Source organism: Caldivirga sp., from assembly GCF_023256255.1.
Lineage (GTDB): Archaea > Thermoproteota > Thermoprotei > Thermoproteales > Thermocladiaceae > Caldivirga.
Genome location: NZ_JAGDXD010000027.1, coordinates 57672 through 114100 on the forward strand (window position 1 = coordinate 57672; position 56429 = coordinate 114100).

65 protein-coding genes (1 of these 65 only partly in view) are annotated in these 56429 nt (G+C 41.1%); 35 read left to right on the forward strand and 30 right to left on the reverse strand.

All coding sequences use genetic code 11. The annotated features are described in order from the left end of the window. Positions 1-536 carry the 3' portion of a GH116 family glycosyl hydrolase gene (locus tag Q0C29_RS04075; protein WP_291999383.1) on the forward strand. Its footprint begins 1462 nt before the window's first position, so only the last 536 of its 1998 coding nucleotides appear in the window; its start codon lies off the left edge, out of view; its stop codon occupies positions 534-536. Here Q0C29_RS04075 and Q0C29_RS04080 read toward each other — a convergent pair. After that, complete coding sequence (locus tag Q0C29_RS04080) at positions 505-1158, reverse strand: GntR family transcriptional regulator (RefSeq protein WP_291999384.1); 654 nt, start codon at positions 1156-1158, stop codon at positions 505-507. The genes Q0C29_RS04075 and Q0C29_RS04080 overlap by 32 nt on opposite strands. A 157-nt stretch (positions 1159-1315) precedes the next feature. On the opposite strand from Q0C29_RS04080, the gene Q0C29_RS04085 reads away from it, so the two are divergent. From Q0C29_RS04085 to Q0C29_RS04095, 3 genes are all read left to right on the forward strand, one after another. Beyond that, the gene (locus tag Q0C29_RS04085; protein ID WP_291999385.1) at positions 1316-3601 is read left to right on the forward strand and encodes a hypothetical protein; all 2286 of its coding nucleotides are present in this window, start codon (positions 1316-1318) and stop codon (positions 3599-3601) included. Positions 3602-3675: 74 nt separating this feature from the next. Then, positions 3676-4233: a helix-turn-helix domain-containing protein gene (locus Q0C29_RS04090; protein ID WP_291999386.1), complete on the forward strand. Its 558-nt coding sequence runs from the start codon at positions 3676-3678 to the stop codon at positions 4231-4233. A gap of 55 nt (positions 4234-4288) precedes the next feature. Then, positions 4289-4753 (forward strand): AAA-associated domain-containing protein, encoded by a 465-nt coding sequence (locus Q0C29_RS04095; protein WP_291999387.1) that lies wholly within the window; start codon positions 4289-4291, stop codon positions 4751-4753. 117 nt (positions 4754-4870) lie between these two features. On the opposite strand, the gene Q0C29_RS04100 is transcribed toward Q0C29_RS04095, so the two are convergent. From Q0C29_RS04100 to Q0C29_RS04110, 3 genes are read right to left on the reverse strand one after another with little or no spacing between them, the layout of a single operon-like run. Further along, positions 4871-5830, reverse strand: coding sequence for a hypothetical protein (locus Q0C29_RS04100; RefSeq protein ID WP_291999388.1), 960 nt, complete (start codon positions 5828-5830; stop codon positions 4871-4873). A 40-nt stretch (positions 5831-5870) separates the two neighbouring features. Beyond that, on the reverse strand, positions 5871-6731 hold the full coding sequence (locus Q0C29_RS04105; protein ID WP_291999389.1) for a TFIIB-type zinc ribbon-containing protein: 861 nt from the start codon (positions 6729-6731) through the stop codon (positions 5871-5873). 6 nt (positions 6732-6737) lie between these two features. Further along, on the reverse strand, positions 6738-7007 hold the full coding sequence (locus tag Q0C29_RS04110; RefSeq protein WP_291999390.1) for an H/ACA ribonucleoprotein complex subunit GAR1: 270 nt from the start codon (positions 7005-7007) through the stop codon (positions 6738-6740). A gap of 153 nt (positions 7008-7160) precedes the next feature. On the opposite strand from Q0C29_RS04110, the gene Q0C29_RS04115 reads away from it, so the two are divergent. From Q0C29_RS04115 to malA, 3 genes are all read left to right on the forward strand, one after another. Then, the gene (locus Q0C29_RS04115; RefSeq protein ID WP_291999391.1) at positions 7161-7556 is read left to right on the forward strand and encodes a 30S ribosomal protein S8e; all 396 of its coding nucleotides are present in this window, start codon (positions 7161-7163) and stop codon (positions 7554-7556) included. 95 nt (positions 7557-7651) lie between these two features. Beyond that, complete coding sequence (locus tag Q0C29_RS04120; protein WP_291999392.1) at positions 7652-8284, forward strand: transcription factor; 633 nt, start codon at positions 7652-7654, stop codon at positions 8282-8284. A 27-nt stretch (positions 8285-8311) separates the two neighbouring features. Continuing rightward, positions 8312-10282 (forward strand): alpha-glucosidase MalA, encoded by a 1971-nt coding sequence (gene malA, locus Q0C29_RS04125; RefSeq protein ID WP_291999393.1) that lies wholly within the window; start codon positions 8312-8314, stop codon positions 10280-10282. Between the two features lie 11 nt (positions 10283-10293). On the opposite strand, the gene Q0C29_RS04130 is transcribed toward malA, so the two are convergent. The 4 genes from Q0C29_RS04130 to Q0C29_RS04145 form a co-directional block, all read right to left on the reverse strand. Then, entirely contained in the window at positions 10294-11415 is a 1122-nt protein-coding gene (locus Q0C29_RS04130; RefSeq protein ID WP_291999394.1) for a glycosyltransferase, read from the reverse strand. A 69-nt stretch (positions 11416-11484) separates the two neighbouring features. Further along, complete coding sequence (locus Q0C29_RS04135; RefSeq protein ID WP_291999395.1) at positions 11485-12432, reverse strand: glycosyltransferase; 948 nt, start codon at positions 12430-12432, stop codon at positions 11485-11487. A gap of 105 nt (positions 12433-12537) precedes the next feature. After that, a complete protein-coding gene (locus Q0C29_RS04140) occupies positions 12538-14400 on the reverse strand; it encodes a glycoside hydrolase family 15 protein (protein WP_291999396.1) in 1863 nt (620 codons plus the stop codon). Between the two features lie 182 nt (positions 14401-14582). Beyond that, positions 14583-15038 carry a pantetheine-phosphate adenylyltransferase gene (locus tag Q0C29_RS04145; protein ID WP_291999397.1) on the reverse strand — a complete coding sequence of 152 codons (456 nt, stop codon included), beginning with the start codon at positions 15036-15038 and terminating at the stop codon, positions 14583-14585. A 141-nt stretch (positions 15039-15179) separates the two neighbouring features. Here Q0C29_RS04145 and Q0C29_RS04150 point away from each other — a divergent pair, with 141 nt between their 5' ends. The 5 genes from Q0C29_RS04150 to Q0C29_RS04170 all read left to right on the forward strand — a co-directional run bounded on the left by Q0C29_RS04150 (position 15180) and on the right by Q0C29_RS04170 (position 19893). Then, positions 15180-15419: an LSm family protein gene (locus Q0C29_RS04150; RefSeq protein WP_291999398.1), complete on the forward strand. Its 240-nt coding sequence runs from the start codon at positions 15180-15182 to the stop codon at positions 15417-15419. Positions 15420-15450: 31 nt separating this feature from the next. Next, positions 15451-16137, forward strand: a complete 687-nt coding sequence (locus Q0C29_RS04155; protein ID WP_291999399.1) for a diphthine--ammonia ligase — start codon at positions 15451-15453, stop codon at positions 16135-16137. Positions 16138-16337: 200 nt separating this feature from the next. Then, positions 16338-17564 carry a translation initiation factor IF-2 subunit gamma gene (locus Q0C29_RS04160; protein WP_291999400.1) on the forward strand — a complete coding sequence of 409 codons (1227 nt, stop codon included), beginning with the start codon at positions 16338-16340 and terminating at the stop codon, positions 17562-17564. A gap of 43 nt (positions 17565-17607) precedes the next feature. Next, a complete protein-coding gene (locus tag Q0C29_RS04165) occupies positions 17608-18090 on the forward strand; it encodes an NUDIX hydrolase (protein ID WP_291999401.1) in 483 nt (160 codons plus the stop codon). 36 nt (positions 18091-18126) lie between these two features. Next, positions 18127-19893, forward strand: coding sequence for a glutamate--tRNA ligase (locus tag Q0C29_RS04170; RefSeq protein WP_291999402.1), 1767 nt, complete (start codon positions 18127-18129; stop codon positions 19891-19893). Between the two features lie 12 nt (positions 19894-19905). Here Q0C29_RS04170 and Q0C29_RS04175 read toward each other — a convergent pair whose 3' ends face one another. Next, positions 19906-20379: a PUA domain-containing protein gene (locus tag Q0C29_RS04175; protein WP_291999403.1), complete on the reverse strand. Its 474-nt coding sequence runs from the start codon at positions 20377-20379 to the stop codon at positions 19906-19908. A gap of 443 nt (positions 20380-20822) precedes the next feature. Further along, positions 20823-21146: a hypothetical protein gene (locus tag Q0C29_RS04180; protein ID WP_291999404.1), complete on the reverse strand. Its 324-nt coding sequence runs from the start codon at positions 21144-21146 to the stop codon at positions 20823-20825. Between the two features lie 128 nt (positions 21147-21274). Between Q0C29_RS04180 and Q0C29_RS04185 the strand changes: the two genes are divergently transcribed. Together Q0C29_RS04185 and Q0C29_RS04190 are read left to right on the forward strand one after the other, a co-directional pair. Then, positions 21275-21913 (forward strand): protein-L-isoaspartate(D-aspartate) O-methyltransferase, encoded by a 639-nt coding sequence (locus Q0C29_RS04185; RefSeq protein ID WP_291999405.1) that lies wholly within the window; start codon positions 21275-21277, stop codon positions 21911-21913. Continuing rightward, the gene (locus tag Q0C29_RS04190) at positions 21910-23100 is read left to right on the forward strand and encodes a glycoside hydrolase family 1 protein (protein WP_291999406.1); all 1191 of its coding nucleotides are present in this window, start codon (positions 21910-21912) and stop codon (positions 23098-23100) included. Before Q0C29_RS04185 ends, Q0C29_RS04190 begins: the two co-directional genes overlap by 4 nt. A 114-nt stretch (positions 23101-23214) precedes the next feature. Here the strand turns inward: Q0C29_RS04190 and Q0C29_RS04195 are convergent, their stop codons facing one another. Both Q0C29_RS04195 and Q0C29_RS04200 read right to left on the reverse strand, forming a co-directional pair. Further along, positions 23215-23403 carry a hypothetical protein gene (locus tag Q0C29_RS04195; protein ID WP_291999407.1) on the reverse strand — a complete coding sequence of 63 codons (189 nt, stop codon included), beginning with the start codon at positions 23401-23403 and terminating at the stop codon, positions 23215-23217. Then, a complete protein-coding gene (locus Q0C29_RS04200; protein WP_291999408.1) occupies positions 23378-23692 on the reverse strand; it encodes a DNA-directed RNA polymerase subunit L in 315 nt (104 codons plus the stop codon). Before Q0C29_RS04200 ends, Q0C29_RS04195 begins: the two co-directional genes overlap by 26 nt. Before the next feature lie 265 nt (positions 23693-23957). Here Q0C29_RS04200 and Q0C29_RS04205 point away from each other — a divergent pair, with 265 nt between their 5' ends. Then, positions 23958-25271 carry an APC family permease gene (locus Q0C29_RS04205; RefSeq protein WP_291999409.1) on the forward strand — a complete coding sequence of 438 codons (1314 nt, stop codon included), beginning with the start codon at positions 23958-23960 and terminating at the stop codon, positions 25269-25271. Here Q0C29_RS04205 and Q0C29_RS04210 read toward each other — a convergent pair. Continuing rightward, positions 25264-25980: a purine-nucleoside phosphorylase gene (locus Q0C29_RS04210; protein WP_291999410.1), complete on the reverse strand. Its 717-nt coding sequence runs from the start codon at positions 25978-25980 to the stop codon at positions 25264-25266. The genes Q0C29_RS04205 and Q0C29_RS04210 overlap by 8 nt on opposite strands. Before the next feature lie 48 nt (positions 25981-26028). Then, entirely contained in the window at positions 26029-26208 is a 180-nt protein-coding gene (locus Q0C29_RS04215; RefSeq protein ID WP_291999411.1) for a hypothetical protein, read from the reverse strand. A 48-nt stretch (positions 26209-26256) separates the two neighbouring features. On the opposite strand from Q0C29_RS04215, the gene Q0C29_RS04220 reads away from it, so the two are divergent. Further along, positions 26257-27390, forward strand: coding sequence for a hypothetical protein (locus Q0C29_RS04220; RefSeq protein WP_291999412.1), 1134 nt, complete (start codon positions 26257-26259; stop codon positions 27388-27390). Between the two features lie 409 nt (positions 27391-27799). Here Q0C29_RS04220 and Q0C29_RS04225 read toward each other — a convergent pair whose 3' ends face one another. Then, positions 27800-28165: a PaREP1 family protein gene (locus Q0C29_RS04225; RefSeq protein ID WP_367173622.1), complete on the reverse strand. Its 366-nt coding sequence runs from the start codon at positions 28163-28165 to the stop codon at positions 27800-27802. Between the two features lie 283 nt (positions 28166-28448). On the opposite strand from Q0C29_RS04225, the gene Q0C29_RS04230 reads away from it, so the two are divergent. Further along, positions 28449-29279, forward strand: a complete 831-nt coding sequence (locus Q0C29_RS04230; protein WP_291999413.1) for a PAC2 family protein — start codon at positions 28449-28451, stop codon at positions 29277-29279. Between the two features lie 159 nt (positions 29280-29438). Here Q0C29_RS04230 and Q0C29_RS04235 read toward each other — a convergent pair whose 3' ends face one another. Both Q0C29_RS04235 and Q0C29_RS04240 read right to left on the reverse strand, forming a co-directional pair. Beyond that, positions 29439-30263 carry a metallophosphoesterase family protein gene (locus tag Q0C29_RS04235; RefSeq protein WP_291999414.1) on the reverse strand — a complete coding sequence of 275 codons (825 nt, stop codon included), beginning with the start codon at positions 30261-30263 and terminating at the stop codon, positions 29439-29441. Positions 30264-30342: 79 nt separating this feature from the next. After that, positions 30343-31452: a DNA topoisomerase IV subunit A gene (locus Q0C29_RS04240; RefSeq protein WP_291999415.1), complete on the reverse strand. Its 1110-nt coding sequence runs from the start codon at positions 31450-31452 to the stop codon at positions 30343-30345. A gap of 67 nt (positions 31453-31519) precedes the next feature. Here Q0C29_RS04240 and Q0C29_RS04245 point away from each other — a divergent pair, with 67 nt between their 5' ends. The 4 genes from Q0C29_RS04245 to Q0C29_RS04260 all read left to right on the forward strand — a co-directional run bounded on the left by Q0C29_RS04245 (position 31520) and on the right by Q0C29_RS04260 (position 32946). Further along, positions 31520-32068 (forward strand): HIT domain-containing protein, encoded by a 549-nt coding sequence (locus Q0C29_RS04245; protein WP_291999453.1) that lies wholly within the window; start codon positions 31520-31522, stop codon positions 32066-32068. Next, on the forward strand, positions 32028-32270 hold the full coding sequence (locus Q0C29_RS04250; protein ID WP_291999416.1) for a hypothetical protein: 243 nt from the start codon (positions 32028-32030) through the stop codon (positions 32268-32270). Before Q0C29_RS04245 ends, Q0C29_RS04250 begins: the two co-directional genes overlap by 41 nt. Before the next feature lie 204 nt (positions 32271-32474). Continuing rightward, positions 32475-32753 (forward strand): hypothetical protein, encoded by a 279-nt coding sequence (locus tag Q0C29_RS04255; RefSeq protein ID WP_291999417.1) that lies wholly within the window; start codon positions 32475-32477, stop codon positions 32751-32753. After that, complete coding sequence (locus tag Q0C29_RS04260; RefSeq protein ID WP_291999418.1) at positions 32740-32946, forward strand: hypothetical protein; 207 nt, start codon at positions 32740-32742, stop codon at positions 32944-32946. Before Q0C29_RS04255 ends, Q0C29_RS04260 begins: the two co-directional genes overlap by 14 nt. A 70-nt stretch (positions 32947-33016) precedes the next feature. Here Q0C29_RS04260 and Q0C29_RS04265 read toward each other — a convergent pair whose 3' ends face one another. Next, the gene (locus tag Q0C29_RS04265) at positions 33017-34363 is read right to left on the reverse strand and encodes a TldD/PmbA family protein (RefSeq protein WP_291999419.1); all 1347 of its coding nucleotides are present in this window, start codon (positions 34361-34363) and stop codon (positions 33017-33019) included. Between the two features lie 126 nt (positions 34364-34489). Further along, entirely contained in the window at positions 34490-36364 is a 1875-nt protein-coding gene (gatE, locus tag Q0C29_RS04270) for a Glu-tRNA(Gln) amidotransferase subunit GatE (protein WP_291999420.1), read from the reverse strand. Between the two features lie 158 nt (positions 36365-36522). Here gatE and Q0C29_RS04275 point away from each other — a divergent pair, with 158 nt between their 5' ends. The 7 genes from Q0C29_RS04275 to Q0C29_RS04305 all read left to right on the forward strand — a co-directional run bounded on the left by Q0C29_RS04275 (position 36523) and on the right by Q0C29_RS04305 (position 40724). Beyond that, positions 36523-37377 carry an ABC transporter ATP-binding protein gene (locus Q0C29_RS04275; RefSeq protein WP_291999421.1) on the forward strand — a complete coding sequence of 285 codons (855 nt, stop codon included), beginning with the start codon at positions 36523-36525 and terminating at the stop codon, positions 37375-37377. Continuing rightward, positions 37364-38104 carry an ABC transporter permease gene (locus Q0C29_RS04280; RefSeq protein WP_291999422.1) on the forward strand — a complete coding sequence of 247 codons (741 nt, stop codon included), beginning with the start codon at positions 37364-37366 and terminating at the stop codon, positions 38102-38104. Before Q0C29_RS04275 ends, Q0C29_RS04280 begins: the two co-directional genes overlap by 14 nt. Continuing rightward, on the forward strand, positions 38101-38415 hold the full coding sequence (locus tag Q0C29_RS04285; RefSeq protein WP_291999423.1) for a winged helix-turn-helix domain-containing protein: 315 nt from the start codon (positions 38101-38103) through the stop codon (positions 38413-38415). Before Q0C29_RS04280 ends, Q0C29_RS04285 begins: the two co-directional genes overlap by 4 nt. Before the next feature lie 2 nt (positions 38416-38417). Beyond that, on the forward strand, positions 38418-38753 hold the full coding sequence (locus Q0C29_RS04290; protein WP_291999454.1) for a hypothetical protein: 336 nt from the start codon (positions 38418-38420) through the stop codon (positions 38751-38753). 115 nt (positions 38754-38868) lie between these two features. Next, entirely contained in the window at positions 38869-39384 is a 516-nt protein-coding gene (locus Q0C29_RS04295; protein WP_291999424.1) for a hypothetical protein, read from the forward strand. 165 nt (positions 39385-39549) lie between these two features. Beyond that, positions 39550-40161 carry a phosphoribosyltransferase family protein gene (locus tag Q0C29_RS04300; RefSeq protein WP_291999425.1) on the forward strand — a complete coding sequence of 204 codons (612 nt, stop codon included), beginning with the start codon at positions 39550-39552 and terminating at the stop codon, positions 40159-40161. Between the two features lie 158 nt (positions 40162-40319). Further along, on the forward strand, positions 40320-40724 hold the full coding sequence (locus tag Q0C29_RS04305) for a hypothetical protein (RefSeq protein ID WP_291999426.1): 405 nt from the start codon (positions 40320-40322) through the stop codon (positions 40722-40724). A 151-nt stretch (positions 40725-40875) separates the two neighbouring features. Here the strand turns inward: Q0C29_RS04305 and Q0C29_RS04310 are convergent, their stop codons facing one another. Both Q0C29_RS04310 and Q0C29_RS04315 read right to left on the reverse strand, forming a co-directional pair. Continuing rightward, positions 40876-41172 (reverse strand): DUF2250 domain-containing protein, encoded by a 297-nt coding sequence (locus tag Q0C29_RS04310; protein ID WP_291999427.1) that lies wholly within the window; start codon positions 41170-41172, stop codon positions 40876-40878. 80 nt (positions 41173-41252) lie between these two features. Further along, complete coding sequence (locus Q0C29_RS04315; RefSeq protein WP_291999428.1) at positions 41253-42218, reverse strand: Fis family transcriptional regulator; 966 nt, start codon at positions 42216-42218, stop codon at positions 41253-41255. Between the two features lie 96 nt (positions 42219-42314). Here Q0C29_RS04315 and Q0C29_RS04320 point away from each other — a divergent pair, with 96 nt between their 5' ends. Then, a complete protein-coding gene (locus Q0C29_RS04320; RefSeq protein WP_291999429.1) occupies positions 42315-44009 on the forward strand; it encodes a hypothetical protein in 1695 nt (564 codons plus the stop codon). A 133-nt stretch (positions 44010-44142) separates the two neighbouring features. Here the strand turns inward: Q0C29_RS04320 and Q0C29_RS04325 are convergent, their stop codons facing one another. Beyond that, positions 44143-45012: a hypothetical protein gene (locus Q0C29_RS04325; RefSeq protein WP_291999430.1), complete on the reverse strand. Its 870-nt coding sequence runs from the start codon at positions 45010-45012 to the stop codon at positions 44143-44145. Between the two features lie 49 nt (positions 45013-45061). Between Q0C29_RS04325 and Q0C29_RS04330 the strand changes: the two genes are divergently transcribed. Continuing rightward, entirely contained in the window at positions 45062-45919 is an 858-nt protein-coding gene (locus Q0C29_RS04330) for a hypothetical protein (RefSeq protein ID WP_291999431.1), read from the forward strand. 14 nt (positions 45920-45933) lie between these two features. Here Q0C29_RS04330 and Q0C29_RS04335 read toward each other — a convergent pair whose 3' ends face one another. Continuing rightward, a complete protein-coding gene (locus Q0C29_RS04335) occupies positions 45934-46410 on the reverse strand; it encodes a PaREP1 family protein (RefSeq protein WP_291999432.1) in 477 nt (158 codons plus the stop codon). A gap of 171 nt (positions 46411-46581) precedes the next feature. On the opposite strand from Q0C29_RS04335, the gene Q0C29_RS04340 reads away from it, so the two are divergent. Beyond that, complete coding sequence (locus tag Q0C29_RS04340; RefSeq protein ID WP_291999433.1) at positions 46582-47457, forward strand: pyridoxal-phosphate dependent enzyme; 876 nt, start codon at positions 46582-46584, stop codon at positions 47455-47457. Between the two features lie 191 nt (positions 47458-47648). On the opposite strand, the gene Q0C29_RS04345 is transcribed toward Q0C29_RS04340, so the two are convergent. Next, the gene (locus Q0C29_RS04345) at positions 47649-47951 is read right to left on the reverse strand and encodes an MTH1187 family thiamine-binding protein (protein WP_291999434.1); all 303 of its coding nucleotides are present in this window, start codon (positions 47949-47951) and stop codon (positions 47649-47651) included. Between the two features lie 100 nt (positions 47952-48051). Between Q0C29_RS04345 and Q0C29_RS04350 the strand changes: the two genes are divergently transcribed. Continuing rightward, entirely contained in the window at positions 48052-48267 is a 216-nt protein-coding gene (locus tag Q0C29_RS04350; protein ID WP_291999435.1) for a C2H2-type zinc finger protein, read from the forward strand. On the opposite strand, the gene Q0C29_RS04355 is transcribed toward Q0C29_RS04350, so the two are convergent. Next, entirely contained in the window at positions 48254-48694 is a 441-nt protein-coding gene (locus Q0C29_RS04355; protein ID WP_291999436.1) for a phosphate-starvation-inducible PsiE family protein, read from the reverse strand. The genes Q0C29_RS04350 and Q0C29_RS04355 overlap by 14 nt on opposite strands. Before the next feature lie 109 nt (positions 48695-48803). Between Q0C29_RS04355 and amrB the strand changes: the two genes are divergently transcribed. Further along, entirely contained in the window at positions 48804-49652 is an 849-nt protein-coding gene (gene amrB, locus Q0C29_RS04360) for an AmmeMemoRadiSam system protein B (protein ID WP_291999437.1), read from the forward strand. Here amrB and Q0C29_RS04365 read toward each other — a convergent pair. Further along, on the reverse strand, positions 49643-53602 hold the full coding sequence (locus Q0C29_RS04365) for a protease pro-enzyme activation domain-containing protein (RefSeq protein WP_291999438.1): 3960 nt from the start codon (positions 53600-53602) through the stop codon (positions 49643-49645). The genes amrB and Q0C29_RS04365 overlap by 10 nt on opposite strands. Beyond that, positions 53595-53729 carry a hypothetical protein gene (locus Q0C29_RS04370; protein ID WP_291999439.1) on the reverse strand — a complete coding sequence of 45 codons (135 nt, stop codon included), beginning with the start codon at positions 53727-53729 and terminating at the stop codon, positions 53595-53597. Before Q0C29_RS04370 ends, Q0C29_RS04365 begins: the two co-directional genes overlap by 8 nt. A gap of 64 nt (positions 53730-53793) precedes the next feature. Between Q0C29_RS04370 and Q0C29_RS04375 the strand changes: the two genes are divergently transcribed. After that, entirely contained in the window at positions 53794-54297 is a 504-nt protein-coding gene (locus tag Q0C29_RS04375) for a hypothetical protein (protein ID WP_291999440.1), read from the forward strand. Here Q0C29_RS04375 and Q0C29_RS04380 read toward each other — a convergent pair. After that, positions 54286-54561, reverse strand: a complete 276-nt coding sequence (locus tag Q0C29_RS04380; RefSeq protein WP_291999441.1) for a hypothetical protein — start codon at positions 54559-54561, stop codon at positions 54286-54288. The genes Q0C29_RS04375 and Q0C29_RS04380 overlap by 12 nt on opposite strands. 1 nt (position 54562) lies before the next feature. Beyond that, on the reverse strand, positions 54563-54850 hold the full coding sequence (locus Q0C29_RS04385; RefSeq protein ID WP_291999442.1) for a DUF131 domain-containing protein: 288 nt from the start codon (positions 54848-54850) through the stop codon (positions 54563-54565). Between the two features lie 88 nt (positions 54851-54938). On the opposite strand from Q0C29_RS04385, the gene Q0C29_RS04390 reads away from it, so the two are divergent. Then, positions 54939-55385 carry a hypothetical protein gene (locus tag Q0C29_RS04390; protein WP_291999443.1) on the forward strand — a complete coding sequence of 149 codons (447 nt, stop codon included), beginning with the start codon at positions 54939-54941 and terminating at the stop codon, positions 55383-55385. 85 nt (positions 55386-55470) lie between these two features. Here Q0C29_RS04390 and Q0C29_RS04395 read toward each other — a convergent pair whose 3' ends face one another. Next, on the reverse strand, positions 55471-56391 hold the full coding sequence (locus Q0C29_RS04395) for an agmatinase family protein (protein ID WP_291999444.1): 921 nt from the start codon (positions 56389-56391) through the stop codon (positions 55471-55473). Positions 56392-56429: the final 38 nt, after the last annotated feature.

Genomic DNA, 56429 nt, shown 5'->3' on the forward strand with positions numbered 1-56429 from the left:
GCCTAAGTAAAGGTAAGGATACGTTGAATTCACTGTGGAATGGCCACTACTTCGTAGCGTGGAGATCAAGTAGGGAGGGTAGTGAATCATGTATGAACAGTCAACTCCTCGGCCAATTCTGGTGTGATTTTCTTAAGCTACCAGCATTAGTTGATGACGATAAGATTAATGGAGCCTTAAGGTCAATATATGAGCTTAACCATAGGTCATCACCACATTGCCTCCCCAATTCAGTTAAGCCTAATGGGGAAATCGACTCATCATCAGGTCAAATGAGGTCCTGTTGGCCTAGGGTAAGCTTCGTGGTTGCAGCCCACATGGTGCTTAGGGGAATGGTTAATGAGGGCCTTGAGATCGCTAAAAAGGAGTGGAGTACAATCTCAAGGCTGGAGCCATGGAATCAGAGCTCAAGGATAGATGCTATTGAAGGTAGGAATGTAGGCCTAGACCACTACATAGGTAGCGCCTCCCCATACATACTGTACTTAGTTATTAGGGATTTCACTAAAAGTAATAAGGTAGGACACTACTCTTAACGTACTCTAGGACATTCTGTTCATGATTAAACATCTTCGTGAAGGCAGCCTCAATATTCCTTGATTTTATAGCATCATAAACATCCCCATGCTCCTTAGCCTCCTCCAGTCTCCTACTGTAACTTGTGAATATGTTGACCCTAACTATCTTAAGCTTAAGCCTAATCTGCTTAAGTGTAGAGGCTATGAACTTATTGCCGCTTGCCTCAGCCACAAGTTCATGAAATTCACCGTTTAATTCAGCCAGCCTAACAGGGCTAGGATTAGGTTGCATAACCTCAGCCTTAATCATATCAATCAAGTTGCCCATCTTAACCAATTGATTATCCGTAGCCCTAATGGCGGCTAATCTAGCGGCCATTGCCTCAAGCGGTATCCTCTCCTCATAAAGCTGCACCACATCATCCTTAGTTATTGGTGTAACAACGTAGCTCCTCCCATCCTTAACCACAAACCCCTCCCTCTCAAGCCTAGCTAAAGCTTCCCTAACAGGTGTTCTACTGGCCCCAAGCATTGATGCAATCCTATCTTCCCTTAAGGCCTCCCCTGGCCTGAACTTACCTTGGATTATGGCGTTGAGCAACTCTTCATACACCCTATTAACCAGTAACTTAGGCTCCATATGTACATTAGTATACTACTCCAGTGTTTATAAGTTTAATTTAAAATAAGAAAGCACATAGTTTTTTAACCGTATCTAGATTTAAGCCATTAGCTAATAATGTACATACATTTGAATATTAGAAAGGTTTTTAAAGGTTTCCGATATCGGCATCTCTATGAACAGTAAACTAGCTATAGTTACACTAATGGTAACTACACTACTACTGATAACTAACGTGGCCAATGCACTGATGGTTACAGGCCAAGTAAGTACGCTTGCTGCACCAGGCCAGAATGCAGTGCCATTAGTAATATCAATCATTAACAATGGTGAAAGCCCATTACTCAATGTAACGATTAAGCCAATTTTCAGCTTCCCCTTTGGACCATATAACTACTTCAATAGTTCATACAAAGTGACAATACCAGTGATACCACCCGGTTCAAGCATCAACATCACTGAGCTGATTAATGTTAATCCAAGCGCCAGTAATGGCATTTACCAACTTAAGGTAAACGTAACATACATTGAGTTAACTGAAGTATTAATGAATAGAAGCATGGTGATTATACCGCGAAACGCCAGCAGCACCTTCAACATAACCATACCAGTATTAGGTTATGTTAAGTTTAATCCAGGCTTACCAACATGGGGTTCGGTTAATAGTCCCATTGAAGCTACACCGGGGATAGGTGTCTTGCCTTTAGTTATACCTATACTAAACTCTGGTAATGTTATGGCATCTAATGTCTCTGCCACAATAATCATAGGTGATGGCCTATTGCCAATAATTAATAAGAGTTACATAGGCTACGTACCCCCTGGAACACCTGCCTACGCAGTTTTCCTAATTAATGTAACAAACAAGGCTCCAGTGGGTGTAATTAATGGGAAGGTAATTCTACACTACTTCTCCAATACGACACAGGTAATTACAGTTAACATACCCGTAGTAGGTGAACCAAGGCTTATTACCCAAGGAGCTGGTTGGGGTTCACCAAGCAGTCCAATTGCAGTAGGCCCTGGCTACGGTATTGTTCCATTATTCGTAACCATAGTTAACTCTGGTACGGCTAATGCAATGAATATTAACGCTACTATATCATTACCAAGCGGCTTCACCCCACTGGTCAACTTCACGACAATAGGTGGTGCACCAATAGGTGTACCTGTCTACGCGGTGTTTATCGTTAACGTATCTAATGTGCATCCAGGCACTTACTACGCTAACTTAACGTTAACGTACAATAATGGGCTCACCTCAACACTAAGGGTTCCTATTGTTGTATCTGGGGAACCAAGACTAATAACTGAGGGTACCGTATGGGGTTCACCAAGCAATCCCCTTACTGTTGGCCCAGGATATGGTGCAGTCCCGTTAACATTCATACTAATTAATTCCGGCACTGCCCCTGCAATGAATGTTAAGGCCAACGTGTCATTACCGGTAGGATTCATACCATTAACCAGCAATGTAACAATAGGTAACTTACCAATGGGTACTCCTATCTATGTAACCTTCATGGTTAATGTAACTAATGTTAAGGCTGGAACCTACTACGCAAATTTAACGTTAACATATAGTGGTGGTTCATTAACAATTAAGAGGATACCCATTGTTGTTACTGGAGTCCCCAACGTAATTATTGAATCCTACTACACTAATCCACCTAACCTATTTCCAGGTTACCCAGAATCACTTCTAACCATTTACTTAGGTAATTCAGGCACGGCTATAGCTAGGAACGTTAAGGTTACACTCATTGGTGATAAGTACATTAGCGTGGTTAACCCATCAAATGGCGTCATCAACATTGGTAATTTACCAATTGGTGAACCTATACCGGTGAATTTCATTCTATCTACGGCTAATGGCATATACAGTACCGTTCAGGCGAATTTAACATTAATAATTAACGGTACGGGCTTCAATAAGACTTACGTAATACCATTAATTATTAAACCTAAGGCTAACCTAGTGATAGCTAACGTAACTGATGACTTAAGTGTGGGTGATAGTAATGTGCCGCTTTACATTACAATAATTAACAATGGTAACGTAACAGCCAAGAACATTGAGGTTATTTTAAATGGCCAGGGAGTAATAGAGCCACATGTAAGTAGCAGTAACCCACTTAGCGCATTAACAGCAGGCACATTATTCATAGGTGATTTAAAACCAGGGCAGGAGAAGCAAGTTGTCTTCATGGTGGATGTGCAGAATGGTATAGATCCAGGGAATTACAAGGTTACATTAACGCTATTATGGAATCAAACCGGTTCATTAATACCGATGGTTCAGAACGATGAGTTTACAATTCACGTTAACCCATCATTATCTCAACAGTTCGTTAGCCTGCTGATACCCAATAAGGTTTCCTCAATGCTATTTTATATTGTGCTGGTGCTTGTGATAGTTCTCCTAGTATTATTGGCAAGAAGCCACAGTGTAACTCAATAATAATATAAGGGTATTTCGTGTTTTTTAAACGATAAATTATTATTACTCTGAATCATAACTATAGGTGTATAGTCATGAGTAAGTTAACTAAGACTGAGTTAGCGGTGGGGGACCTGTACTATAGGCAGGGATTGAAGCCTAGGGAAATTGCTCAAAGGCTAGGTATATCAATAAACACTGTGTATAAGGCGTTATCAAAGTACAGGGCTTATTCAAGGGATAACATAGGTGATGGTGAGAAGCCACAGGAATCTATGGTTAAAACCAGTGAAGCAAACACGCAGCAACCGTTAGGTGCTGCGACAATTAACTTGAGCTTCACAGTGAGCATTAACCAAGCCCCATCAGCAGGCTACCTGGAGCTCAGTAGTGTGAATGAGACCCTTAATTCACTAATGAGGGAGATTAAGCTCATTAAGGATGATTACGCGCAATTGATTAACGCTATAATGGACTTGAAGAAGCTCATTAGTAGCGTTAATACTTCCAACTGCAGTAATGCGTATGACGGTGAATTTAATAATCAACGTGATTTAAACTTACCAAGCTTCGTTAAGGATAACGTGTGGGTGGATATTATTAGGAGTAAAGAGGGGGGAAGGTCTATGTTTATTTCTGCGAAAGGTTCATAAATAAAGCCAGTACAGTTAAACTTATAGATAACTTATGGGGCAAAGAAGCCTAATAATGCCGCTAGACTCAAGGCTGACAGATGTAATAGGGTTAATAGACACTATACTTAATGATTTTGGGGGAAAGGCGGACATTTACGCTGTAGCCCAGCATATGGACGCTGACCTAGACGACATCATACCTAATCTGAATGCCGCAATATACCTAGGATTCCTAAAGGTAATTAACGGTGATGTGGTAGTTACTGAACTTGGTGTTAAATTTCTTAATTCCAAAATACCTGAACGTAGGAGAATGCTACGTGAATTAATATCCAGTATTGAACCCTTTAAGACTGCCATAGAAATAGGAAAGGATGAACCCTTCCCACTTGAGAAGCTGATAATGGCCTTAGTTAACAAAGGGTATAGTGAATTTAAGGCACCTGGAATAAGAGACCTCTTAACAATACTACTATCGGAATGGGGAGCTTACGCTGGTTTAATAAAGAAGAGGGGGGATGAGTATATAATAACGTAGAATAATTAATGAACCCACTGATTGCTGATGAAACGAACAGTAAACCCTACTTTTAAGGTTGGAGACAGGAGTCTTAACCCTCAACTAGTCAACCCAGTATCAGAATGAGGAAACCCATTACTGTAAATATAATCCGCGTCTCCTTAACACTGATGCAACCTTATTATCCCATGGTGTTAACCCAAGCCAGATTAATAAATTACCCAACGTATTTAAGTCAACTGCTCTTAGTGTGCTTAATTCCCTGTGGAGTCTATTAATCTTATCAGCCTTAGATTGATTAGATATCACGGCATCCTCAAGATTATAGTTACTGAACTTAACCATTAGCAGTATTGACACTAGCTTGTTTATCCTCTCAGGAACCCCAGTTAACACACCTCTTAGGGTTAACTTAACCCTAGGTACGTTAAGTTCACTTAATCCTAGACTTTTATATAATTCATAGGTTTCACCCTTCCTAATTACTTCACTATCACTTATACCACCGATTATGAATGCATCAGTTGATTTAATAATGTCTTCAGTTAACTCAACATCACCATATGGGTCAAGCATTACTGCTGATTTCAAGTAATTTGACGGTATACTCCCCAGGAATCTTGTGGCAGTATTAATATTACCAGTGAATTTACGGAGTAAATTCATGAACTCATCATCAACGCCAGCTATGGTTAAGTTACCATCCCAAAGGTACCTCCTTAACTCTCTAAGAGTCTGCATTAACTGTATTATTAAGCTCCTTAGTTCATTCTCAGTATGTCTTCTCCAAAAGGATACATCAATTATGAACTGTGGGTATTCAGGCATTACGGCATTATGTTTAATTACTTCACCGCATTTATAATCAATGAAGCAGTCAGTCTCATAAGTGCCTAGTGAACTTAGTATTGGTAAGTCATCAATGCTTACTAAAACTTCTCCCCTCCTAGAGCCTTTACACACGTTCAACTTGCCTAGCAATACCTGCACAGCAACCTCATTAAAACCACCATACCTACTCAGTAGCCTACTACCTACATAGATGCTATTGCAGATTCCACGTAGTGAACGCATTAATGCAGTTAGTGCATACATTCGTGAGGGCAATTGAATAAGGCTTAATATAAAGCATTTCTTAAATGGTTACTCTGAAGTTTAGGCGCTTCAGCAATTCATTATACCTATTCCTTATTGTTACATCTGTAACACCAGCGATTGATGCAATTTCTCTTTGCCTAATTTTAATATTATATATTAATAAAGATAAGTATACCATGGCTGCTATTGTTGATGTAAATGTTTTCCCATTAAATAAGCTAACCGCCTTACCCTTATTTATCATGTCCCTTATCAGCAGCATTAATCTATGCTTAATGTTGCTATTAACATTGATGACATTAACAATCTTCAGGGTCATGTTAATTAATTGCTCATCATTGTAGATACCCTTAATGTTCATTAAGTTAGCTATGTGCATATATGCCTTATTAAAGCCCTTAACATCAACATCACTATTCTTGAGCAGATCCTTCATGGTACACGGTAGGTTACGTTTCCTGCACGCTATGTAGATTAAAGCTACGGCAGTCTCCTTAATTCTACCTCTGTAACCCATCTTAGTTAATAACCTATAGTTTAACACAACCTCATCTAATATTGACTCAGGTAAACCAACATTAGCTATAATTTGCTTAGCTATGGATCTAAGCATCATTATGTTGCGTTCACTTGGGCTGAATAATGATAATGATGGTATTATCCTAAACTTAGGCTTATTAACGCTAATTACGTCAACATATAGGTTGAACCCGGGTGATGATGCACTTACTGGACTAGCCCTTGATAATGATCTACCGTTTTTATCGACTCCCCTCCATTCAGGCCCCTTATCTATCTCATGATCTATCATTACGTAACCACACTTGGCGCAGTAAACCGTACCTTTATGTTCATCATAAATAAACTCACTTGAACCACATACTGGGCACTTATCCATGTGTACTCACCTCCTCATTACCCTATTATAGTCAATATCCCTAACATAAGCCTGCTTACCAACATAACTAGTAGCGTCTAGGCCCTTGATAGGTTTGATTAATGCATAGGGTGAGTTAACAGGTCCTATTATATCCTTGATGGTGCCTATCCTCCTCATTGAGTAATCCATTGTTACTAGGCCTACAAGCCTATCAGCCTTACTTGAATTAACCTTGGCAACTATTAAACCATCCCTAGCCACGTGTAGTATGACCCCAATTCTTATAAGTGGCACGTATACTTTTCCCATTAGCTCCTTATTAAGGATTATCGATTAATTAACCAGGAAATACCGTAAAGATACACTAGAACCATTATAAGCCGAGTTAGAGACATTATGCGTATAAGGGGGCTAACCTTTAAAAGGCCCTTCATAAGTGGTTTAGCGATGGCTAAGTTAGCTGCCTTTTACCAAGGCAATGATAGCAAGAAGGTGACGGGTGGATTTAGGGCTAAGCCCTATAGGGTTAAGAGGAAAGCCCTAGGAGGCGGCCCACCTACTAATACTAGGCTTAGCAATAAGGAGAAGAGGCTGATTGAAAGGGTTACTGGAGGTAATGTTAAGATTAGGTTAAGTGAGGCTGGTTACGCCAACGTATTTGATAAGAGTAGCGGCACTAGTAAAGTGGTTAGGATACTTAGGATTATTGAATCCCCAGCCAACAGTGACTTCATTAAGAAAGGAATAATAGTTAAGGGTACCATAATAGAGACTGAGGTGGGTAGGGCGGTTGTCACTTCCCGTCCAGGCCAAGATGGCGTAATTAATGCTGTTAAAATATGAATTAAAGATACCAGTAAGTTAAGCTTCATTGTTGAAGACCTGCATGCATCTAAACTTTAGAGATAGATTTATAAGTGAATTTACGTATAATAATTATGCCAAGCGAGGAGGGGGAGGAGATAGAGAGGGAGAGTGTAACCTCAGAATTGATAACTGAGGCTGGAAAACGCATTGTTAAGATAAAGTTATCAACAGGAAAAACATCCGCTGGGAAATTATTCGGTAAACGCGGCAGGGGTGGTAGACCAGACTTCTTCAGGATAGTCTTTGGCGCCGTGGCGAATGGCCTAAGGTCAAGCCTAGGTAATGAGGAGGGGGAAGCCAAGTTCAATGAATTAAGGAACAAGAGCGAGTTCAGGAAGTCACTGAGCCAAGTGTTTAAAGACATTAGGGATTGGTTTTTCAATGAAGCCATTAAGCAGTACAACATTGGTAAGGGTGACGTCTTCGCGATATTAACTGAATTAGACCTTGACTTAGAAACAGGAGAATTGAAGTGGGTTCGTGAAGGTAGCCAAGTTATTTACTGGGTTAGGAGCGATAAAATTAGGGCAGTTGAATCCTGCGGTAAGATTGAGGAAGAGTACAGAAAGCTTAAGGAGGATTATGATAAGCTTAGGGAAGAGAACATTAGGCTTAAAGAACAGAATACTGCATTATCTAAGGAATTAGCAAACGTTAAGGCAAGGATAAGTGAATTAATGAAACTGCTTGGTAACCAAGAATAGTTAAAAAGTGTGAATCACCTAGCAGGTATGAGAGTAGTTGTTGAGGAGAATGAGGTAGCGTTCAGAATACTTGTTAATGAACCTAAGCCTATAGTTAACTTCGAGTATAAGGCTGGGAATGTAGTTAATGAGTTTAAGGGATTTGCCCACGAATTTAAGCTTCTCAATCATGTAATCAGGATTAAGGAGGAGGGTAATAGGTTAATGATGAGTAAGGATCTTGATCTTAAGGAGCATGTGCTTGGGCTTGGTGAGAAGGCCTTTGAGCTTGATAGGAGGAGGGTTAGGGTTAGGATGTGGAACCTAGATGCCTCAGCTCCAGCCCCATATAATTGGTATAGTGACCCACTCTACGCATCAATACCATTCTTCATAAGTGTTAAGAATGGTGAAGCAGTGGGTTTCCTAGTGAATTCGCCAGCTGAATTAATATTTGATGTAGGCTTATCTAAGTATGATGAGGTTAACGTAATAATACCTCACAGTGATGTTGAAGCATACGTGATTAAGGGACCTAGTATAGAGAAGGTTATTGAGAATTACACCAGCATAACTGGTAAGCCCCTTGATCCACCGGACTGGGCGCTTGACTACCAAATATCAAGGTGCTGTGGGTATGAGCCTCAGGACATGGTTATTAGAATAATTGATGAGCATGATAAGCTTGGGGTAAAGCCCACCGCAATATACCTAGATTTACAGTACATGGATTCCAATAAATTATTCACATGGGATAAGTCCAAGTTCCCAAATCCAAGACTCATGATTGAGGAACTACATAGGAAGGGTGTTAAGTTAATCACAATTATTGACCATTGGATTAAGCTTGATCAGGGTTACGAAACCTTCATAAGCGGATTAGGTAAGTACTGTGAAACACCTAATGGTGAACTATACGTTGGTAGAGGATGGCCTGGTGCTGTGGTTTTCCCAGACTTCTTTAACTCCAAGGCCCGTGAATGGTGGAGTAACCTAATTGAGAGGTGGGTTAAGGATTATGGGGTTGATGGTGTTTGGCTTGACATGAATGAACCAACAGATTACGTTAGGGAGAGGGAGTGGTCTATTGATAGGGGTACTTTACATAGGCTTGATGATGGTAGGGTTATTAGGCATGAATTAGCTAGGAACGCCTACCCATACTTCCAGGCAATGGCAACATACGAGGGCCTTAAGAAGGCTGGACACGATAAGCCGTTTATACTGTCCAGGGCTGGATACGCCGGTATTCAGAAGTACGCATTCCTCTGGTCAGCCGACAATACACCATCTCAAGATGATGTACTACTTCAAATGCAGCTAATGGAGTCAATGAGCCTATCAGGTGTACCATTCTTCGGATGCGATATAGGTGGATTCATAGGTAGGGGTGATTCAAGGAGGTATAGGCCCTACACTGATCAAGGTGAATTACTAGTAAAGTACTATAGGGCTGCGTTATTCTTCCCATTCTTCAGAAGCCACACTAGTAGTAATCCTGATAGGGAACCCTATGCGCTTAGGAGCGACTACGCTGCCGCAATTAGGAGAGTTATTGAGCTTAGGAGAAGCTTCATGCCTTACCTCCTCGCCCTAGCCACTGAGGCCCATGAGACAGGCCACCCAATAATTAGGCCCCTAGTCTACCATTTCCAGGATGATGAGGACTCATACCACATTATTGATGAATACATGGTTGGCAGTGGCCTACTCTATGCACCTCAAATATATGGTGGTGAGAGAAGTGCGTATTTGCCTAAGGGTAATTGGGTTAACTGGTGGAGTTGCGAGGAGTATAGGGGACCAGCATGGATTAAGACTAATCAGGAATTCCCACTATTCATTAGGGAGAACTCAGTAATACCAACATCTACTGAAGTTAGAGTTTATGGATACGCCACATTAAGGCTACGTGATGGGAGAGTCGTAGAGTACGATGGTAAAGCAATTAAGGCCCCAGGCTACAGTAAAGCCACAATACATGAAGATGGGGGGTGCCGTGAAGTTCAACTAACGTAATTACTGTAATATTAATTACCCATTAATGATTCACATAATCTCCCTTTAAAGACTTCCATGGAGAATTCCTCAGCCCTTCTCATGGCTAGCAGTGCGTAATCATCATATCCACCCCTGAGCACATGTTCAGCAGCATTGGTAGCCTCTTCTAAATTACTATAGCCTAATCCGTACTTACCGCGATCAATTATATCATACCATGGGCCACCTGACTTAGGTACTATCGGTACTGCACCAGTGGCCATTGCCTCAACAACAACAATACCGAATGGCTCATGCGGCTTACCGTGAATAAATACCTTTGACCTACCGAGTATACTATATGATTCGTCTATACTTGGGTTTAATATTAACTCAACTTGCTTAGCTAAACCCATTTTCTCAGCAAGCTTAAGCAGATTAGCTACATATGCTTTAGCCGACATGTCTTCAGCCGAACCCATTATGTATGCCTTAGCATCAATACCCCTATCCTTTAACCCACGGAGAACCTTAATGACTAATTCATGGCCTTTTGCTGAACCAAGCCTACCAAAGGATACTAATGAATCCTCTCTGCTTTCACTCCTATATTTACTCGCTAACTTGACATCAACAGGTGGATGAAGTACCTTAGGTAGTATTCCTATTACCCTATAGGTTACGTATGCTGTAACATAACTGTTAGCGAAGAGGTATTTTGCCCTTTTAATAATATTGTAACTTGAGCCAAGGGCTTGAATGGCCATGGGTAGCATCCTATGAGGCTTAGCCAATGGTGCAATGGGTCTTCTCCTATCAGTGTAACCATGAATATAGAAGATTACGTCATTATGTTTAATAAACTGTGATAAATATAAATCATCTAGGTACACTAAATCATAACTACTGCTTATGCTTATCAGCTCCCGCATACCTACCGTAGAGTTAACTAAACTACACACAGGATTTGTGCAAGGAAGATTCTTGATCATTCTAATGTTAACACCACTTAAGTCTACACCATGAATGCTCTTAATGTGGGATATGCTGATTCTGTGGCTTGTTAAAATATCAACATTGAATCCACACTCTAGTAGTGCCTTAGCGAACATTACGTATAGCCTCTGTGCGCCTCCAATTCCATTAATTGACCAATATACTAACGCTCTCATAGTTGAGTGATGCATACTGGTTATTTTTAAGGCATCTATTATCCTAAGTAGATTATAATTACTTTACTATTAACCCAAGTATCTTAGTTTATCGCATGAGAAACCTAAACTTCCCCTTATCTTAGCATACTTATAGAGTAATTTCACGTAACTTTCCGTAATTGCCATATTTAAGCCTCTTAGGAAACCATAATCCCTCATTCTCTTAATCGCTAAGATGGGTATTAACACTATTGGTGACAATAACCTCACAGCATCATCAGTTACATTAACTGACATGATTATGCCATACCTTGACGCTATTTTAATGTACTTAATATCGACTGAAGCATTCATAATGCCCTTAGTTACTTGGTTCATTTTCACAGGGTCATGTTGAATTGCCCCAGTGAATCCAATGAAAATACCCCAGCCTGAGCATTGGAAAGCCCTCATTAGCCATGCATCCTCGTAAAGATGCAGCTCTGGTGGAATTATTCCAAATCTCTCCCTAATGGTCTTTAGGGCATTCCTCCTTAAGGCTATATCATTCGTCCTCCCCCTTTCTAGAAATGTTGTTAAGAAGGCCCTGAGTCTTTTACCATCAATGGCTACGTGGCTTAGGTTAATTTCCTCAATGCTATTCACATCATAGGTTACGCCGTAGAACATTCCAATTCTATTATCAGTAAAGGCATGCAGGGCCTCGTTCCACCATCCATCTCTTAAAACCACATCATCATCAAGCTGAATAAGCACATCTTCACTGAAGTTATCTAGGAACAAGTCTATTGCCGTCTGCCTACCAGTAGCTCTGGTTGATGTATGGTAATTGTATGGTCTTGACTTGGTGACATAAAGCTCCTTTCCATGTGAATCAGCGAAATCCTTAACGGTAAGCATGGTTTTATCATCGTCACTATCATCAATGAGTATAATGGACTTGTAGGGTATCTGTAGGGTTGACTCCATCATCATCTTGAAAACAGCTCCCTTTCGGCTACCGTTCTTAGTAATTAAGGCTAATGCAGCGTTCATAGCTTAAACTTAGGCGCATTGCATGTTCTTTAAACTTTTACCACATATTTAAGGCCATTTCACGTTCTACGTCATTGTTTATATTTAGAAATAAACCAGTACCATTCAATTATTGCTAATACTGGTTTGATTATAATTAAGCGCAGTTAATACGTACATTGAAGCTGACCAAATCAAGGGGGATGTTGAAGGAAGTGGGTTACCGTAACTTGGATCAATAGCCTCAGGTAGTAAACCATACTCAGAGTGGTTAACGGCCCAATTAAGTAAATTTAATGAAGCTGTGTAGTTACCTACCTCCTCATAGTAGAGTGCTAGGAAGAGTGTGGTTATTACCCAGGGTGGGTTTTCCCCACTACTATCGTAAAGGTAAGCCGCATAGTGGTATACATCATTACTGTACCTAGCTAACCCACCTACTTTACTATTCCACAAATTACTAATGACGCAATCAACAGCCTTAACTGCCCTATTACTTGAGGGGTTTAGTAGTCCAAAGTCAATGGGTAGTATGATTGATGAATCGTAAATCACACTACTCGGCACTAATATAAGCCGTGTCTTACCTTGATAATAGACTTCACTTGGTTCTAACGCCCTAACATAACAGCCATTAACGTAAAAGTCATGTTGCAGCGTGTTATTTAATTTACTAATCATTGTGATGATCCACGATGCGTTATACCCCAATTCACTGTACAACATATATGATGCAACTAATCCATCTAAATCCACTGCCTGAGTCCAGAAATTGTAGGCGTATAAGTCCTCCCATATACTTAAATCCTGTGGTATTAAACCATTATTATTAATGGCCCTGTATTCCCAATTTAATGACTTATTTAATGCTGGTATTACAGCACCTATGAAGGATTCATTGTGGGTTAACTTATAGTATTGGTAAATCCCTATTTGAAATAACCCAACGCTATCATACTCTGGTATACCATACCCATAATCAGGGTCACCATTGAAGAAACTATACCTGGTAAACCAGGTTCCTGAATTGTTCTGAACCTTAGCCATCCATAACCAGTATTCTGCCGCAGAACCATAATGACCAGATTCCTGAAGGGCCATTGCAGCGAAGGAAGAGTCCCTAACCCAAGTGTATAGGTAAATTGGTTCAGGCGATGCAGCGAACCCTCCCGTCACTGGGCTTTGGGAATCCTTAATTAAGAGTAGGCTTAAGTAATATTCATTAAGTAGACAACCACTTAGGTTAGGTCTTCTTGATTCCATGAGCCATGATCTAACTCTCTCATTATTCATCCTCAATAAGTATTGAAGAGGAGTAGGATAATTGTTAATCGTTAGCTCAATGTAATTAAATCCACTGGTCTTCACAAGAACCTGAATCGACTTACCCGTCACACTAATGCTGAATGATGCGCCAGGCGAGTAGATCGTTATGTTTGGTTTACCAATGATTACTACACCATCTTTAATTGGTCCATAACTATAATTACCTATAGTCTCAATAATATAGCTTAACGGCACTGTTGAGTTTTGAATGATTAAAATTGCGTTAGCGTATGGAGGCATCATGAATTCCACCCACCCATTAACACCCCTTACAACTACAGTATTGTTTAACGTGAGGTAAGAATCATGAACATTACCGAGGTTCTCAACATATAGACTTACGTTAATTAACCCTATCCCCTTAACCATAAGCCACCTTAATGACGTAGGCATTGTTACTAATCCACCGCTTTGGCTCAACCCAAAAATGGGGAAACCAGTGGATATGAGGCTGCTCATGTTTGCCCAATTACTGAGTAGTAGGTATGAAGCTGATGGAGGCATGTCATATGGGAGCATTGGGTTAACTAAACCAGAAAAGGTACAGTTACCTAGATTTAAGCTTACTGCAGTGCCATGACTTCTAATGTGAGTTAATACTACAACACTGATTACTAGTGCCACCAGTATGACTGCAATCGCAACTTTACCGATTAATTTCATACTTTAAACCCCAACCACTACAACGTTTAAAGTTTTTTCAATCCTTATGACTGCGAGAAATCAATGCTTCCTGCAATACTGTAGAGAACATGGAGTATTACGTTGGGTGAATTGACCTTAAGTGTGTAGGTTAATTATGTGTTACAACAATAGTTAGATACTTCAATATTAAGGTAAACTAATCACTTTTCCCTTAATTTACTCCTTATTAATGTGCTTGAAAGTTTTACTCCATAACCATCTTTAATGATTGGTATTGATATGATTACTAATGGATCTAACCCATTTTTAACCCTTATGTTATTTATCTCAAATGCCCTAGGTAATGTTTCTAGGCTAACAACTATACCATCTATACTATTATCAGATACCGCAGGTCCATATGGATCATTTATCTTTGAGATAATTACCTTATCCTTATCAACCTGCAGTTCCCTGGTTAGCATCGTTAATAGGGCATTAACCCTATCTTCAAATGACTTAACCTTATATGATTTATATGATTGCGCGAATTCATCACTAGTAACACCAATAAGTATCCTTTCGCCGTACTTAACGGCAGTGTAAAGTATCATAATGTGTCCACTGTGTATTGTATCAAATGTACCACCTAATGCAAGCTTATGTAGCCTTAACATTAGTTCCCCTAATTTAAACTAACCCCCTCAGTAATATTAACTTTATGCATACCCAATAGTCATCTTCACTTAGAGTTACCTTCTGGATAATATGCTGCAGCTGGAACAAAACTTATTAAAAACCTAAACTAGGGCAGCATTATGGCGAGTAGGTGTATGAAGTTCGTTCAAGACGAGCTAAGCTCCGTGGTGGGAAGCATGGTGCTGGTTAAGTTGAGGGATGGTACTACAATAAGGGGGACCCTGAAGAACTATGACCAGCACATGAATCTGCTACTGGACAATACTGAGGAGATAATAGACCCTAAGACATCAATTAAGAGGGGTATGGTTGTAATAAGGGGTGATACTGTGCTTTTCGTATCGCCAATAACAACGTAACGACCTCAAGGTAATATGCTTAGGAGTTTTAATGCGACCTGTTTGCGTACTCTTCTCGGGGGGTAAGGATTCAACGTATGCTGTTCACTGGGCTTTAATGCATGGTTTCGATGTTAAGTGCTTGGTTACCTTAATGCCCGGCAGGGAGGATTCCTGGATGTTTCATAGACCAGCCGTCGAGTATACTAGGCTTCAGGCTGAGGCCATGGGGATTAGGCAGATTATTGATACGACTAGTGGAGTTAGGGGTGAGGAATTAGATGACTTAAGGAGGATCCTGAAGAGGGCTATTGATGAGTGTGAAGTTACCGGTGTGGTTACAGGAGCTTTGCTTTCGGATTACCAAAGGATGAACATTAACATGGTTTCTGAGGAGTTAAAAATAAGGGTTTACTCCCCTCTCTGGAGGAAGAATCAGGCTAGGTACCTCATGGAGCTTCATGAATCTGGTTTAAGATTCATGTTGACTTCAATAGACGCCTATGGCCTTGATTCACGACTACTGGGTAAGGTCCTAGATAAGGCTGACTTAGAGTATATTATTGAATTATCGCAGAAGTATGGCTTTAATCCAGCCTTTGAGGGAGGTGAAGCGGAGACTTTCGTTGTTGATGCCCCATTATTTAGGAAAAGCATTAAAGTTAGTGGGTATGTTAAGAGAATAGGGGAGTACTCGTGGAGGTTTATTATTACTGATGCTTCATTTAAAGATAAATAACGTTAGTGAAGATGGGAGAGCCTATGCCGTTGACCTCAACGGGGTCCCGTGGCTCATCTACTGTAAGGCTAGGTAGATGACTGAGGACCAGGTTCCCATACTTGACTATGATTGAGCATAAAAATGAGTGTTATGAAGGTATAGGGATAAACGGTTAGGTAGGTTAAAGTTTTTAAGGTAGGCATCATTGGCTGATTGAGATGCAGGAATACACTTACCCAGATTCCATAGTAATAACGGCTGGCCATGTTGACCATGGTAAGACAACGGTAGTTCAAGCACTTAGTAGTGAGTGGGTTGCTAGGCATAGTGAGGAGATTAAGAGGGCTATGACGATTAAGTTAGGTTACACTAACGTTGACTTATATGAATGTGGTGGTGAATACCCAATAGTCCCCATTGGCATCCTTAAGGATGGTAAATGCCCGGATGGTTCAGAAGCTAAATTCATTAGGAGAATATCAATACTTGATGCTCCTGGGCATGAAGTCCTACTTTCAACTATGATTAGTGGAATCTCCTTCGTTGATGGTGCATTAATGGTGATTGATGCGTCAATGCAAGCCCCTCAGCCTCAGACTGAGGAGCACTTCATAGCTTTAACCATAATGGGTACTAAGAGCCTTATTATTGCTCAAAATAAAGTAGACTTAGTTAATAGGGATAAGGCTATTGAGAACTACATGCAGATAAGGGGTTTCATAAAGGGTACCTGGGCTGAGGGGTCACCTATAATACCAATATCGGCGCTTCATAAAGTTAACATTGATGCGTTAACCTCAACCTTAAATAACGTAATTAAGCCTAAGGTAATTGACTTAAGTAAGCCACCTATAATGTATGTATTAAGAAGCTTTAATGTAAATAAACCAGGCACACCGCCTGATAAACTAGTGGGTGGTGTAATAGGTGGTACATTACTTCAAGGTAGAATTAGGGTTAATGATGAGATTGAGATTAGGCCAGGCCTTAAGCTTGGGGATAAGTACATGCCGATTAGAACTAAGGTGGTTAGTATTGCTATTGGGAATCAGTTAATTGAGGAGGCAAGGCCAGGTGGATTAGTAGGCATTGGTACACTGCTTGACCCTGCATTAACCAAGGCAGACGCCTTAGTGGGTAGTGTAGTTGGGGAACCAGGTAAGCTCACTCCAGTTTACGGAAGCATTGATATTGAGTATCATTTAATAAGCAGGAGAGGGGTGGATTCATCACTTAAGGTTGGGGAACCAGTAATGGTTATTGTTGGGTCAGCCTCAGTAATGGGTATTGTGAGAAGCTTCAAGGGTGACTCAGCATCAATAGACTTAAGGAAAGGGGTCTGCACTCAGGAGGGGGCTAAGTTAGTTGTAATTAAGCAGGTAATGGGGAGGTGGAGGATAGTTGGTTGGGGTAAATTAAAGGGTGGTAAGGTACTTTTAGACTAGGCATGTGACGTAAACTTATTAACCCTAATTGAATTAAGCATAAGTGAGCAGAAAGTACCCTAAGTATCCTTTAGTTGGCGTTGGCGCTGTAGTGATTAACAATGGTAAAATACTACTGGTTAAGAGGGCTAATGAACCAGGTAAAGGTAAGTTAAGCATACCTGGTGGTATGGTTAATGCAGGTGAGGACCCAGGTGATGCAGTAATCAGGGAACTTGAAGAGGAGACTGGGTTAAAGGGTGTAGTCACCTTACTCCTAGGGGTTTACCAGTATGTTGAGCGTGATGATGAAGGTAACGTTAAGTACCACTTCATACTACTGGATTACCTAGTTGATGTTAAGGAGGGTTCACCTAAGGCATCAAGTGATGCTGCTGAGGTACTGTTCATTGATTTAAAGGAGGCGCTTAACATGAATGTGACGGAAACCACCAGGGAATTGATTAATGATATATTATCCAAGGGGGTTAAGGTATGCGTGGGGTCAATGAACATTATTAAGCTTAACCAACCCCCACCTTTTTAAGGGGAATCAGCAAGTAGTTAAGGATGGTGATTAAGAGTGGAGAGTAGTATCAGGGATTTAGCCCTTAAGCATGCGTTGATTAATGCAGTTAGGTTTAATGGCAAGGCTGATGTTAAGGCTGTTGTTAGTAAGGTCTTCGCCGATAACCCTGAGTTAAGAAGTAATGCAAAGCAGGTGGTGGAGATAGTTAAGGATGTGGTTAACTACGTTAACTCATTGACGTTAAATGAACAGAGGAGGATACTTGAGGAGAGGTGGCCTGAGGCCTTGGGTGTTAAGAAGACTACTGAGGAGAGGAGGGGTGATGTTGAATCCTTACCTGAATTACCTGATGCTGATAAGTTAAGTAAATTAACATTCAGATTCGCCCCGAACCCAGACTTCTACCTCCATCTAGGCAGTGCCAGGCCAGCTATAGTCAACTATGCCTATAAGCTGAAGTATGCTGGTAAGGGTAAGGAATCCAGTTTTATCCTTAGGTTTGAGGATACTGACCCAAGGATAAAGAGACCACTGTTGGACGCCTATGATGCCATTAGGGAGGATTTAAGGTGGCTTGGTGTTAAATGGGATGAGGAGTATATTCAATCAGACAGAATGAGCATATATTATGAGCATGCTAAGAGGCTCATTGAGATTGGGGGTGCATACGTAGTTGCTAAGGGTAGTGGCTGTGAGCCTAATGATTGGAAGAGGCTGAAGATTGAGGGGAAACCATGCCTAACCAGGGAGGCTGAGTCATCTAGAAACCTTGAGTTATTTGATAAGATGCTTGAGGGAGTATTCAATGAGGGTGAGGCCGTTGTGGCAATTAAGACAGATTTAAGCAGCCCAGACCCCAGTATTAGGGATTGGGTAGCCTTCAGGGTAATAGACACGCATAAGTACCCTCACCCAAGGGTTGGGGATAAGTACATTGTGTGGCCTACATATAACTTCGCCGTGGCTATTGATGACCACTTAATGGGCATTACCCACGTGCTTAGGGCTCAGGAACATAGGGTTAACACTGTCAAGCAGTATTACGTCTTTAAGGCATTTGGTTGGGAGCAGCCGTACACTATACACTTTGGTAGGCTTAAAATAGAGGGATTGAAATTAAGTAAGAGCATACTGAAGAAGCTGAATCTAACTAAGGATGATGTAACATTACCAACTCTGGCTGGTTTAAGGAATAGGGGGATTACCCCAGAGGCCATATGGAACCTAATACTCTTCGTCGGTATTAAGGATACTGATGCAACAATAAGCTTAAAGAACCTTTATGCCTACAATAGACGTGTAATAGAACCATTGGCCAACAGGTACATGTTTGTTAAAAACCCTGTTAAGCTAAGGCTTAAAGGGGTTGATGGCATAATTGAGGCTAAAATACCCATGCATCCCTCATATCCTGAAAGGGGTATTAGGATAATTAAAGTCATGAGTAAGGAGGGGTATGCTGAGGTTTATGTGCAGGCTAGTGATGTTAAACCAGGGTTAATGATAAGGTTAATGGGGCTTGGTAATGTTAAGATCAATAGCATTAAGAATAATGAGGCTGAAGCTGACTTCACCGGGCAGAGTGTGGAGGATGCCAAGAAGGGTGAAGTACCCATAGTACAGTGGGTACCCGCGGATGCTGTTAATGCTGAGGTAATAATTCCCATTAATGTTGGGCAAATAACCGTGGATAATGGCCTTGTTGAACCAACTGTAGCTAAGCTGGAGCAGGGAACAGTAATGCAGTTCATAAGGTACGGCTTCGTTAAGATCATGGAGAACAATAAGGGTAAGTTAAGGTTAGTATATATCCATGATTAATGCAACTACTAATTATTTCTGCTGTTCATTGGTTAATTTAATGTGATGCCTTGTCTTAACCATAAACCCCCTACTAACGGTCTTCGCTTCTTCAGGCATTATTAAAAGCCTACCCACACCTATTACGTTACCCTCTTCATCAATGATTGCAGCATCCATGTTTTGAACAGCATTCCTAACCTCAACAACACCCTTAACAGGAACACTCCTACCCTGCTTAACGTACTGGGCGGTTTCACTGTTAACCCTAATCCATGAGTCTATTAATGATGCCCCGTAAACAGTAGGTATTAGTAAACCATCACTAGCCCTAATACTGAATGCTACCTTACCATTAACATAAACATGCTTAATCCTCCTTAATGCATCATAATACTCCACCTCAACATCCATATTGCTCAACCTACTGGCAACTCCCCATCCATACACATATGCTATTATTGCAAGGGCTCTATTCACTAAAAACTTACTCCTAGTCCTAGCCACTGGGTTTACTTAAGCTAATGCGTATTTATATGTTCTGGTTCATTTGCGTTCTCGTTCACTACTTTCTTAATCTTTACGCATCATTACTTGTGAGTAGTGAGGATATGGAGTTCGTTTTCATGGTGGTTTATGATCGTTTAGTTTCATTTCTTCTTCCTCCCCAATGTCTAGATTAAGGATTTCAGTAGCGCCTTCCTTTATGCCCCTAACCAGTTAGCATGCTTCAATATAAATACTGAATAAGAGTCCATAAACTTTAATAAACACACTACACGAGCCAGCTTAACCCATTAAAGGATAGAAGCGCTCAGCAATCATAAAATATTGCAGACCTTGGGATGTACGTATTTCATGGATGCTGAATTCACGTAGTTTGAAAAGTAAATGTATTCCTCAGGGTGAGAGTTGTTAGTATTGCGTATCTACATGATGTAGTTGGGGGTTTACATGAACTTAGTTAAGTCGCTTCTCTTACTGCCCTTAACTATTGCTATATAGAGTTTCTCAGCTAGTTCACTCCACTTTAACTCATCCTTAATGGCCCATGATGCTATTAGAGAATTGTATCCACTTAGCATTTTAAGGAAGGTAACCCAATTAATCCCCTGTGCCTTCAATTCACTTCTCCAGGAGTTCCAAAGGTACTTGGCTAGTTCATTACCGAACCATATGGCGAAGTTACTGCAACCAGGCCCACTGCAGGTGCTCATTCTTCTCCTAATCCTATCCTTGATATCAACTGGTTCAGGAGGTATGTCTCCTGGCACGTGTATTAATTTTTCCCCTAGTAATAAATCTATGGTTTAAACAGGCTTAATGCTTAAGGTTACTTAGCTTCATGGAGTCTAAGTTGAATTAGGGGTATATTTATTTAGGATTACTGAATTGCCACTGCGTGGAGTTGAATGACTTTGAGAAGGCTAGGAGGAGGCTTGTTGATGATCTTAAGGCGGATGGTATAATAGTTAGCAGGGAGGTTGAGAAAGCTATGTTAAGTGTGCCTAGGCACTTATTCATACCAAATTACATTAGGCATTACGCATATCAGGATACTCCCTTAGTTATAATGAAGGGGCAGACTATAAGTGCCCCCCATATGGTTGCAATAATGTGTGAGTTAATTAAACCTAGGAGGGGTATGAGGATTCTTGAGGTTGGTGCTGGTACTGGTTACCAGGCTTGCGTATGCGCTAAGGCTATTGAAGATGGTGTAGTTTACAGTGTGGAAATTGACCCATATATTGCCTTATACGCTGCCATTAATGTTATTCACGCAGGCTTCAGTAGTATGGTTAAGGTGTATCAGGGTGATGGTAAGCTTGGGTTACCTAAACATGCCCCCTTTGATGCGGTACTAGTTACTGCCGCAGCCTCCACTGTGCCTCAACCCCTCCTTGATCAATTAGCAGTAGGTGGTGTGATTGTCATACCACTTAAGGAGGATGGGTACCAGAAGCTCTACGTTATGGAGAAGGGTAAGGAAGGGATTAGAAAGAGATTTATAACCTACGTATCCTTCGTTGACCTAAAATGAGTAGGATAAAGATACCAAGTGGTTTCGTGATAGGCGCCGCAATGTCGGCGTACCAAGTGGAGGGTAATAATACTAATGCTGATTGGTGGCATTACGAGGGGGATAGGTTACCTAGGAGTGGCTCAGCATGTGACTTCTGGAATAGGTACAGGGATGATATTGAATTAGCGGCATCACTTGGGTTGAGGGCGCTTAGAATATCCATAGCCTGGGATAGAATCATGCCCAGTGAAGGTAAGGTTGATGATGAATCAATGGACAGGTACATAGACATGGTTAAGGAAATTAAGGGACATGGTATGGAACCCATAATTACACTACATCATTTCGTTAACCCAATCTGGTTCACAACAAGGGGTGGTTGGGTTAAGGAGGATAATGTGAAGTATTTCCTAGACTTCGTCAAGTATGTAGTGGATTCAATTGGTGATAGGGTTAAGTACTGGTTAACCATTAATGAAATTAACTTGTATCCAGTACTAGCATACCTATTAGGTGTCTTTCCACCCTTTGTAATGAACATGGAGTACATGTGGAGGGCATTAGTGAATCTACTTAAAGCCAACGATAAGGCCTACGAATTAGTTAAGAAGCCAAGTAACCAAGTTGGGTTAGTAATTCACATCATGCCTGCTGAACCAGCGTCAAAATTATCCATAGCAGACTGGGGATTAGCAATGGGTATGAACTACGTGTTGAATAGAATGATAGTGAATACTTTAGCAAAGGGGAAGTTACCCAATTGGCTTGGCGGTGGAGAGATTGGTAGACTGGATTACGTGGGGTTAAATTACTATGCAGTAGCTAAGGTTAAGTTTAATCCATTAACCATGGGTGAACTAGTAACCTCAAGGCAGAATCAAAGAGGCTGGATTATTAACCCAAGTGGCTTAAAGCGGGCTATAAGGCTTACTAGAAGAATAGGGAAGCCAATTATGATTACTGAGAATGGTATAGCTACGGATAATGATAATGATAGGATCACTTACATTGAGAAGCACTTAACCATAGCAATTAAGGAGAAGGTAATGGGCTACCTATATTGGAGTCTCCTCGATAACTACGAGTGGGAGATGGGTTATAGGGCTAAGTTCGGTCTAGTTGAATGTGATCCAGCAACCTTAACTAGGAGACCTAGAGGAAGCGCCTACTTCTTAGGTAAATTAGCTAACGGGGGTTCAATTTAATAATACTAGATAATTTGCCTGAGTCTACTCCTACCCTGTAATCTTAACACACGTTGATTTCAATCATTAAACGTAATTAAGGTAACTTAGGTAGTTACGCGGAGATCCCATAGGCTAGGCAATAATATGGACTAAATCAGCCTCGGTGGATTCGCCAAGGTAGGTATTCACTGAAACCTCACAATCACTAATCCTCTTAGCAATGAACTCGGTACCATTAGCCCTAAGAACTGCTGCACACCAATTAGGGTTGGGTTCAATAAAGTAAACCTTAGGCCTATTGCCCTTCCTTAGTCTCCACATTACTAACACCCAACTGGGGCATTAATTTACCTTCTAATTCACCTATATCATTAAGTATCCTGTTAACTGCATCCTCAAGAACCTTAAGCGGGTCCTTCCCCCTAGTCCTAATCTTAAGAGTAACATTTCTAAGTAGTGGATGATCCATGTCAAATGTCGCAAATTCAACTTCAGGATCCTGGAGGACATACGTTAAGAGTGGTGACATAACAGTGTAATCTTCACCCTCAACAGTAACCTCCATGTAGTTATCGCTCAGTTTAATGCTCTTAACCTTAATTCTAGGCATTACACCCACCTCAAGCAAACCCCTTATAAAGTTACACTTAAAGCATAGAGTTCAGTTTTCATTGTGCTTCATTACTTCTTCTTTCCTTCTCACGTCGTCTATGGGGTTAATTCTCTTTGGGAGTATAGGTGTTTATTGTTTGAATAATTTCATGCTACGAGTTTTACTGAGTTGAAGCATGATTCATTGCTAAGTCAAGTGATCTTAAGCGTAGATATTGCTTTGTTAAGGCTTAAAAATGCGAATCTACATGAGCATCATTACTATGGAGAGTAAGCGTATTGCTCTTAGGAGGGTGCTTAAATCCATGGAATTGTTCGCATTAGGGTACTCTGACGTATCATCAACCTACTACTTCTCCATGGGTATTATTGCGCTTTACTCAGGATCATCATTACCAATAGTTATGTTGCTCGGCTCTATACCATTATGGATAGCTGGGTTAACTTACGCTGAACTGGGCAGCGCAATGCCGGAGGCTGGTGGTGCATACTACTATGTTAGGCAAGAGTTAGGTAGGGTTCCTGGTTTTATAGCTGGCTGGTTGCTTGACTTTGACCAAATCCTCATGATATCGTATGGTGCAGTCGGCTTCTCAGGTTACTTAAGTGTCTTAGTTGAGGACTTACGCGTGTGGCCACTTAATGCCATTGTGTCACTATTAATGATATGGGTATTGGCTATTATTAATATTATTGGCATAAAGCCATCAGCTAGATTCAACCTAGCATTAGTAGCTATTGACTTAACAGGTATATTAACATTAGCAATCCTTGGTGCATACTCAATACTCCACCGGATGCATTATGTATCTCCTAGTGTAAGTTTTGCTATACCTGCAATCGGTTTATCCTATGCATTAAGAGGCTATACGGGTATTGACGTTATTGCTCAATCAGCCGGTGAGGCGTTGTTGCCTGGACGTAGTGTACCAAGATCCATAGTGGCTATATGTACCTTATCCACTGCTGTTGCATTAATTATATCCATAATAACCTCGTATGCTGGTTTAATACCATACATTTCTGAGCACCTTAATGATCCATTAGGTGCATTAGCCGTTGGGTTATTTGGCCACGGGTTATTAAGCGCATATATCTCCTTCTCAATAGCTTTAGTTATGCTTCTAAGCGTTAACGCTGGTATTGTGGATTACTCAAGAAGCATCTACAGTATGAGTAATGATTCACTGATGCCTAAGCAACTAGCCATTGTTCATCCTAGGTTTAAAACACCATATTTATCCATTATTACAGCATCTTCAGTAGCTTCATTATTCGTGCTGAGTAATGATGTTGAGCTAATAGCTGGATCATATGGCATAGCATCAGTGATAACATATGCGTTAGCCATTTTAGCACTAATTAGGTTTAAGGCAAGTAATGTAGCTGAAGGCTTCTCAACACCAATATTAAGGGTAAGTAACTTGAGGATACCAGTATTAGCATTAGTTGGTTTACCCATATTCGCTATGGCCATTATGCTGGAAGTCATCTATAAGCCTCAATACGTGTTACCAGTCACCTTATGGCTAATAGTGGGTTTCATAATCCTTCTATCGATGAGGAATTTTAAGTGATTTCACTTAAAGCATCCAAGATTACCGCCCCGACCTTATTAATAATAGGTTCAAGTTCATTAGCCTCTAGAAATCTGCCAAACCTGCCCTCAGTTAAATTATTGGTAATTACTAAAACGGCACCAGTCTTAATTCCCCTTATTAAACCCAGTAGGAACAACACAGCGCACTCCATCTCGACTCCAAGTATCCCCCTTGAACCAAGTACCCTAGGTAAATCCTCCTCAGCGTAGAAAGCATCACTACTGTAGATTGGGCCAATCATGAAGCTTAACCTTGAGTTCATGAACTTACTTACTAATTTAAGTAGGACCTCATGATTAGGCACAGCTGGATATACTATACTGCCTCCTAGGTACTGTGCATATATGCCACCTACATTATAGCCTGCACCACTTGGTATTAACACTGCGCCAGGCTCAATATCACTGCGCAATGCTGCAGCAGTACCAAGCCTCACTATTACCCTAGCCCCCATGTTAACTAACTCCTCCACTACTATTGCTGCTGAAGGCGCCCCTATGCCATGTGTTGCCACCGTGATTTTAACACCATTGTATGATCCAGTGTAGGTCAAGAACCCCCTATTCTCATTAATGATCCTTGAATCCTTAAGCATGTTGGCTAATTGCCTAGCCCTAGCTGGATCACCAACTACTATAACCCTTTCAGCTACGTCACCTTTACTAACCTTTAAGTGTATTGGCATTAAGCCATTGGGAAGGCGTGTTTAATAAGTGTTAATACCTTATTTGACTTACTTCTTAATTAACTGAGATCCGTCAATTGGGCATTTACCGAATAGCTTCCTTTCAGCGCATACTACGCAGAATAATGTCCCACAACGTGGGCATACGTAGTAGTCATCATACATCCTTATCTTAGCGCCACATCTACGGCATCTACCTATTACTAGTGTTTTAGGTATGGCGGCCATCATTGGGTTAACCTTAAATGCTTAATAAGCTTTGCTCAGTGACGTTAAATGCGGTTAGCATTAACGTTACCATGCGATTCACCCATGGAGCCAATATCATACACTACACCAATCCCCTACGTAATTATTGGTGGGTTACGGATTATTGAACATTGGTTAATTAGGCTAATTAATGAAGCCACAGTGGCGCTTAATGTTGAGCAGATTCATGTTCACAGAAATAAGCTATTGATTAGTGAACTAGGGGTTCCATTCAATATCGAATACTCTAGTAATGCTGACGCTTACGTTAACCCATGCATAATCCCATACACTAGCAATGTTAAAATGGTGGTTAGGCATATTAACAATAATGAATCAGTTGCATGCGGTGATCATTACTTAATTAAGGTTAGGAATAGTGAGGAAACAATCAATGACTGCAGTATTGAGTTCATTAAGGGACCATGGGACATAATTAAGCATAATAATACCCTACTTAGTGAAACAATCAAGATATTAGCAGGAATCATTAGTTTAAGGGATGATGTAATGCTATATGAGTCTGAAGCCTCAGGGGATGTTAAATTCAACACAAGTGGGGGTCCAGTGCTTGTGGTTAAGAGTAGTATTAATGCACCGGTATACATTAAGGGCCCAGCATTAATAGGGCCAGGTACAGTCCTATCCCCCTTCACCTACATCAGGGAGGGCACCGTAGCCTACATGGAGGATAAGTTGTCTGGAGAAATTAAGAACACTGTAATTGACTGTTGCACTTTTAAGGAGCATTACGGTTACTTAGGCGACTCCTACGTGGGTAAGTGGGTTAACTTCGGTGCCGGTACAACAGTCTCAAATCTCAAGAATACGTTAAGCACCGTTAAATTCATGGGTATTAATACAGGTATGGTTAAACTAGGCCCAATCATAGGTGACTGGGTTAAGACTGGTATTAACACAGGGATAATGACAGGTAAGGCAATTGGCTCAGGCTCCCATGTCTATGGGCTAGTGACCATAGATACACCCCCCTTCACTATATATAATGGTGAGCTAATAGCCTTCAATAGGGAGAAGGTTCATGAAGTCATACTAAGGACTACTCATAGTAGCGAAGAGGCTGAGTACGCATTGAGGATCTATGACTTAACATTAAGCCTAAGGAGTAACGTTAAGGTAGGTGAATACAAGCTACCATAATGATTAGTATGGGTTTAAAATCAAAATGCAGGTGTAAGGATTAATTAATGCTTATTACCAAGTCTAAAGGTCTCATATTGATTTCATCATAAATGGTTAAACGTGGAATACGATAGCATACTATGTACCATATAGGTATGGTCTTTTCACCACTATGGAGTTTAATACCGTCTTATTACAATGTACCTAAAACCTCACTATTCATGGCGAGTGGGTTAAATTTTTAGTGGGGTGTTAGACTTTGGGGGCCGTAGAGGCTTTGGCTTACGGGTGTTAACCCGCATATGGGGGTTGGGAGCCAGCTCAACAGCCTGCAGAACCCCACCCAATACCCTTAGTACGGGCTAAGGGCAAGGTGAGGCAATGAAGCAGGAAACCCATAGAAAAGGATGGGGTAGTCACTTTTCAGTTATGTCTTTATAATATCTTTAGCTAAATTAATAATACGTTTAATGTATTCTACATTCTCCTTAATATGCCTTGGCTTTAGTCTTGCCTCATGGAAACCTTCAACGTGTAGGAACCAAGCACGACCCCACCATAACCTAACTTCCTTAAGGTTTAGCTTCATGCTTATTGAGTCAACGGCATCAAATAACAGTACCGTAGTCCACCTACCCTGAATCTCAGCATTCTTAGCCTCATCTAGATTTAAGGATACTGCAATTGCATTAATGGCTTCCTCGGCAGCCTTATACAACTTTTCACTGGCTTGAATAGGATCCTTATCTACTAGGTCCTCGCCTTCCCTGAGAAAATTCTCAGCAAGCTGCAAGTGTGCCTTAGAGCGTTCACTAGGATCAAGGTTTAGAGCTCTTGATAATAAGTCAACTAAATCAATACCCCTCCTTAATGTCTCATTAATGAGACTTTCAGGTAAAGCCGCAGGATAATATTAATTCCTAGTTATTAAGGCTTCCTCTAATAAAGGGGAAAAACCCACTGTAGCCTCCTTAGTTAGGTGTCACTTGTATTAACATATTCAATAATTTAAGAAACATGCAGTTCAATAATCCCTAGTAGGAATTCTTAAAAAGACTAATTCAACCACTAGCTATATGGATAGCCTAAGGCTTGAGGTTAAGATAAGGTCAGTTCCCAAGGATCCTAGGAACATGGTTATTTTAGCCTGCCCAGAGCCTAGCCTAGCCTCAGTGGTTGCTACTGAGTACCTTATAGATACATTAAAGATGACTGAGATTGGGGCAATTAGGATTAGGGGAATTGAGCCAGCAGTCACAGTAATAGATGGCGTAGCTAAGTTACCGTATAGGCTATTCTACTCTCAGGAGAATGGACTCATAGTTGTTAGGCAACACATACCAATTCCAATACCCATATATAGGGAATTCATAGATAAGGTCATATCATGGGCTGAGGAGAATGGTGTAAGTAAGGCAGTTTGCCTATCCACAATGCCATCATTAGGATCAAGTGAAAGTGAGAACGTATACTTCGTTACTGATGAATTAACAGTAAGTAGCCTAAGCAATGCAGGCTTTATTCCACTTAAGGAAACTGTTGTAGTTGGTGTTGAGGCAGAATTCCTTGATGCAGTGTTATCTAGGGGTACTATGAGCGGTATATTACTTTTAGCTGAATCACGACTATTAACATCAATAAATAACTTAGTTAAGAGCGGTAAATTAGCGTCATACAGGGATGTCACATACATTCTTAATCAAACAATAGGCAAGTTTGGGCCTGATGTAACAGCCGCAGTGAAGTTAATTAGAGCTATTTCAAAGCTGATAAATACTGAGATTAAAACTGATAAACTTGAGGAGCATGCATCCAAGTACTCCTTCCTAGTGGAGAAGAGTATTGAGGAGTGGGCTAGGAGCCTAACCACCGAAGAAGGTAAGACAACCCCACCATTAGTTTTATGAATTAGGAATAGAATGGTATCATTAATCATGAATACCAGGATAAACACTTCATGAATGCTCTAGTGGTGAACTCTTTTGAGGATATCGCTGAGAATCACTATTGATCACGTTATGAAAGTATTAACAAACTAATGCCTTGGGTGAAATAGTGGAATAAGATTATATTGAGTCGAAGTTCACTCTCTCAAATGTAACTCTCTTAACAATATCTAGTGTTCCCAGGTATGTTAAATCCGTTAAATAAATCTCGATCTTATCCGGTATTCTCCATGGTTCAACGTACCTAAGTATAGTTCTGGGAGCATCAAACACTGTTGTTAGGGTTGATGCTACATCAACACCAATGGTTAAGTGATTAGCCGTTGGCAGTACAATAATGTTTAATTCTCCGCCCTCAATCTCTTTGCCGTACAGTCTCTTACCGAGTTCACCTTTATCAACCCTAATTTTCAGTATTGCTGGTCTCTTCGTTACGAAACCATGCTCATCTTGAATAACCACAGCTGGGTGAGTATGACCCATCACCATAACTTCAGCCTTCTCGAAGTCCTCAAGATTAGGCTTTGAGTTACCATGCATGAGTAGTGCCTTCTTACCATTAACATTAGCCATAAAGCCCCTTGAATCGTAGAATTTAACATTACTTAACCCAATCCTACTAACCACCTGCTCTAACCCACCATCATGATTACCAGCCACTAACACAACCTCCTCGAAACTTTTCGATAAGTTCTCTATAAATGACTTAACCTCATTAATTGACTCAATGGGGTAAGGTAACTCATGCTTAACGTCCCCAAGAATCATAATCCTACTAGACCCCTCCTCCTCAGCCCAGGAAACAATATTACTCACTATCCTACTTGTCTGAGTAGGTACCCTAACCCCCTTCTCCTGGAGTTCAAACTCCATACCCACATGCGTATCCGCCAATATTAACCATTTATCACCATTAACAATCGCGCTAATACCTCTCTTATCCACAAGTCTAACTTGAATGTAGTGGTTTAATTTATCTTTCCCGCTTAACCACGGTTGCAGCTCATTATTTAATACTCAATTCTCACTCAATCCACTTATTATTATGTATCTTATCTAAGAGGTACTCATGCAGGAACTTTAATCCATGCGTTGATAAAGCCTCAATCTCAACCTTCTTCTTAGTCCTCAGGAATAAGTCTATTTCCCTCCTCCATTCATGACTCTGGAACCATGGGTATTTCCTAAGCTCCTGGGCTCTCTTAACATCCCTATCCGTAGCCTTTATGACGTAGTTATCACTAATCTTATACTTACTTATATCACTGGCGGTTACCCCAATGAACTTAGCATCAGGTGTTGCTAACCTTTCATTCTCATAACTCAACTTTATTGAACCACTCCTGTAGACGCTGTAAATGTACCACCCGTATGGATCTCCATCAGTGAAGACGTACACTGGTAGGCCATAATCCTCACTAAGCCTTCTAACGAATCTCCTAGTTGCCCTATCCGGCATACCCTTAGCAGTCACTAGTATACATTTCTCACTGCTCCAGTAACCCTCCCTATTAAGCCTTTGAAATATTGCATCCTTCTCAACCACTAGAACGTACTTAGCATCCATCCTGACTATTTCTAATTCATCCGGATTTGGGGGTAGGCTTAGGGCTGTATCACCCATTTTTGTTGCATCTATCTCAAAACCCTTTGACCTAACCACAATAGGTCCAACGATCTTACCCTTAACATCAGCTGATACACCCATCTCCTCCCTAAGCACACCTGTGGCTACTTCAATATCCTCTATTACGGAATTGGACTCCGACTGTTCATCCCACGTGTTCTCCCTGAATGACTTACCTAACTTAGGTTCACTAAGTTCCATTGTGTGCTTACCATTATAGTACAGGTCCCTTATTGTTGGGTAAACATTCTCCTTAATTGACTGAATAATTAACTTAAGCATCAGCGTCGTCTGCATGAAACGCTTAGCCTCATTCAAGTCCAGGAATCTTCTCTCAATAGCCTTAGGACCCAGTATAAGTATTTTCTTCCTTTCATCCCATATTATATTAGTTAGAGTCCTGGCTGGTATACGCATCACCGGCTCATCACCCTTAATAATGTAATCAACTATTGACCTACCCCAATCCTCAAGAACCTTAAGCGCCTCCCCCCTATCCTTAACCATATCAACTCCCCATATACACAGCCGTTATTAAACCCACCGCTAAGCATTAATCAGCATAACACTTAAAATTAAGAAGTGGAAGGCAAGCATAATGGCATTATACACGCCGTGGAGGATGGACTACATAACTGGAGCTATTGATAATAAGGAGTCCGGATGCTTCATGTGCAGGGCTGTTAAAAGTAATGATGAGTTAGTTGTCTATAGGGGTGACTACTGTATAGTAATAATGAATAAATACCCATACAACAGAGGCCACTTGCTAATAGCCCCTAAGAGGCATGTGCCAGGTATAGTGGATTTAACCGATGAGGAGTTAATGGAATGCGCAATGTTGATTAAGGCATCCACCTGCGCGTTAACTGAATTACTCAAACCAGTAGACTTCAACATTGGTGTTAACGTGGGTAGAATAGCTGGGGCTGGTTACGAGGAGCATGTTCACTTCCACATAGTTCCTAGATGGAATGGAGACGTGAACAGTGTCCCCATTAAGTATACTCTTGATGCAGTTATTAATGATATTAAAGGATTAATACCCGAGTTAAGTAAACTAATCAGAAGGTGCATGAGTAATGATGGTAACAGCCCAGAGGTTCATACCAATAAGAGTTAACGTTGGCCCAGTCTCAATGGGCACTGGGATTAACCTAGATGAATTCCTAAGGCGTGTAAACACTGCAATTAATGAAATTGGTAAGGAATTAACAACTAAGGGTGATGTTAAGTCAATGGGCTTCACCATGACTCAAATCACGATAAGCAACATTGATGGTCTCCTAATAGTAGGTTGGGCATACTTAACCAGTGACACTTAATCTTAAGGAATCCATTAAAGTGAGGAAGTAAGGAGCCATAGTAATGTAACTTGAGAAGTATTAATAATGCTAATGAGAATAAGGGATTTAAAACCTCCAGGGACTAAATACTGTGGCACTTTTAATTAACCTAAGAAGTGATTGGTGGATAAGCCTCTATGAGTTTCTAGAATTCTCCGTTCTGAACTTGGTGATTCACTGCTCATGATTATTGGATCACAGGATGGGGAACCCATAATTAATGACACTAATACCTTAGTAATCGTTCGTAGTATTAATGATAATGTTAAGTTAAGCGTCGCTAAGGCGGCACTAGGTATAAATGATAAGTTCAAGAGCGTAATAAGCTACATGATAGTGGAGGAGGGGATAATGACGTCATACCTAAGTTTAGGGAAGTCAGATAAGCTAATTAAGGAAGTATTTCTCGGCGAGAAGAGCCTTGGAGAAGCTTATGGAGAGGATGCATATGAGTATACCTAGAAGGGATAATAAGTTAGCTAATGTACTTAAACATATGGGTTACACTGAAGAAGCAGCATTAATACTTTACTTATATGAAATGAGGAAGAAGGCCGATTATACTGATTATGAAACAACAATTGAGGAGGCACGTAGAGCCTTGGGGATAGCTACAAGAGTAAGGAACTTAGTTATTCAAATTATGGCGCAATAATTTTATTATGCAATTCTAGATCTTTAGAGTATTACTCTATTAATGTTGTCATTGAGTGGAATCATAGTTATTAATGTGTTTCAAAGGATTTGGTTATATTAACCTTATCTACTAAGGTATAGGGTACGGTTGATGGTACATGCATATCCCACCAGAAGACTTGGGTAGGCTTACTTGTGGAATCCATGTAATTGTTGAGTAACGTATTGAACCTGTCACTAACCCTAACACCCTTAAGGACGAATTTGGGTTCCCCATTCTTAATCAGTAAAACAACATCGCGGCATACTGTTGAGAATATGCCTTCCCTAATGTTCTGGAACCTGGTGTACCAATTGTTCTGTATGAAAACCCCATCACCTAGTTCATTAAACATTGATTGAGGATCATCCTTAAGTGAACCTGGCTCCATATATAGGTGCCTTATCGATGGCATTAACCAACCGTGAGCCGCATTACCTGTTGACTTAACCCCAAGCTTACTTGCAGTCCTGTTATTAGTTATGAATGATGATAATACCCCACCCTTAACCAGTGTTACATTACCTGTTTGATTACCCTCAAAATCCACTGGTTCTGAACCAACCTTTGATGGGTCTGCTGATAAGTCAATTAATGTTAATGATTCTGAGGCCACCCTATTACCCACATCCTTCGCACTTAGTGGAGACAGGTTACGTAAGACATTGTATGAGTTCATCCAGCTATTGGTTATTACACCGTATAGGTGTCCTGCAACAAGTGGACTCATAATAACCCTGAACCTACCCTCAATACTTGTCTTAGGTAGTTTACTAGCTAGTGATAACATGTAGCCAACCCTTGAACCAAGGCCCTTAGCATCAATATCACTAAGTCTCCTTCCAGTTAAAGCATCCATCGATGATAATTCTGGGTCATTGTGGAAGGCCCTCATGGCTAAATTAAAGTACGTCCCCTTCCAGCTTAGTTTCAACCCAGTGTGGTCACTGTACGTTGATTCACCTACACCGTATGTGAAGGTTCCCGCATTTCTTACTGAACCCTCAGAGAGGCTTGCGTCAATGGATTCCTTAACCATGTCAATAACCTTTTCCTCAGCGTTCTCAACACTTGGATCATAGGAATCCCAAGTTGACACCGAACCATGGTGCGTAATCGGGACGTATTCAGGATCTTCGTTTAACCTATCTATTATTGATAATGCGTCATTAAGCTTAGTCCTAATTGTATTTTCACTTAAGTTAGAGGTGGAGAACGTGTACACTCTCTTGTCCTTAGTTAAATAGACTGAAGCCCATTCATCTATCCAATAATTGAAGACTGAAGCCTCGTTATTGGCGATTCTCAGCATTCTCCACTTACTCACCCTAACCACGGCAACAGCTTCATTAAACCCAAGTTTTAAGGCTAATTTAACTATATCCTCGGCATCCATTATTTAGGTATTGTGAACTACTTTTAAAGCATATCGTTGCATCCAAGATGCTGGCATCATCCCCATGAAGCATAATGGTATTAAGGATTAAGAATATAGGATAGGTTAGTAATACTACGTAGGGGCTTATTTTTGCCCCTCATTTAAAAATTCATTAATTGCCCTCTCAACATCGCGTGAATCCACCTTACCTCTGTAATCCCTCATTATGATTGACATTAACTTGTTCTTATCCTTAATACCATTATTAATCAATGATTTAACTATTGACGCAACTTCACTATATTGCATCCTCCATAATCCCCCCTCATTAATAACATCCTCAATACTCTTCCCTCCCCCCTCCTCCACGTATTTCTGAATAGCATCCTGTATAGCCTCCCTAGTTACCTTACCATTAACGTATAATTCAATGAGCTTATCAACAATTTGAACTAGGTTAAATTGCTCAATGTTCTTACCCACGCCCCTAATCATGTTTACGAAGATTGAGGCTACGAGGGTTGGGTTAACTTTACCTTCATACTTTTTAATTAGCTCCTCAGCATCAATTGAATACTCTGATGATGCAAGTTGCCTAGCCAACTCCCTGCTCATGCCCATTAAGGTGTAGCGTTCAATCTGCTTATCTACGGGTTCAGGAACATACTTATCCGCCTTAGCGAGGAGCTCAAAGGTAATCCTGATAGGTCTAAGGTCAGTTTCAGGATACATTCTAGCCGCGCCAGGCCTAGGTCTCATGAAGTATGTTGTACCATCCTCCTTAGCCGCCCTAGTCTCCTCAGGCACACCATCGAAGGCTTCCTTAATCCTATCCACAATAACCCTAGCTGCCTCCTGTAGTTCAACGCCTGGTGGACCCATTAGGAGTATGAATGATTCAACCCCAAGCCTACTCGCCACCATTGCCACCTCCTCCTTACTTATCCCATATCCTGGTAATTCATCACTATGTATTAAACCACCTAACCTAGTCCAGGCTCTAACCCTATCGGCTAATTCACTTCCAAATCTTCTCCCCGGTTGAAGCTCAAAGCCAAGTATCCCCCTTAATCCAGGCGCCTTAAGTGCAGCCACTATTCCCCCCTCATTAATTGTTCTCTTAATTATACTTGACTTAGTTGACGAGAAGATGCTTGTTACATCAACTAGATCTGGCGTGAATGACTCCTTTGATAAACCCCTCTTGGTTAACTCATCCTTAATCTTAAGTAGGTTAACTTGCCTAAGCGCCTCGTACTCAATAACCTTAGGTATAAGCGATAACTCCGGCACACCCTTAACCTCAGTCTTAGCTCCCTTAGCAATGGATATGTTTAAGTCCTGCCTAATGGCCCCGAGGCCCCTCTTAGTACGCCTAGTGTTCATGATTGTTCTTCCTATTAACCATGCAACCTCCATCACTGAGCTAGGTGGGTACTCCATGGGGCCTGTGGACACTTCAATAAGAGGTATACCTAACCTATCAAGCCTATACACTGCTACATCACCCTTATCCTCAATCTTCCTAGCGGCGTCCTCCTCAAGGGATATTGTCCATATGGGCACCTTGTAGTTTAGGAATTCCGCTAAGCCATCATGAGCAATCACCATTGTTCTCTGGAAGCCTGATACATTAGAACCATCGATAACAACCTTCCTCATAACGTATACCTCATCAAACACCTTAGCATTAAAGACCCTTGAAACAGCCAGAGCTAGGAGTAGGGATTCCTCATCAGGTTCATGGGGTGGTTCCTCATCAAGCTCTACTAGGCAGGTAACGTCATTAAAGCCTTCATACAACATGGTCTTCATCTTCCTGAACTCCCATAAGGCAGCTGGGTCAATGGAACTTAACTCACTCATAGCCGGCCTAAGCCTCCTAATAATTCTGAAGTCAGGTTCACTGTTCTTCAACTCCGGTTTACAATGGCAGAATAACTTCCTTCCAGTGTTCAATTGAACATGTATCTCTAAACCCACCTTAAGTCCAAGTGCCCTATAGTCAAGCTTAGCCACAGGAAGTGGTTAATCAAGAGTTTTTAACCTTACCACAAAGAACCACCCCTCACTTCTAATTGTTAAACAGTTAGGGCAATTAGGGAATTTGATTCAACTCCTAATCTTGGTTTGATTAAGCGAAAAATTTAAAAATTAAACAGTATCAGTTTTAACTGATGCTGAATCCAAATAATTCGATAGTTAGGGTCAGGGAATTATGGAAATCGTTCAATGGTGTACCGGTTAATGAGAACATCAACATTGATATTAATGAAAGCGAAGTAGTATCCATACTAGGTCCTAATGGGGCTGGTAAGACTACGTTACTTAGGCAGGTTTACGGCGAGTTAAAGCCTGATAAGGGCAAGGTAACTATTTTAGGTATGAATCCTAGTAAGGCTAAGGATAAGGGTGTAATGAGTGTTGTTCCCCAGGAGGCATGGCCATTTAATCTACTTAAGGTTACTGAGCATGTTGAAATGCTTGTTAGGCTTAGGGGTGTGCCTAAGGGTATGGTTAAGCACTGCGTCGGTGAGGCTGTTGATGCAGTTGGACTAAATGATTATAGGAATAAGCTTATTGATGAATTGTCAGGAGGCATGAAGAGGCTAGTCCTAGTGGCATCAGCAATAGCCTGTAGGCCAAGGTTAATAATCCTGGATGAACCCACAGTAGGTATTGATGCCCAAAACAGGAGGAGCATTTGGAACGCAGTCAAGAGTGCTAGGGATAATGGATCTGCAGTTATACTAACCACACACTACATTCATGAGGCCGAGGAGCTTAGTGACCGAGTTTACTTAATTAATAGAAGAATACTTATGGAGGGTTCACCAAGTGAGCTCAGGAGGAGGCTTTCTTGGGTTGAGATCAGGAGTGATAATGGTGATAAGCCAATTAGGGTTAATTGGAATGAGGCGATTAGTGTAATTAATGAATTAGTCAAGAGGAGGGTTAGGTTTGAGGTTAAGGAGCCCTCCCTTGAGGACGTTTTCATTGAGGTATTTGGTGGTGGCCATGAAGCTAAGTAATGCTTATACCATAGCTAAGTACATTATGCTTAGCAGTAGGCACTGGATATATGTGTCAGTGGGCTTCACTCTAATATTTCCAGCCCTCTGGTTAACGCTACTGAGGATCATAGGTAATCCACAGTACATGGGCTACTTCATAGTTGGTACGGTGGTTAACACAAGCTTCCTAATACCATTCATAGGTACTTCCCAGGACATTGCTTACTTCAGGCGGTCATCAGCAATATACACACTCATGTTCTCTAATGGTGCGGGCCACTGGGATATTGCGCTCGGCTACATTACTCAATTAATAATACTTAACTTACCCTCAATAGTTTCACTCCTAATCCTATCAATATTAATAACGAATGCAGCCTACCGTGCAGTGCAGGTATTGGCTACTGTTGCCGTGGCGGTCTTCATATCACTCTCCTCAGCCCTACTGGGTTACGCATTAGGCATGGGAATAAAGAACTACAGGATAGTTAACCAAGTCGCCCAAATAATCCCATGGCCACTACTCCTACTAGCACCAGTCTACTACCCAATCACTGTATTACCCCCAGTGTTAAGATACATTAGCCTAACATTACCTACAACTTACATGGCCTTAGCAATTAATGGTTCATTAAGCCTTAACGCATCAGAATTAGTAAGGGGAATACTAGGACTCTTGGCTTATTCTTCAGCGTCAATCTTAATAGCTAGGTATGCAGTAATTAGGGGTGAGGTGAATGGTTGAGTTTAAAAGTGAACTCACCGGAGGATTTAGTAAAAATTGGAAGAGCCTTAGCAAACCCCCTGAGGGTACAGATACTGTTAATGTTAACGAGGAAACCAACCTTTATACAGGACGTGGCTCAGAGCCTACACATACCCTACGCCTTAGCGCACATGCACTTGAAAATTCTGGAGGAATCCGGCTTAATAGAGGGTTCCTACGTGGTGGAGGAGGAACCAAGACCCCACTTAAGGAAAGTATACAGAGTGAAGGACTTCAAGTTAATAATAGACAAGCAACTTCTGGAGCAGTTGGCGGGTTCATCCAAGTGAGGATGCCTTACGCATCAATAGTGGTAATGCTGGTCTCAGGCCTGATGATAGGTGCAGGGGTTCCCGTGGCCTTATTCTACATGGCGTTTAAGGTTGGTTCATGGCCGTTCCTCTTAGCGGCAACAATACTAGGTGCCTTAGCCATATTCTGGGGGGCTATAATAGCTATAGTGGCCTTCGTTCCAATAATGGATAGTATTGATGAGCAGGTGAAGGTTATTAATAATCAATTGAATACGTATAGGGCGTTCATAAGGAGCCTACTTGAGGAGCTTGATGACGTCAATGCCGTACTTAAGGATATTAGGGATGAGTTGAAGAAGGTGAGTGAACCATGAGTGAATTAAAGTACGCTAATGTTAGTGATGAGGAGGTCATTGATAAGATTAAGGAGAGGATTAGGGAAATGAAGCAATTACTCAGTGAAATAAGGGATATGCTTAAGGTGAAGTAATGGCAGAGAAATTCGACAAGTACTATGAGTACTTTAGCAGTACTAAGGAGCTTAGGTCTAAGCCTAGGAGGATTAACCTAGGAATACTATCAATCAATTTAGGCGGTGGACCAATTATACAATCTATGTTTCGTAAAATAGGGGAAACCAGTGTTAGTACTGTTAAAGGTGGAGTAATGGAGGGGGAGCACATAAGCCTAGTGAATCCACCTGCTGAAGTTAGGGTTATTAAGGGTAAGTACATTAACGTGCAGAACGGTGACCTTGACACTATTGAGGGTGAGGAAATTAACCTCTATAATGTGGACGCTAGGAGGGTTACTGGGAAACGTATCAAGATCTTGAATGGTGATGTTGAGCATGTTGAAGGTGAAGAAGTCACGCTAGTGAATAGTGATGTGGAGAAGGTGATTGTTACACGTGGGGACTTTGTGAATTGCAATATTAAGGTTCTTGAGTATAAGGAATCCTATAATGCCATTAACACTAACATAGGGGTTTTAAGGAAAATATAATATGAATACATACACTAGTAATTCCATAACTATTATTGGCTTCACGGAGTAATGCTGAGTTACTTTAAAGTTCAAGATTTATTTAAATAATTATGTAAATTATTTAAATTAATTTAGGCCATTTACAGGGAAAAATTTAATTAATCTCAGCAACATACACAGATAATGCTGGGCAATAAGCGTATGGTTAAGTACAATGGGGAATCCACGTACAGTATTACCATAGCTGGATTAAAGAGAACATTACCTATTATTGGGATTGGAGAAATACAGATAGGTAATGGTAGGTTTAGGGCTTATATAGCCTCAGATTCAGAGCTGGTGCTTGGTGATGTTGAGTTTATAAGTACTGTATCCAGGGAGTTGGCTAACCTAATGAGAGAATATAATCCTGAAGTCATAGTAACCCCAGAGGCTAAGGCAATAGCATTAGCCTATGGCGTATCTAGGGAATTAGGTCTGGCTAGGTTCATAGTAGCCCGTAAGAGCGTCAAGACTTATATGGGTGGGTATACTTATGTTAAGGTTAATTCAATCACAACTAAGGGGGATCAATTTCTTATTCTTGACTCAAACTCCATGAAGTACATTATTAATAAGAACGTGTGCCTAGTTGATGATGTAGCATCCACTGGTAACACCATTAACGCCCTTGAGGAGTTAATGAAAATCAATAATGCTCATGTAGTGTGTAAGGCGGTTATTTGGATTGAGGGACCATGGATTAGTAGTAATGATATACTGCATTTAGGCGAGTTACCAATCTTCATAGCTTAAGTACTTATCAACCTTCTACACTTAATAACCCTGTTCTAACGTGTGGACGGTAGTTCAAGGTAAGCTCCGCTCTCAGCAAACTGATTCAGGGAGAATAAGTAGGAATCCCTAGTATTAATGCGAAATATTTAAATGACTGGAATTAAACTAATATTGAAATGTCTATTGAATTCATGAAGTTTTACAATGCGAAGACTGCGGTTGATGACATTAGGAGTGACTTAGATCAGTTGAGTAAGGTACTGAATTACCTTGAGTCTGAGTTATCGGTTATACGAAAGTCTGCTAAGGGGGAAAGGAAACTATTGGCTAAGGGGGGAGGGGGGTCTTATGAGTATATTAGGTTCACGTACTTTAATTATGTAATAGATGTTCATGTAGCGCCACCGTTATTTGAACTTAATGCATTATTGACTTCAATTAGGGATAAATTATTAATGATTTATAATTCACTTAGTAAGTCTATTAAAGTTATTGAAAAAATGGGCAACGATGTTAAGGACTTGAAACTAATAGGTGTGGTTATTGAGAATGATGAAACAAAACTGCTGCTAATACCGTGAGGCCCAATCCTAATCATCGCTAATACAGTTATTCTAATACATGGCTAATTACCTGGTGCCTTAACTCTCCAGCACCTAGATTAGGGGTACGTGATTCTTACCATGGCATGGAACTTTCATTGATACCTTCCTTCACTTCGTAATGAGTTAATTATGGTCGGCCACGCCTAATAGTAGTCCTAACAAGTAACTCGCCGCTCCTACTTAACCTGTAGTAAACATGGTGTCTCCTAACCTCATTACTAAGCTTAAACCTTGCTACACTTCTCTTAAGGGTTTTACCGCCCTTAACCCTCTCCACAAGACCCATGGATTCAAGCTTATCAAGTATTTGTAAAACCTCCTGTAGGGGTATCCCAGTATTTAATGCGATGGATTTACCATAATCAACGTTAGCCTTCCTCAAGTGAACTAAGACTGCAATATCCCTATTTGTAAGCTCAACCACAGGTTATGGTAAGATGTGAGTATATTAACTTATCCTAGTCAATATACGGAATTAATAATGTGGTAATGTTCAAAACACGCTTATAGTTGAAGCCGCCTAACACTCACGCCGTTAGTGTCCTTTACGACCTCAATTAGGCTTAATTTATTCATGTTTAACTTATCCTTAAGTACCCTAATAAACTCCTCAAATCCCTGCCTTGGGTTAAAAAGCGGCGCCTTATACTGGGCTCCAGCAGCGTAGGGGTGTCCACCACCACCTAAGGCTGTGGCAATCCTAGTGCAGTCAAACCTGGACTTATCAGCCCCACAGTAGTACCTGAATGTTCTTGAACCTAACTTAACAAGGATATTAACCATGCCTGCCCCCCTCCTTTGAAGTTCTATTGTTAACTGCCTGTAGGACACGCTACCTACCCTTGTACTAAAGTACACGTTGACTACATTATCTATTGGTATTTGGTCAGCTATCTTCAACATAAGCTCCTTAGCCTTATACCCCCTCTCCACAATAGCCTTAACCCAAGGTTCACTAAGCGCCCCCAATCCCTCCTGTGCCAGTACCTTAGCCAACTTAACCTTCTCCCCATAATTAGAGAACCTGGCAGCCATATCAATCTCCTCCGCCTCCCTGGAGACTATGTTAGCCGTATCAGTCTCTATGGCTACTTTAACAAGGCCTTGGGCTCTTGGATCACTATTAAGGTTAAGCCCCTTAGCAGCCATGTATGCTGAGCAGGGGGCTTCAGGGTCATAGTATTCAAACTGGGCGCACGGCTTATTAGTCCTGTGGTGATCAGCCCTAATCACGGCCTTCCCTGGGCAGGGTAAGTCAGCCACGAAGTCCCATTTAACAACCCTATATAACCAACCTCTCTGCACCTTACTTGGTGGTGCAAAGGTAACCAAGCCATTTGGGTATTTAATGAGAAACAACGCTGCGCTAGTTAAACCATCAGCATCCCCTATATCACACAATGCGAGGGGCTTACCCATTAACTTAGCCTTAACAATACTCATTAATACCCTTAAGTCCTCTAAATCCACGTTACGCTAAGCATAAATGGGGGTTAATTAACCTATCGTAGTTTCGAATCAGTTAAACTGAGAATGCGTTTTTAAACGTTAACAGAATAACTGTGCATGGTCTGCAACTTAAATTTAGATTTAAGGAACTGCACTTCAAGGGGTTTAATTAGGGAGTGTAATCAAGATGAATACTTTATTAAAGTACTTAAGGGGGGATTAAGCGGTAACTGGTATATAATCATTCATGCACCATCAATGCTAGGTAATGTTAAGTTAAGTGGTACGTTCAGAGACGCAGTAGTCGGCGACTCAGGTTCAGGAAGCAGTGGCTGCATGATTATTCCACTCGCTGCTTATTGCTATAGTGAGAACGAAGTGGGGCCATACTTAATAAGTGAGGTTGAGCCTGAATTAACCATTACGAGTAATGAACTTTGGGTTAAGTTTAGTGGTGAAGGTAGTTACTGCGATGTGTTAATCACGGTTACAGGCGATGTTAAGGGTCTAACTAGCGCCCTCGGTAAATTACCAAAACCATTACCGTTACTTTACGGTGGATTCTTCGAGGATGGCTTAATATGGGCTTTGGTTAAGGCTGGGTACGTTAAGGAAAGTGAGCTACCGGACTTCATAAAGCCTAGGCAAGCCTACTACTGGGTTAGGGGTGATGTCGCTAATGTTGCGTTAAGTAATTGGATTGAGACAAGTAACCCAGTTTTCCTAGACCTACTAATATTCGCCTATGAGGAATTACTAAACAGAATGAATGAGTACGGTGGGGTTAAGATATCTTACATTACGGCCGCTAGGGCTAAGGACATTTACGGGTCACCTCAGCAATCGTATGTATTTAATACTCTGTTAAGGGGTTTTGAATTAACAGGTGATTCAAGGTACCTTAAGGGTGCTCTTAAGGCACTTGAATGCTATAATGTTCAACCACCTGGGTGCCTAGGCTACATTGACTTGGGTAATGGCTTAAAGTGGTTTAGATGGGGTAGTAGGCACTTCCTCTCCACTGATCCTCAAGGTTGGGAAAACCTAATGGTACTTAACACCCACTTAATGGCTGTATTATCCTTCACTGAGGCTTATGTTAGGGGCTTATGCAGTGAATGCGTTAAGCATGCGTTAAGTGGTGTTAAGGCTGTTGTTAGGCTTTCCCATGAGTTTCAGAGGAGCGATGGATACCTTTACTATAGCCTATACTCAAAGGCGCATATGGGTGAGAATGAGGATGACAAATACCCACCCTATAGGGGTTATAGTTTACTTAGCAGTAGGTTAGCCTTAAAGGCTTCAATATATTTAAACCATGACGAATTATACAGCATTGCTAAGAAGGCTTGCCTAATGGGTTACTGGAATGTAATTAATGGCAAGTGGAGCGAATATGAGGCAGTAGCCCGCTGTTTAAGTCTGCTTTACAATAAGGAGGGGAATAGTGACTTACTTAGCAAGTTATTAAACATCCTTAAGATAGCTTATGAAAAGGGGGTTAGGGTAGTTGTTAATGGATATGGCGTTGAGGATGCGTTATATGCCCAATACCAACCAGCAACGTTGATTCAAGGTAATGCGCAGTTAATTTACGTGGGGCCAAGACAAGGAAGGCTACTTATTGCCGCTTACTCAGGAGGAGGCGCTAGAATAGTAGTGAGGAATTATGGCTCATTAAGTGGTCATGGAGTTACCGTGAGGGGCATTAATGTTGATGGAAGGGGAAGCGTAAGTGGTAGTGAAATTGAACTTCAGGGTGAAGCGTTAATAAGCGTTGAGGAGAGCATCATTAAGCCTGCCATGCTGTAACAACGGGAAATGCTTATAAACGCAGCCTCAGGCTGATTAAATCAGCGGCCGTAGTCTAGTCTGGTTTAGGATAAAGGGGGCTGGGGCGATGTGCCGCTTCTTTTTCCTAAATGTTAACTGCCTAATTATTAGGTTAGATGGCGTGAAGAATTAGGATTACAGGTACGAAACCAAGCAGTACTGGTAACGGTAAAGCTGGTGCGTATCCCCTGAAGGGTAGGAGTATCCTGTATGTTGCGTAGAAGCCCACTAAAACCCCAAGCACAAGTACCGTGAGCGTCAGCACCATGGAGTCACCGGCAAGCGATATTGTGAAACTTGACATGAGTGAGTAAACCACTAGGTCACCCACGCCTATTGCTGTATTCCTTAGGTCAAGGACAAGGCCCCTTAGTAGGCTTCTCCCAGTATTACCCTTCATTGACTCCGCCAACTTACCTAGTAAGCCCTTATAAACCATGAAAGCATCATACACTGCTAACACTATTGGAACCATTGCAGCGGTCACAGGGGGTAGGCTTGTTGCCAGTAGTGAACCTGCCATTGCACTGTAGGACACTATACCAATGCTTCTCAATACCTGACTATTACTGTAGAGGGAGAAATAGCCTAATACGGCTGTTAAGCCTAGGCTCAGTGGGTAAAAGGTGATTACGAGGAGGAGTGGGTAAATGTTGTAGTAGGTTGCGTACTCGTATAGGTAGAAGGTTACTAGCGTGTAAATTAGGAAGATGATCATTGCATCCTTAAATATTGCGAATGCCTTAAACTTAGCATACCTAATAAGGAGGTAAACCACGATTAAACCGGCCAAGGCCATTAAGAGAATTACTAAGCTATTGTAGAAGCCTGCTGAAACGGTATTACTGCTACTTATCACTGGGCTTGGTGTAGGTATGTAGGCGTGCTTTAACGTTAAGCCTATGGTTAATAACGCCCCCATTAGCATTGAAGACAGTGGCGGTACTATGAAATAAGGCTTAAAGTCACCAGCGTTAGGCATAGCGGTTAAGTGCAAATACGCTTATAAAAATATCGCCGAAGGGAGCATCGTGAAGTCACTGGTTATTGACCACTGTAAGGCTGGTATATGCGTCAACTCCGCCCTAAGACTGGTGATAAGCAGGGGTGTTAAGCCCATTAAGGCTATTGATGATGCTGTAGTAGTAACGGCTGGTGAACCATTAGTTTACATTAATGATGAGCAATATAATGTGCTTGAGGGACTTATGCCATTGATTAACCTATCCATATGCACCTCAACGGCCTTAGCCATTACTAAAATTAGTACTGGGTTAAGGCCCTACGTATTCTCAAGTGACGTAAAGGAACTAGGGGATTATGCCTTAATACCAGTCATATCAGGTGGTGGAGGTTTTATTGATGATGCTGGGTTACTTAAGGGTAATGAACCAGTACCCATTATTAAGCATTACACGTACCAGGCTAAGCCAAGTGAAGAGTCTGTTTTAGTGATTAGGTTCCTGGGTGATTCCTCAGGATTAATTGAGGAGGTTAATAAGGTGTATGCAATGGGTTATGCAAACAATGTGATTATTGAGACTGATGCTTTAACAGTACTTAGAAATAGGAGAGCCTTAAGGAGACTTGCACCAGCAATACTGGGTATTGCGGTTAGGGGTTTTAAGGACTTATGCACTCTAAGAGTAGTTGATGTTAGTAACACAGTGAATGCATACAGGTGTAGGCAATGCTGGATTGATTACGTTGGTGCCGGGCAAATTAAGACATGCCCAAGGTGCGGTGGTAGGGTGATTGAGCTCATTAAGGACATGGATAAACTAAGGATTATTAATCCAGAAGCCTTATTAATTAAGGCTCAAGGTGAATTAATACACAGCAGGTTAACCAGGCCAATAATACTCCCCTTATCCTGGTTCATGAAATAATGAATAATACTATTTTAATGCCTTGGGCACGTATTATGGAGCTCAGTCTTAAGCCCCTCATCATTAAGTATCTCCGCAATTCTAGTGAGTAGACTACACATATCCCTAATAGCATCATCCCTAGAGGAGTAGATACTCATGACTCCCTCGGGGTCTGAGCCATTATACTGATATTGGTGAAGAGCAAGGGCAATTATGGCTTCCCCCTCTAATCCAAGTACCTTAGCGATGTTTCTAACCGCTGATGTAGGCATGTATGCTATTAACTTATCCACCTTAGGTAAACCCCTAGCCAATTCCTCCCTCCTTTCACCTGCTAGGGCGGCTAATAGTGATTTAAAGGCTTGAAAGGCCTTACCTGCAGCATTCCTAGTATAGCCCTCAGCCAGTAGTCTAACAGCTAGTTTAGCCTCCGCCAATGCCTCAATCCTCCTAGCCTCAATATAAGCCTTTAAATCCCTCCAAGGCTTCTCAACCTTCTCAGGTAGCATCCATATGAAGCACCACTGCGGTGAATTAAGATTTTCGCCTAGTGATTAAGCTTCTTTTTAAAAGGCAGGACTTTAAGTTACATGTTACTGGTCCCTCATAAGCGTAACCCTTAAATAGTGTCCTTAAGCCTACAAGCTTAATGACCGGGACCGGTATTTGCGTCTGGTAACGTGTTTAGGAGTCTGGAGGAGTTAATAGTTGGGGTTTGGCCAACCCCGCTCCTAAGGTTAAATCTGTTCAAGCCACGTAATGTTTGGGCTAAATTGGAATTCATGAATCCGCTTACCCATAGTATTAAGGATAGGACTGCCTTAGGGCTCATTAAGTCACTAGGTAATGTGGATAAAGGGGTTATTGAAGTTTCGTCAGGTAACTTAGCCGTTGCCTTAGCGTCAATACTTAGGGCTAGGGGGATTGACTATGTTGCCTATATTCCTGCAGGTTCCCCAAGGTCCTTTAAAGTTATGCTCAGGTTAATGGGTGTTAGGATGATTGAGCGTGAGGGTAATACATCAACAATACTGCCTGAAGTAATTAATGAAGCTAGAAGACTGGGGTTAAGCCATCCAAACCAGTTCTCAAACCCAGCTAACTACATGATTCACCATAATACTACAGCAAGGGAAATTGATGAACAATGCAGGATAGCTGGTTTTAAACCTAAATACATTATTGGTGCGGTTGGGACAGCTGGCCACATGACTGGAATATCAATGTACTTTAAGGAGAAGTATGGTAATGAAGTTAAAATAATTGCAGTACAGCCATCTGTTAATTCATCAATACCAGGTATTAAGAGGATTAATGGCAGTAATCCATTTAGTGAATTACTTAAGGTGGATCAAATCATTGACGTGACAAGGGAGCAGGCCTTAATTGGTGTTACGAAGGTAGCTAGGAGCGATGGCCTATTAATTGGTTTAAGTTCAGGGGCAGTGGCTTACGCCGCAATGAATCTTAATATTGATGACGCAGTATTAATATTTCCTGATGATGCTTGGAAGTATATTGATGAATTAAGCAATGAATTAACACTAGCAGAGTAGGTTTACTTGAGTTGCTAAAAGGGATTTAAATAAAGTTAATTCCCCCTAGGGACTGTTTTACCACTGGCGTTAAAGGGAAACGTTATTGTGATGCATATGGAGACGCTCCTATTAGAGCGGTGAGGGGGTTGGCGAAGGCTGTAATGAAGCCGAAGGCTACAACCAGCAAATAATCAAGAGTCACTCCCGGCTTAACGGTTCTGAGTAACCCTACTAACCTTATACTCAATACTTTCACTCTTATCCCTCCTATCATCAATCCTAACCACTGATACAATCCTCTTAACACCCCTCTTAACTAACTCCTCGTGAATATCTTCAAGGAGTGATCCAACGTCCTTTAATGACGGTAACTCAACCACAGTTCCCATGGCGCAGACCTGGTACTTATAACCCCTCCTAGCTATTGCTGATACAGCATACTTTATTAAGTCACCGACACTAGTGGAACCTGTGCCTATTGGGTCAACCGCGATCTCAACTATAACCGTCATATTTACCACGCCAGTGATTGATTTAAATTAATTACTCATCTTACCTAATGATTTGGCATGTGTAGGGTTAAGTTTTAAACCACAGGGTTACGTAAGCCCAATGCAGATAGTGTGTAAGTATTGTGGGAAAACAATGGATAATGCCTTAGCCTACTTCATGCACTACAGTAGGGAATGCCAGCAATTACCTAAAACAAGAAGATGCCCGGTTTGTGGGGCTAGGTTCCCAAGTTTTAGGTTACTGAAGATTCATTTAATGAATGAGGCACTTATTGATAATAGACATAGGGGTCTCATTATCGCTAGGTTCTCTTAATGGAATCAGCTTTAATGACTAACCAGTATGATATTGCCAGGGTTAAAATGGCGGCTGATAGCATAATACCTCTTTGAAGGGTCATGGATTCAATATTCGCGTAATTTATCAGTAATTCCCTAGCTATGGCTGTTAACACTATGGCTATTACCATATCAACAATTATGTGTCCTCTCTCCATGTATATTATGAACATGTCAATTAACTCCATCGTTAATACCACTAGGAATAAGGCTGATAATACATTAATAATATTAACATCAGTTAAAGAATTCACGCTAATACATATTTTAAGAATATCAATCGCGGCAATGTATAATGAAAGTATACTAGTAATTCCAGTAAATATTATTACTACTACATAGAGTGATAGATTCGCAATCCTAAGTACCTTCATTATCGATGATTTTAAATCAGCCTTAGCCACTATTACTAATGTACCTTAACCTGGTTTTTAAATTCCCCACTTAATAACAGCATAGCGCTGTCTCCCTGTTAGTAAAACAATTTAAATAACTAAACGCAGTGAGACTAGCATGGTTACTAGGAAACCCGCGGTTGCAGGTATGTTCTATGAGGCAAGTAGGAATGGTTTAATTAACCAGATAAAGTGGTCTATTGAGCATGAGCTTGGTCCTAAATCCACAATGAATTTTAAGGAGAATAAGCAGTTCGTCCTCTCAATAATAGTGCCTCATGCTGGTTACGTATACTCAGGCCCTGTGGCTGCCCATGCATATGTTGAGGTAAGCAAGTATCTTAAACCCAAGGTATTCATAATAATAGGACCAAATCACTATGGTGTAGGTTCCCCGGCTGCAATAATGACTAGTGGGGTCTGGGAAACACCACTAGGACAGGTGGAGATTGATGAGGAGGTGGCTAAGCAGATAAAGGCTAAGGTGAGGGACTTAGCTGAGGACCCATTAGCCTTTGAGAGGGAGCATTCCGTTGAGGTTCAGGTACCCTTCATACAGTATCTTTTCCCTGACTCTAAGATAGTTCCCATAGTCCTATGGAATCAGACAATTGACTTATCCAGGAGACTTGGCTCGGCAATAAGTGAAGTTGTTGATGGAAGAGCAGGTGAGGTTGTGCTAGTGGCCTCCAGTGACTTGAACCACTATGAACCACATGATGTCACTACGGGTAAGGATATGAGGGTTATTGAACGTATTCTAAACATGGATGAGGAAGGGTTCTATACAGTAATGGATAAGTACGATGTCTCAGTATGCGGCTTCGGTGCAATAATGACAGCCATAGTTTATTCAAGGAAACAAGGAGCAACAGGCGTGAAGCTCCTTAAACATGCTACATCTGGAGACACCAGTGGGTATCTTCTTGAAACAGTGGGATATGCTTCAATAGCCTTTTACAAGTGATTACGTTGCCTAGATGCTATGAACCATGATAACGCTGCTGAGCTTAAGGCAAGAGCCACTAACAGTAGGGTATCCATGATTACTAAGTTATTATTAAGCCTATTGAATTCATTGTAGATTAACGTCATATTCGAGGACAATTCACTGGATAACTTAGTGATACTATTATTAACAAATTGATTAACGGTATTAAGCCTATTATTAAGCATTAATAAACCATTTTCAATACTCACTTTCACGGTTGATGAAGATGATGATCCATCTGCTTGAACTGCAGTCACCGTTAATTCATAGGTACCATCAGGGTAATTCGCCGTATTTAATGCGTAAGTGAATGTGCCATTACCAGTATAGTTAATTAACTCATGGCCATTAAGGTAAAGTATCACACTGGACACGTCAATACCCATTACTGTGAAGTTAACGGTAACTAGACCCGTTAAATTAGCGTTATCACTAGGGTAGTTAATTACCACGACTGGTAATGGGGGGTAAATGTACCTTATCACAGAGTTCTCGTTAAGGTATCTTGAGGATAATAGCGTTAGCTCATTCACCTTACTTGTGAATAACTCAACAGTACTATTAATTGCCTTAATACTATTAATATTAGACAGCATTACTACGGTGTTAGAGTTAAGCACCGTTATATTACTGGCGTTACAGTTAATTAATGTGACATTACCTATTAGTGTATCGTTAATTAAAATGTCGTCAACATATATCCCGTTCACTAATGTATCGTTAACCAAAGCTAGGTGGTAAGTTCTCATATTACTTATTAACTGTCCACTTATTAACGTATACGGTAGTACGTAGAATGTTGATTGAGTTAGTAGGTTGCTTGGCGTTGGGAATCCATCAGCTGAAACACCGGTGACTAGTACACCGTATGGTGATGAGAAGTACATGTTACCCTCAAGGTAGGTTAAACTACCTAGGGAGAATTGAGATGGTAAAGTTACGTTACCTACCCATAGGCCAAGCTTAGAATTATACCAAAGCGGTGTTTCAAATAATTGGCTTAAAGTTGGGTAAATACTGGATAACGATAATGGGTACACGACGGCTGAGTACATGCCGTACCTAACCTCAGTACCATTAGGGTACGTTATGTTAGCATAAATAGTAATTACCTGCCCCTCAGCTGCATACAGTGACGAGAACCTTATTGATGGTATCGAGTAACCGCTAGACACGTAGATTTGAGCGAAGTATGAACCCATTACTGTGGAGTTAAGTGTGTATGAACTGTAGGACGCATTCAGGACAATAGAGTATAAGCCAGGCGTGGCATTAGAAGGTACTTTTAGAACACCATAATATGCGCCTACCGACGGGTTAAAGTACACATTAGCCTTACTAACAACTTCACCAGTGGGCCCAATTAGGGAGGCCGTTATGTTGGAGCCGTAGAGAACATTATAGAATACTAATGTACCTGTCCCAGCTGATTCCTGGCCTAGGTCAAGAGGCGGTATTGGGTAGCCTATTACTACTACGTTACCACCTGCTGCAACTGAACCAGGTTGGGCAACAACCGTTGGGAGAACATATAGGCTTTGCATCATTATACCATTTGTGAAGGCTACAAAACCAAAGGCGTTGGTTAATCTAATGAGCAAATTACCTATGGGCGCATTACTAGGTAACTTACCTATAAATAAGTATGATAACCCTGATCCCTGGTTCATTAACTGTGGCCTTAAGGTAACGTTACCCACTAATATGTACGAGTTATTGATAAAGTTATAGTAGTATACAAGCGCGGTAAGATTAGTCACATTAATTGGTAATGAACCATAGGTATTAGTTAAGTTAACAGCGATCAATATGCCCAACCTAGAGTATAGGGGTATGAAGGTGAGTGGTTCAAGGAACTGAGCATAATAACCCGAATACACAGTGGTGAATCCGTAACCAGTTAAATTCCTGTATTTACCGTAAACGGTAATCGTTAATATACCTGAGGCATTGCTTGGAAGAGTGACTGACGCTGACCATCCTAAGAATCTACTGAACTTTAATGGGGTAATAGTGACGTTGCCCCATGAATCCTCAATTATTGCTGAGAAGTTCCCTGACGTTACTAATTGAGTTGAGTTAACCATTATTGAGGCACTAATGATAATCTTCTCCCCTGGGTAATACTGCCTCTGCTGGTAACCGGAGTAGTTAAACACGTTAACAGTTATCGATAACCCACTCTCGCTTTTATTAATTAAGGCTGAGAACGCTTCAGCAAAATAACCGGCATTAATGGTTCCTAACCCAGTAACCATATTGTATCCATAATGTGCGGTCCACGGTATATTGTAACCAAACTCAATGGGTACTATTGCCTTACCGTACTCACTAGTATTACTGGCAATACTATATAATGTAGGGTTAATTAAGCCGAGGCTTGAGTGAACGTAATCCATTATTAGTGTTAATAATCCCGCAAGCAAAGGTGCTGCAGCACTTGTACCACCGGTTATGAGTAAGGTATTACTCGGCCCCACAACCAGTAAACCTGGGTAGGGGCTTGCGTCCATTGCAATATCAGGAACCATTCTTCCAAAGGGGTATGATTCCGGTGTGGCAATGCCCCATTGGTACCATGGCTTAGGTTCAATAATACTAACTCCACCTGTTGATCCACCTAGGTTCTGATCAAGTGGTATGAAACCATAGCTGGACCATGCTGTCTGATAATTAGAACCATTAGGTAATTGAATGTAGGTTGTTGTGCCTCCCACAGCAGTCACGTAAGGTGACACTGATGGGTAAATAACAGCACCAATAGGTCCATTACTATAACCCGCCCCACCTCCATCACCACTTGCCGCAGTGAAGGTTATGCCTTCAACACTACCCAGTGCGTAGTACTCGTCAGTTAGGAAGACATTGAAGTAGAACACTGGACCATTTACCATCGAGAGAATTGACTCGGAGAAGCCGAAGCTCTGCGATACTACATTAACGTTATCCTGATCAACAATGTACGCTATTACTGCAGCTAAAGGTAATGCTGGGTTAGCTACGTAAAGCGTTATATTAGCCCTAGGGGCAATTGCATGTGCAGCTTCAACATCAAGGCTTATTTCATATGCCCAACCATTGTAAACACCCAGATTAGGGTTATAGGGACCTATGGGTATTATACTGAAGCCTGGTGGATTAGGTAAACCAGTCTCATTATCAAACTGCATTAATTGATTAATGATGTAGGGATCACCGAAGAAGTCAATAATACCTATTGTGTAGTTCTGGCCGTAATAACCCATTCTATACAATGCTGTTGCATTATAGGCTTCCTGAAGTTCCGTAGGCCAATAGGCTTCAATTGGGTAAGTTAAGTTAACACCGCTCTTAACGTAACTCCTCAGGTTATCCAGCTCACTGCCTGTTATTAGAAATGGTGGATGCTCAAGCAGGAGCATCGTTACATTTGATGAATAAATGATTACATTACTCAACTTAGGTTCCCCATAGGATTCATAGAAGCTTACTGAACCATTACTGTAGACGGCATACCTTAATCCTAAATACCTCTCAACGGAGCTAACGTTACCCTCAGCAACAATTATGGAGTCTGCTGCAGTAAATATGATTCTGAAACCATGCTTCTTAAGAAAATCCACAACGTTATTATACTCTCCAGTTGGATAGAAGAGTGAGGCTACTTGAGATTTACTTAGGAAGTGATGGTACATTGGTGAACCTGGGCTTGATATTAATTGAACATAATGGTAAAGCAGGTTCAAGTTCCTAAGCGGAACATATATTGTCACTATTACGTTAGTATCATTACTGAGTGAACCAGTGTAGGAGTAGCCGCTTAATGATGATGGATTATTTAACTGTAGATTAATGGATGAACCATGGGCAATTAAAGAAGCACCAACGTAAGCTAGGATAAAAGCAAGGATTAAGTAGGCTACGGTAACCCCATTCACACTAACCATAGGTGTAGTGCGCATCTAGGTGCTTAATAAACGTGACTTCCCAGCATGTTGAGGTAAGGTACTTAATTTGCGAGTACCCATGGTTCATTAATGTTAAGTCGAATTCCCCTATAACACTCCAGCTCAAGAAATCCCCTAATCATGGACAATGAGTAGGAAGTTTAATAAATTCCCTATCCTAAATCTCGTTTGTGTTTAATATTAAACAAATAAAGCTTGGTCTAGAGGAGTGGAAAAAGCTTGAGAATGAACTTAGGAGAATTGGGGATTCTGAGAAGCTTGAGCTAGTGTTAAACATGGTTATGGTGCCGGTCACTGAGGAGAACAATGAGAATGAGGAAGAAGAGGGTGAGGAGCATCACCACATGGCTCCACCTGAATTCACTGATGATTTAAGTAAGCTTGTTGATTCAATAAAGAGTGAGTATAACGCTAACGCTGACTACCATTCTCACGGTGATCATGGAGAACTTATGGTTGCATTAATTACGGAAGGCGGTAGTATTCCTGGTGTCGTAAGGGGTATAATTGAGGAAGCTAGGAACTGTGAATCATGCATGATTCACAGTATTGATGGGGAAGTTCACCTAGGTGATGATGTATCAGTCATTATGTTCGGTGACTCCTATAAGCTAACAGTAATATTGCCCGGCCAAGATGGAAGAAGACTAGTTATAATGGAGTTAAACGTTTAATTGCCTTGATCCCCTATACTGAATTAATGCGATAATGTATAGTGCAGCCATTATTATGAATACTGCAACCATTATCCACGATAATGTGGTTATAATTGAAGGCTTATTACCAACTACAATGGCTACCGGTATTGGGAAAACCAGCACTGCTCCACCCCACGTTACTCCAGTCGTTTGAGTGGATAGGGCTAATAGAATTATTGCAGCTAACGGTATTAATGCCGCAATGATTATTAACAATAATCCAACCTGGTATAGTCTCATGTTAAACACCCATGAGTGGTATTATTACCAGTAGAATGAATATTACTACGACCACTATTGTTAATGCAATAGCCCACTTAATAATTGATGAATCATTACCGAAGATTATGGGTACTGGCCCTATAATAACAACACCCCCATACTTCTTCTCCCCCTCACTATCATCGTTTTCCCTCTTCCCATCGCCGTGCCTTGCAGAATCCAGTATCATAAGTATTATGCCTACTACTGCAAGTATAAATGCAGCTAGGATGCTCATGGTTAATACATCAATAGTGTTAATGATCATACAACCCTAAGTATTATTAACCCCTATATAAAGTTTTCCAAGACAATGCAGTGAAAACATTAATTAACCCAACTGAAGTACAGTCACTATGTCATCGGAATACACGGTTGTTTACGAAACTGAGATCGAGGTACCTGTAAGGTTCAGTAAAGACACCCCGGAGGAGGCTAGGTTGAGGAGACTGGAGAGGTGGCCTAGGGAGGCTGGTTTAACTCAACCACTTGGTGAAGGTGGCTCATTCACTAACATGGTTAAGGAGTATTCAAGCACCTACGATTTACAGCCTGGTGAGAGGAAGTGGAGTATTGAGAGGAGTGGCGACAAGTTGGTTGTATCAATGAAGTGGAGTCTACTTAAGAATGGGGTTGAGAAGGGTCATGCAGACATTAATGGGGAAATACCCTTAACACCCACTGAGGAGGCAGGGGCATTAGTTTACACTGCTAAGTTGAAGTACAGTATATCTGTTAGTAATGATGTTTTATCAGAGAAGGCTACCAGCGACTTGAGTGGTCTTGGAGAAATCAACCTCTAGCCTATAATATTCCTATGTAGTTACTTGTTATTTTTAATAGCATCTAATCCTTCCCCATGGTTGAGTGAGTTTAAGGGTTTATGGATTATGAAGTTAAATTCCGTTTACAACTAACTCCCCATAGGTAAAGGTTCATTAAGTCAACTATGAGCTTAGCAACAAGTGAGGCGGTTATATTGCTAATATCATTGGGTGGTGAATATTCAACAATATCAATGGCTACTAGTCTTCCAGCAATTAGAGGCATCATAACTTCAAGAGCCTTATAAATAGCCATATAGCCTACTCCCCCTGTTTCCGGATTACCCACCCCTGGGGCTATTGATGGGTCGAACACATCAATGTCTATTGATAGGTGAACTGGACCATGAGTATCATTAATAACTCTGAGTAGATCGTATAATTGAACATAGCCTATTGCTGATAACTCTACAGAGTCAAGAAGCACACTACTTAGCCCCCTCGCGTAAGTTAACTCTTCATCATCGAATCCCCTAAAGCCTAGGTTAACGTAAAGACTTGGCTTAACTTCAGTATTCAGTATTCTAGCAAAGGTTGCATGGCTTAATCTCTGGCCCATCGGCCACTCGCTTCTGAGGTCTAGGTGTGCATCAAGCTGAATGAAGGCGCCTAATTCACCGAATTTATCCCTTATGGCCCTAGCCACAGCTAGTGATATAGTGTGCTCCCCACCCACGTTAATTAAAAGCCCCTTACCCAGTATTTCACTGACAATACTCCTTATCCTACTTAGGTTAAATTCAACATCACCCTGGTGAAGATTAACATCACCTAAATCGTTTAATTCACCCAATGGTGTATGTCCAAGCCATTCCGTTGGCGTTGCTTCAAAGTAAGGCGTCACCTGCCTTAACACCATGGGTGCGAACCTGGTCCCAGGCTTGAAGCTTAACGTATCTTCCATGGGTACACCAAGTATCATTACTCTACCATTACCCTTACTAACGCCGAACATTGGGTTAACTGGTTCATGAATATGCAGCATTATTTTAAGGCCAGCATTCAGGGTTTATGTAGTTACCG

Excerpts from the sequence above, each read along its gene's own strand:
- Q0C29_RS04395 (WP_291999444.1), bottom strand. The coding sequence starts at position 56,391 with ATGCTGCATATTCATGAACCAGTTAACCCAATGTTCGGCGTTAGTAAG.
- Q0C29_RS04140 (WP_291999396.1), bottom strand. The coding sequence starts at position 14,400 with ATGAAATTAATCGGTAAAGTTGCGATTGCAGTCATACTGGTGGCACTA.
- amrB (WP_291999437.1), top strand. The coding sequence starts at position 48,804 with ATGGTTACTAGGAAACCCGCGGTTGCAGGTATGTTCTATGAGGCAAGT.
- Q0C29_RS04390 (WP_291999443.1), top strand. The coding sequence starts at position 54,939 with ATGTCATCGGAATACACGGTTGTTTACGAAACTGAGATCGAGGTACCT.
- Q0C29_RS04250 (WP_291999416.1), top strand. The coding sequence starts at position 32,028 with ATGATGGTAACAGCCCAGAGGTTCATACCAATAAGAGTTAACGTTGGC.
- Q0C29_RS04085 (WP_291999385.1), top strand. The coding sequence starts at position 1,316 with ATGAACAGTAAACTAGCTATAGTTACACTAATGGTAACTACACTACTA.
- Q0C29_RS04130 (WP_291999394.1), bottom strand. The coding sequence starts at position 11,415 with ATGAGAGCGTTAGTATATTGGTCAATTAATGGAATTGGAGGCGCACAG.
- Q0C29_RS04135 (WP_291999395.1), bottom strand. The coding sequence starts at position 12,432 with ATGAACGCTGCATTAGCCTTAATTACTAAGAACGGTAGCCGAAAGGGA.
- Q0C29_RS04205 (WP_291999409.1), top strand. The coding sequence starts at position 23,958 with ATGGAGAGTAAGCGTATTGCTCTTAGGAGGGTGCTTAAATCCATGGAA.
- Q0C29_RS04255 (WP_291999417.1), top strand. The coding sequence starts at position 32,475 with ATGATTATTGGATCACAGGATGGGGAACCCATAATTAATGACACTAAT.
- Q0C29_RS04290 (WP_291999454.1), top strand. The coding sequence starts at position 38,418 with ATGCCTTACGCATCAATAGTGGTAATGCTGGTCTCAGGCCTGATGATA.
- Q0C29_RS04145 (WP_291999397.1), bottom strand. The coding sequence starts at position 15,038 with ATGTTAAGGCTACATAAGCTTGCATTAGGTGGTACATTTGATACAATA.
- Q0C29_RS04280 (WP_291999422.1), top strand. The coding sequence starts at position 37,364 with ATGAAGCTAAGTAATGCTTATACCATAGCTAAGTACATTATGCTTAGC.
- Q0C29_RS04215 (WP_291999411.1), bottom strand. The coding sequence starts at position 26,208 with ATGGCCGCCATACCTAAAACACTAGTAATAGGTAGATGCCGTAGATGT.
- Q0C29_RS04115 (WP_291999391.1), top strand. The coding sequence starts at position 7,161 with ATGGCTAAGTTAGCTGCCTTTTACCAAGGCAATGATAGCAAGAAGGTG.
- Q0C29_RS04155 (WP_291999399.1), top strand. The coding sequence starts at position 15,451 with ATGCGACCTGTTTGCGTACTCTTCTCGGGGGGTAAGGATTCAACGTAT.
- Q0C29_RS04220 (WP_291999412.1), top strand. The coding sequence starts at position 26,257 with ATGCGGTTAGCATTAACGTTACCATGCGATTCACCCATGGAGCCAATA.
- Q0C29_RS04230 (WP_291999413.1), top strand. The coding sequence starts at position 28,449 with ATGGATAGCCTAAGGCTTGAGGTTAAGATAAGGTCAGTTCCCAAGGAT.
- Q0C29_RS04150 (WP_291999398.1), top strand. The coding sequence starts at position 15,180 with ATGGCGAGTAGGTGTATGAAGTTCGTTCAAGACGAGCTAAGCTCCGTG.
- Q0C29_RS04105 (WP_291999389.1), bottom strand. The coding sequence starts at position 6,731 with ATGGATAAGTGCCCAGTATGTGGTTCAAGTGAGTTTATTTATGATGAA.
- Q0C29_RS04345 (WP_291999434.1), bottom strand. The coding sequence starts at position 47,951 with ATGACGGTTATAGTTGAGATCGCGGTTGACCCAATAGGCACAGGTTCC.
- Q0C29_RS04210 (WP_291999410.1), bottom strand. The coding sequence starts at position 25,980 with ATGCCAATACACTTAAAGGTTAGTAAAGGTGACGTAGCTGAAAGGGTT.
- Q0C29_RS04200 (WP_291999408.1), bottom strand. The coding sequence starts at position 23,692 with ATGCCTAGAATTAAGGTTAAGAGCATTAAACTGAGCGATAACTACATG.
- Q0C29_RS04350 (WP_291999435.1), top strand. The coding sequence starts at position 48,052 with ATGCAGATAGTGTGTAAGTATTGTGGGAAAACAATGGATAATGCCTTA.
- Q0C29_RS04190 (WP_291999406.1), top strand. The coding sequence starts at position 21,910 with ATGAGTAGGATAAAGATACCAAGTGGTTTCGTGATAGGCGCCGCAATG.
- Q0C29_RS04385 (WP_291999442.1), bottom strand. The coding sequence starts at position 54,850 with ATGATCATTAACACTATTGATGTATTAACCATGAGCATCCTAGCTGCA.
- Q0C29_RS04325 (WP_291999430.1), bottom strand. The coding sequence starts at position 45,012 with ATGCCTAACGCTGGTGACTTTAAGCCTTATTTCATAGTACCGCCACTG.
- Q0C29_RS04120 (WP_291999392.1), top strand. The coding sequence starts at position 7,652 with ATGCCAAGCGAGGAGGGGGAGGAGATAGAGAGGGAGAGTGTAACCTCA.
- Q0C29_RS04300 (WP_291999425.1), top strand. The coding sequence starts at position 39,550 with ATGCTGGGCAATAAGCGTATGGTTAAGTACAATGGGGAATCCACGTAC.
- Q0C29_RS04265 (WP_291999419.1), bottom strand. The coding sequence starts at position 34,363 with ATGGATGCCGAGGATATAGTTAAATTAGCCTTAAAACTTGGGTTTAAT.
- Q0C29_RS04100 (WP_291999388.1), bottom strand. The coding sequence starts at position 5,830 with ATGTATGCACTAACTGCATTAATGCGTTCACTACGTGGAATCTGCAAT.
- Q0C29_RS04160 (WP_291999400.1), top strand. The coding sequence starts at position 16,338 with ATGCAGGAATACACTTACCCAGATTCCATAGTAATAACGGCTGGCCAT.
- Q0C29_RS04305 (WP_291999426.1), top strand. The coding sequence starts at position 40,320 with ATGTCTATTGAATTCATGAAGTTTTACAATGCGAAGACTGCGGTTGAT.
- Q0C29_RS04275 (WP_291999421.1), top strand. The coding sequence starts at position 36,523 with ATGCTGAATCCAAATAATTCGATAGTTAGGGTCAGGGAATTATGGAAA.
- Q0C29_RS04380 (WP_291999441.1), bottom strand. The coding sequence starts at position 54,561 with ATGAGACTATACCAGGTTGGATTATTGTTAATAATCATTGCGGCATTA.
- Q0C29_RS04320 (WP_291999429.1), top strand. The coding sequence starts at position 42,315 with ATGGTCTGCAACTTAAATTTAGATTTAAGGAACTGCACTTCAAGGGGT.
- Q0C29_RS04365 (WP_291999438.1), bottom strand. The coding sequence starts at position 53,602 with ATGGTTAGTGTGAATGGGGTTACCGTAGCCTACTTAATCCTTGCTTTT.
- Q0C29_RS04195 (WP_291999407.1), bottom strand. The coding sequence starts at position 23,403 with ATGTGGAGACTAAGGAAGGGCAATAGGCCTAAGGTTTACTTTATTGAA.
- Q0C29_RS04335 (WP_291999432.1), bottom strand. The coding sequence starts at position 46,410 with ATGCTACCTGAGAAGGTTGAGAAGCCTTGGAGGGATTTAAAGGCTTAT.
- Q0C29_RS04240 (WP_291999415.1), bottom strand. The coding sequence starts at position 31,452 with ATGGTTAAGGATAGGGGGGAGGCGCTTAAGGTTCTTGAGGATTGGGGT.
- Q0C29_RS04095 (WP_291999387.1), top strand. The coding sequence starts at position 4,289 with ATGCCGCTAGACTCAAGGCTGACAGATGTAATAGGGTTAATAGACACT.
- malA (WP_291999393.1), top strand. The coding sequence starts at position 8,312 with ATGAGAGTAGTTGTTGAGGAGAATGAGGTAGCGTTCAGAATACTTGTT.
- Q0C29_RS04080 (WP_291999384.1), bottom strand. The coding sequence starts at position 1,158 with ATGGAGCCTAAGTTACTGGTTAATAGGGTGTATGAAGAGTTGCTCAAC.
- Q0C29_RS04090 (WP_291999386.1), top strand. The coding sequence starts at position 3,676 with ATGAGTAAGTTAACTAAGACTGAGTTAGCGGTGGGGGACCTGTACTAT.
- Q0C29_RS04295 (WP_291999424.1), top strand. The coding sequence starts at position 38,869 with ATGGCAGAGAAATTCGACAAGTACTATGAGTACTTTAGCAGTACTAAG.
- Q0C29_RS04260 (WP_291999418.1), top strand. The coding sequence starts at position 32,740 with ATGAGTATACCTAGAAGGGATAATAAGTTAGCTAATGTACTTAAACAT.